Origin of the sequence: Nocardioides carbamazepini (assembly GCF_024614185.1) — a bacterium.
In the GTDB taxonomy this organism is placed as follows: domain Bacteria; phylum Actinomycetota; class Actinomycetes; order Propionibacteriales; family Nocardioidaceae; genus Nocardioides; species Nocardioides carbamazepini.
Window position 1 is genome coordinate 453,613 of sequence record NZ_JAHTLF010000025.1, and the last position, 55,527, is coordinate 509,139.

The window sequence follows — 55,527 nt, forward strand, 5'->3', positions numbered from 1 at the left end:
GCCCGCCGGCAGCTGGCCTGGTGGCGCAACGACCCCCGGATCACCTGGTTGGCGTACGACGACCCGGATCTCGTGGCGAAGGCGCTCGAGACGGTTCGCGGAATACGCGCGGCCGGGAGGCGTTGGTGACTTCGTGACCACTCTGGGAATCATCGGCGCGGGAAATATCGGAAGCAACGTCGCGCGGGCGGCGGTGGCAGCGGGCTACAACGTGGTGATCGCCAACTCTCGTGGGCCGGAGACGCTCGGGGATCTCGTGGCCGAGCTCGGGCCCCGGGCCCGGGCGGCGACCGCGGAGGAGGCGGGTGCCGCCGGCGACGTCGTCGTCGTGACGGTTCCGCTGCATGCTGTCGACAAGGTCCCCGTCGAGCCGCTCGCGGGCAAGGTCGTGCTCGACACCAACAACTACTACTTCGAGCGCGACGGGCACATCGAGGCGCTCGACAAGGGCGAGACCACGACGTCCGAGATCCTGCAGCGTCACCTGCCGACGTCGAAGGTCGTCAAGGCGTTCAACCACATCGTCGCGACGGACATCGTCGCCGACGGTTCCCCTGCCGGCAGCCCGGGCCGGAGGGCGCTGGCGACGGCGAGCGACCACGACGACGCGGTGGAGTTCGTCACCCGTCTCTACGACGAGTTCGGCTTCGACACCGTGAACATCGGCCCGCTGAGCGAGTCCTGGCGTGTCGAGCGTGACCGTCCGGCCTATGTCGTCGTCCAGAACGCCGAGGAGCTGCGGGCCAACCTGGCGATGGCCCATCGCCTTCCCTGACGCTCACCGCAGTCGGCGCAGCGCCGCCTCGGCGGCGTGGAACCCACCCATCCCGTGCACGCCGGCGCCGGGCGGCGTGGCCGACGAGCACAGGTAGACGCCGGGAACCCCCAGGGCGTAGGGGTTCAGCGCCGGGCGCGGGCGGAACGCGATCTGCCGGGCGGTGTTGGCGCCGGCGCTGATGTCGCCGCCGACGTAGTTGGCGTTGTAGCTCTCCAGCGCGGCAGGGTCGCGGGTCGACACGGCGAGGATCCGGTCCCGGAAGCCGGGGGCGAACCGCTCGATCTGGCCGAGCACGGCGTCGGTGGCGTCGCCGGCGTACCCGTGGGGGACGTGGGCGTAGGCGTAGACGGGGTTCGCCGCGGCGGTGGAGCGGGACGGGTCGCAGAGGTACTGCTGGCCGAGCAGCACGAACGGGCGCTCCGGCATCTCGCCGCGCACGGTGGCCGCCTCGACGGCGGCGATCTCGGCGGCGCTGCCGCCGAGGTGCAGCGTCCCGGCGCGTCCGCAGTCCGGGTTGGTCCACGGGATGTCGCCGTCGACGGCGAGGTCGACCTTGAAGGCCGACGGGCCGTAGGAGTAGCGCGACAGCGCCCGGCGCACCCGGCCGGGCAGCCGGTCGCCGACGATCTGCAGGACGCCAGCCGGAGCAGTGTCGAGGAGCACGACGTCGGGAGCCCGGCCGATCAGCTCGTCCAGCTGTGCGAGCGAGGTGACCCGGACGCCCGTCACCACCGTCCCGCCGTACGACGCCAGCTCGGCCAGCAGCGCCCGGGTGATCGACTCCGTGCCCCCCTCGGCCACCGGCCAGCCGACGGCGTGCGCGGCGGCGGCGAGCATCAGCCCGACGGACGCGCTGAGAGGGAGATCGAGCCGCCCGAACTTGTGGGCGGCGACGCCGGTGAACAGCGCGCGGGCGGGTTCGTCGCGGAACCGCCGCCCCAGCACGGTCGCGGGCAGCAGCGCCTTCATCCCGAACCGGCCGAGGGTGACGGGGTGCCGCGGGACGTGCACGACCGGCTGGAAGACCTCGGCGATCAGGTCGTCGAAGCGCCGGACCGCGGGCCCGAACATCCGCTGCCACGCGTCCGCGTCGACACCCAGGGAGGCGGCCGACGCGGCGAGGTCGCGGGTGGCGAGGCCGGCCCGCCCGTCGTCGAGCGGGTGGGCGAGATCGACCTCCGGCCACAGCCAGCGCAGGCCGTGGCGCTCGAGGCCGAGCGCGGCGAAGTACGGCGACGCGACTCCCGTCGGGTGGAAGGCGGCGCAGTCGTCGTGGAGCAGGCCGGGCAGGGTGAGCTCACTGGTCCGGGTCCCGCCGCCGGGCCGGTCGGACGCCTCCACCACGGTGACGGCGAGACCGGCGCGCGCCAGGTGGATCGCGCCGGCGAGCCCGTTGGGGCCACTGCCCACGACGACGGCTGTGCTCACGAGACGGGGTCCCTTCCGGTGGTCAGGGTGGACTTCCGACGGTAGCCCGACGCCGACCAGGTCACGGCCAGCGGCACCGGGCCGTTGGGCAGCCACGGCTGCTCCTTGACGCAGTCCCGCACGTCCCACGTGCCCCGCTCGACGATCCCGAGAGCCGCGTCGATGACCCGGTACTCCTGCGGGCGCGAGGTCCGCCAGGGCGTGGCCTGCGACTCGCAGTAGGCCACGACCAGATCGCCGGGCTCGAGGCCGAGCCGCTTCTGCACGGCGGAGATCAGCCGCTCGTCGTGCAGGTGGCCGTCGCCGAAGTTCCAGCCGACCAGGATGTTGCACATGAACTCGCCCTCGCGGACGTCGCGGGCCTCCAGGTCGTCGAGGTGCTCGTGGAGCACGGAGAACAGGCCCCGCCCCTGGCTGTGCATCGACCGCCAGGCGAGCGCCTTCTGCACGGTCATCGCCGCCTCGTCCGCGGTGTAGGGCATCGGCGCCATCCGCTGCAGCTGGTCCTGCTGGACCTCCACCAGCGGCAGCTCGTTGAGCCGCTGCTCGACGCCGGGCTTCATCGCCCAGACCGCGGAGGCCCAGTTGCCGGCGTACTGGCGCATGGAGGGCAGGAAGGACACGAGGTCGGGGCGCAGGTTGCCGAGGACCGGACCGAAGAGCAGCAGCGCGAACACGGGGATCAGCAGCAGCGGCTCGGAGAAGTCCCAGATGTTGTACGTCGACGCGGCGAACCCGTCGCCGAAGCCGCCCCAGAGCACGATCGCGATGTAGCCGAAGTAGACGTTCCACTCCAGGGGTACGGCGAGCGGGAAGGTCGAGGTGATGTAGATGTGGAACACCAACATCGCCACCGCGCCGAGCAGCGCGACCGTGTCGTTGGTCGTCAGCAGCAGCACGATCGGGATGATGATCTCGACGGTCGTGCCGCCGACGTGGGCCATGAACCAGGCCAACCCGCTGGGCCGGACGTCGTCGGGGGCGTTGCGGTAGTGCAGCCGCTTGACGACGTTCAGCTGGCCGGGGCTGTTGGAGACCATCGGCGGCACGACGTTGATGAAGTGCTCGCCGATCTTGGAGACGCCGGCGCCGATCCACACGACGCAGATGATGATCTTGAACGCGACGACGAGGTTGACGAAGTCCGCCGAGGTCGCGCTGTCGCTCAGCGCGATCGCGCCGAGGGTGGCGGAGAACAGCATGATCGGCAGGTACTGCTCGGAGCGGGCCGCCAGGAAGACCACCTTGTCCCGCAGCCCCATCAGCGGCATCGTCACGAGGATCGGGAGGAACGCCAGCGGCGGGACCAGCTCCTGGGGGCCGGTGCCGGCGGGCAGGAAGGGCACCGCCTCGGCGTGCGCGACGAGCGGCCACACGAGGCTGGCCAGCACCGCGACGTACAGGACGACGTCGGCGACGGTCCGCTCGTCGCCGCCGGTGAGCGGGACGTGGCGGCCCCACGGCGCCATCCGGATGGTGCCCGGGCGCAGCCAGTAGCGGATGTTGCCGAGCATCGGCACGAAGTGGCCGCACAGCGGGCCGAACGCGCCGCCGAGGCCGATCACCTCGAGCAGCATCAGCCAGATCGCGAGCTTCTGGTAGACGACGACGTTGTCGAACCAGGTGCCCGGGTCGGTGAAGTGGACGTAGTCGGTGGTCCACGACGTGATGGCCAGGCCCACGGCGAAATAGAGCCCGAGCATCTTCAGGATGTAGACGACGTGCAGCATCCGCGGAGTGTTGAAGCCCTCGGTCACCCAGTTGGTGCTGAGCACCCGGATCCGCTCCTGGAACGGCAGGGCGAGGAACTCGGCCGGCGGCATCGGCTCCGGCGCGGGCTTGAGGAATCCCATGGTCAGGCTCCGCTCAGTCGGGCCCGCAGCGCGGGCTTGTCGATCTTGCCGACGGGGTTCTTGGGCAGAGCATCCAGCACGTGGAGCGCCACCGGAACCTTGATCTTCGCGAGCTCCGCGCGGCAGCGGGCGAGGAGGGCGTCGACGTCGACGGTGGTGTCGGGCCGCGCGGAGACGAACGCGACCACCACCTCGCCGTAGACGGGGTCGGGGCCGCCGACCACGGCCGCCTCGAGCACCTCGGGGGCACCGTGCAGCACGTTCTCGATCTCCTTGGGATAGATGTTCTCCCCGCCCCGGATGATCATGTCCTTGATCCGGTCCACGATCCGCAGGTACCCGTCCTCGTCGAGGATCCCGACGTCGCCGGTGTGCAGCCAGCCGTCGCCCAGCGCCTCGGCCGTGGCCTCGGGGCGGTTGAGGTAGCCGCGCATCACGTTGGCGCCCTTGATGACGACCTCGCCGCGCTCCCCGGGTGGGACCACGGTGCCGTCGGGCGCCATGACCGCCACCAGCTGACCGGGCAGCGCGGGGCCGACCGTGCCGGGCTTGCGCAGCCCGTCGACCGGGTTGCAGGTCGACGCGCAGGTGCCCTCGGAGAGGCCGTACCCCTCCACCAGTGGGAACCCGAACCGCCGCTCCACGGCCGCGAGCAGCTCCGGCGGCGCCGGCGCCGCGCCACAGACCGCGTAGCGCACCGAGCTCACGTCGGGCGCGACCTCGGCGGGGAGGGCGACCAGGTGGGCGTAGATCGTCGGCACCGCGGAGAAGTACGTCGGCCGCAGCCGCTCGATGCTCTCCAGGAACTCCACCGGGTGGAACCGCGGCAGCACCGACAGCTGCGCACCGACCGACATCGGGGTCAGCCAGCTGACGCAGATCGCGTTGACGTGGAACAGCGGCAGCACCAGCAGGCAGTGGTCGTCGGCGCCGATGCCGATGGCCTCGCCCATGCTGGAGATCATCGCGGCGACATTGCCGTGGTCGAGCATGACGCCCTTCGGCCGGCCGGTCGAGCCGCTCGTGTAGACGAGCAGCGCCAGGTCACCGGTCGACGTGCGTGCCGGAGGCAGTGCGCCGGGACCGCCCGGGTCGCTCGGGGAGACGGCCAGGTCAGCGACGTCGAGCGTGGTGGCGGTGCCGAGCCGGGCCGCCGGGTCGGCGGTCAGGACCAGGACCGTGCCGGAGTCCTCGACCTGGTGCGCGGCCTCGACCGCGGTGAAGGTCGGGTTGACGGGGGTCGCCGCCGCACCGAGCCGCCAGGCCGCCATGATCGCGACGAGCAGCTCGACCCGGTTGGGCAGCATGACCGCGACCACCGAGCCGCGGCCGACGCCGAGTCCGGCGAACTGCTGGGCCGCCGCCTCCACCCGATCGGCGAACGCGCGATAGGTGAGCTCGATCCGCTCGTCGCGGACACAGGGGCGGTCGTCGTACGCCGCCGGGCGCAGCCAGGGCAGCCAGGTGAGCTGGTCGAGGGTCATGCCGGAACGCTAGGACCGTCGTAGGTTCCCGCTCTTGGTCTTCGGAACCAAACTCCGGCCCGGGCTTAGGGGTCGCACGGCCAAGGCGGGCCGGCCTACCGCTCTGGCATGATGGCGTGACCGTCGTCACCCGTTGGTGTGATGATCCAAAGGAGGCAGGCCGTGTCGGACCCGGAGACCGAGATCCAGGGGATCGCCGCGCTGCTCGCCGAGCGCCAGATCGAGCTGACCGCCGAGCTGGTCGACGCCTTCCGCGACCGGATCCCGGAGCTGCCCACCGACCCCGCGCTGGTCGAGCTGCTCGTCGGCAGCTCGGGCGCCAATCTCGAGACCTTCGTCCACCTGATGCGGGGACACATGCAGGTCAAGGACGTGCACGCCCCGGTCGCGGCCGTGGAGTACGCGCGCCGACTGGCCCAGCGGGGCACCTCGCCGAGCGCGCTGCTGCGCGCGTACCGGATCGGGCAGCAGCTGATCCTGCAGTGGGCGCACGCGCAGATCACCGGCGGTGTCGCGGACCCGGCGCTGGCGTTGCGGACCGCGCAGATGCTGACCGACACGTCGTTCCTCTACATCGACGCCGTCTCCGAGGAGGTCGTGCAGGCCTACCAGGAGGAACGCGAGCGCTGGCTGGCCAACCGCAGCGCCGTCCAGCGTGAGACGGTCGAGGCGCTGCTGCGCGGCGACCGGCTCGACCTCGGGGCGACGGAGGCGGCGTTGGGGTACCGCCTGCGCCAGCATCACCTGGGTCTGGTGCTCTGGACCGCGGCCGGCGCAGGCGACCTGACCGACCTCACCGCCGTGGAGCGCACCGTCGCACGGATCGCCGAGCGGATCGGCGCCGGCGGCCAGCCGCTGTTCGTGCCCCGCGACCGCGAGACCGCCTGGGCCTGGCTCCCGATCGGCCGCACCGGCGACGTCGACCCGGCCGCCATCGACGCCGCGCTCGCCGAGGGCGACGGCCAGGTGTACGTCGCCGTCGGCTCGCCGGACGCCGGCGAGCCCGGCTTCCGCACCACCCACGAGGGCGCCGCCGCCGCACACGGCGTCGCCCAGCTGGGCCAGCACCCCGCCGGACGCGCCGTCAGCCACGTCGACCCCACCGTCCGCGCCGCCGCCCTCCTCGCCCGCGACCTGCCCGCCACCCGGCGCATGGTCCGCACCGCCCTCGGCGACCTCGCCGAGGACACCGACGGCGCCGCGCGGCTGCGCGAGACGCTGCTGGCGTTCGTCGAGGAGCGGGAGAGCTATGTCGCCACCGCCGCCCGCGTCCACCTGCACAAGAACACCGTGAAGTACCGCGTCGACCGGGCCGTCGAGGCCCGCGGCAGGCCGCTCGGCGAGGAGCGACTCGATCTCGAGCTCGCGCTGATCGCCTGCCGGTGGCTGGGTCCTGAGGTACTGGTCCGGCCAGCCGGCTGATGGTGGTCAGACACGCCTGAAGCCCCGCAGATGGGTGGTTCTGCGGGGTCCGGGGCTCGGTCGCTACTCGTCCGGTGGGTGTCCGGGATGGATGGGGTGGGTGCCGTGGTGGTCGACGCGGAACCGGAACCCGGCGGGGCTGGTCCACACATAGGACCCGGGCATCACGATGTCGTAGACCCAGGCCGAGTGGGTCTTCGCCCGATGGTGCCGTCGACATAGCGCCACTTCGTTGCACGGACAGGTGAGTCCACCCTGACCGTAGGGCCGGGCATGGTCGATGTCGCAACGCTGCGCAGGTCGAGAGCAGTGGGGGAACCGACACGTGTGGTCGCGCAGGATCACGCGGGTGCGGTGACGGTCGGGGATCTCATACGAGCCGACGGGGAGATGGTCGGCCAGGTCGATGACCGGTCGCACGATGATCGTGGTGTCCTTGGTCCGCAGCCATTCGCGGATCTGTGCCGAGGTGATCGGGCAGCGGCCCTCCTCCCACCGACCGACCGGATTCGCGAACGGATTGTCCCCGGCCAGGGTGGTGTCGGTGATGTGGACGTTGAGGACGACCTTGCGGCCGGGGACGGTCGCGATCACCTCGCCGGTGTCGGGGTCGGGGATCAGCAGGTCCAGGGCGAGGTCGTGGCGGGCGAGCTCGGCGGCGGCCTTGGAGCGGCGCACGTCGAGCGTCGAGTCGTCACCGAGCCGGGCGAGGGTCTCGGCTCGTCGGGCGACCGCTTGGTCGAGGTCGTGGCCGTCGGCGGCGTCCATGAGGGCGTCGAGGTGGACCAGGCCGTGCTCGTCGACTCCACCGATGTCGAACCGACGCCGGTCAGCGGCGGCCCGTCGTTCGGCCTCGGCCTGCTCGGGGTCGAACCGCAGCACCGCTTCGGCGACGAGGCGTTCGAGCTGGGCCCACCCGACCCCGGACGCGTCCCAGAGCTGCCGGTCGACGAACCCCGCCGCGTCGGCGGACAGGGGGCGGGTGAGGTCGGCGATCCGTTCGGCCCGCCACGGCGCCAACCTCCCCGCGACCACCGCGGCGTAGACGTGGGGGAGGCGCCAGGCGCACTCGATGACCCGCCCGACATACGCACGACCACCATCCGGCGACCTGCCGAGAACGGCGATGAGCTCCATCAACGCGAACTCCGACACCAACGGTGCCCCGTCACCGGCGATCGGGATCCCGGTGTCGAGGTAGCCCTCGGTGATGGTCGCCGCGCCCTCGGGGCTGTCGATGATGTGGTCGCCGGCCCAGGTGACGATGTCCTCCCACTCCTCGATCACGAGGGTCTCGCGGGAGCGGATCCGCTCGCCCAGGCGCGACAGCAGCGAGGCTGTCGTGCGGGGCGTGGTTCCGAGATCCATGACTGGATTCTCCCACCCGGCTACGACACTTCAAAGCGGCGCAAACCCGCCTGGGGACAAGGGAAACCCGATCAGCGGGTGTGGAGAACCCACGTCACCATCCGTGACAGAAGTGGCCCGAACCACGGCCACCCGGACCGCAGCCCGACCGCCGAACCCGGCCCCCTCCCGACCTTCCTCGTCGCTGCCTTTCGGAACGGAACCGGCCACCCGACCGAAACCCGCGGACAGCCCCCGCAGCCCGACCAGCGAGCCACGACGACACCAAACGACCTCCCCGACCTCCCCGACCTCCCCGACCTCCCCGACCTCCCGACCTCCGGCCTCGCCTCCTCGCCCCCGAGCGGCTGAGCAAGAACGGTCAAGCGCCCCCGGCCGCCGCCCAGCACACTGGACCCATGAGCACCCCACGACGTTCCTCTCCTCCGCTGCGCTCCTGGGCGTCGGTCGCCTCGCTCCCCACCTGCTCCGCATCCGAGCAACATCGCGGGGCCTCCGCTTGACCGGCCGGGACCGCCTCCGTGAGCTCCTCGACGCCGTGCTCGACGAGGACAGCCGGACGCTGACCGACATGGCGGACCGGGCGTTCGCGTCGCCGTACCACTTCAGCCGGGTGCTCTCGCGCGACACCGGAGAGGCGCCGGTGGCGATGCGGCGGCGGGTGATGCTCGAGCGGGCCGCCTGGCGGCTCCGGCAGGGCGGGAACGTCACGGACGCCGCGTGGGAGGCGGGCTACGAGTCGGTCGAGGGGTTCAGCCGGGCCTTCTCCCGGGCGTACGGCCATCCGCCGAGCGAGGCCACCGCGCCGGCCGGCGCGCCCACCGAGCGGCGCGGCACCTGGCTGCCGGCCGCCAACGGCATCCACTTCCATCCACCCACGAGCCTGTGGGTCCACGCCACGGAGCAGCCCATGAGCCCGCTCACCGACCAGCTGGTCCGCCACGACCTCGACGACACCCGGGTCCTCCTGGACCGTGCGAAGGGGCTCAGCGACGAGGAGTTCCGTCGCTCCCGGCTGCCGGGCCACGAGGTGAACTCGTGGGAGGGACCGGAGGAGTCGATCGCCGCGGTGCTGGAGCATCAGGTCGGCACCAAGGAGGTCTGGCTCGCCGCCATCGAGGGCGGCGACCTCCCGGAGCGTCCCGACGACGCCACCGCCGTCGACCTGATCGCCCGGCACGACCACGCCGCCGCCCGCTGGCTCGCCGTCGTCCGCGACGTCGACCGGCGCGGCGCCTGGGACGACCTGCTCATCGACGCGCTGTGCGAGCCGCCGGAGAGCTTCCAGCTCGGCAGCGTCATCACCCACGTCCTGACCTACGCCGCCCACCGACGCCAGCTCGCCCGCCACCTGCTGCGCTCCGCCGGGGTCGACGTCGATGACGGCGACCCGATCATGTGGCTGCGCGCCGAACGAGGACACCACGGAGGAGACCACGGATGACCCGCACGACCTACTACACCGCCACCACGCTCGACGGGTTCCTCGCCGATCCCGACGACTCGCTCGCCTGGCTGATGCGGCAGGACCTCGACGAGTCGGGACCCCAGAACTACGGCGCCTTCATCGAGCGGATCGGCGCCCTGGTCATGGGCTCGACCACCTACGAGTGGGTGCTCGCCCACCTCGCGGAGTCCGGCGAGGCCTGGTACTACGCGCAGCCGACCTGGGTGATGACCTCCCGCGAGCTGCCCACCCTCGACGGCGCGGATGTGCGCTTCGCGAAGGGCGCTGTCGTCGGCGTACATGACGAGCTGCGGGCTGCCGCGGGGGACAAGGACGTGTGGGTGGTCGGTGGCGGCGACCTCGCGGGCCAGTTCGCCGAGGCGGGGCTGCTCGACGACGTGATCGTGTCCATCGCCCCGGTCGTCCTCGGTGCCGGCCGCCCGCTGCTGCCGCGCCGGCTCGACCTCAGGCTCGAGGAGACCGCCCGCAACGGCGCTTTCGTCACGGCGCGCTACACCGTCGACGGCCCGCTGACCGAGGACCGCACGGGTTGACAGCGGGGGGATGGTGGAAGGGACCGGTCCAACTTCTCGGGAGGACATCGTGCGCCGTACCCTCGCCGTCCCCGTCGCTATCGTCGCCTCGACCACCCTCGCCCTGGGCGCCGCCCTCGGCACCGTCGTGCCGGCCGGCCCGGCGGTCGCGGGACCGGGCCCGAAGCCACCACCGAAGGCGTCCACCGCCACCGGCTACGGCGGCGCCGTCAGCTCGGTCGACGCCGACGCGACCGCGATCGGCCTGGAGGTCCTGCGGCGTGGCGGCAACGCGGTCGACGCGGCCGTCGCGACCGCGGCCGCCCTCGGCGTCACCGAGCCCTACAGCGCGGGGATCGGGGGCGGCGGCTACCTGGTCCACTACGACGCCGCCACCGGTGCGGTGGAGACGATCGACGGCCGCGAGACGGCCCCGTCGGGGATCCGGCCCGACGCCTTCATCGACCCGGCGACCGGGCAGCCCTACCCGTTCACACCTGACCTCGTGACGAGCGGCGTCTCGGTCGGCGTCCCTGGGACGCCGGCCACCTGGCAGACCGCGCTCGACCGATGGGGGAGCCTCCCGCTCGCGAAGGCGCTCCGGCCGGCCGCCCGGCTCGCCCAGCGCGGCTTCGTCGTCGACGACACGTTCGCCCTGCAGACCCGCGAGAACGCCGAGCGGTTCCGCACCTTCACCAGCACCACCGACCTGTTCCTCGCCGAGGGTGTGCCGCGCCCGGGCAGCAGATTCCGCAACCCGGACCTCGCGCGCACCTATCGCCAGCTGGGCGCGAAGGGGATCGGCTGGCTCTACTCCGGCCGGCTCGGCGCGGAGGTCGCGCGGACCGTGCAGCGGCCGCCGCTCAGCGGCGCGACCGACCTCCCGGCCCCGCCGGGCAGCATGACCGTCCAGGACCTGGCGACGTACCAGGCGCCGGTCCAGGAGCCCACCTCGATCGGCTACCGCGGCTACCAGGTCCACGGCATGGCGCCGTCGTCGTCCGGTGGCACGACGGTCGGGGAGTCGCTCAACATCCTCGAGCAGTTCCGGCCGAAGGGCGCGGTCCCGACCCTGCACCACTACCTCGAGGCGACGGCGCTCGCCTTCGCCGACCGGGGGAGGTACGTCGGCGACCCCGCCTTCGAGGACGTCCCGGTCGACGCGCTGCTCGACGACGTCTTCGCCAAGGAGCGGGCCTGCTCCCTCGATCCCGACGCGGCGGCCGCCAAGCCGGTCCCGGCCGGCGACGTGGCCTCCTACGACGGCGTCTGCGCCGCACCCGCGGCCGACGACGACGTGGACCGCGACACCGAGGGTCTGTCCACCACGCACCTCACGACGGCCGACCGGTGGGGCAATGTGGTCGCCTACACGCTCACCATCGAGCAGACCGGGGGATCCGGCATCGTCGTCCCGGGCCGCGGCTTCCTGCTCAACAACGAGCTGACCGACTTCTCGACCGTCTACGACCCCGACGACCCCAACCGGATCGAGCCGGGCAAGCGGCCGCGCAGCTCGATGGCGCCGACGATCGTGCTCCGCGACGGCCGCCCGGTGCTGGCGCTGGGATCGCCCGGCGGCTCGACCATCATCACCACCGTGCTGCAGGTGCTGGTCAACCGGCTCGACCTCGGCCTGTCGCTCCCCGACGCGGTCGCCGCGCCGCGCGCAGCACAGCGCAACACGGCCGCCGTCACGGCCGAGCAGGCCTTCATCGACGCCTACGGCGCCGCGCTGGCGGCGTACGGGCACACCTTCGCCGTCCCCGGGCCGCCGGGCTCGAGCGCCGCTGAGATCGGCGCCGTCGCCGCGGTCGAGCTCGCGCCGGACGGCCGGCTGACGGCTGTGGCGGAGCCCACGCGCCGGGGAGGAGGGGCAGCCGGTGTGGTCGCGCCTACGCTGATCCCGTGACGACCGAGGCCCCCTGGACCGAGATCACCGACGCCGCCGCGCTGACCGAGCTGCTCGGCGTACCCACGGACGCTGTGCGCGACAAGGAGCGGTCCGCGCTGACCGACGTCGACCGGGACTGGCTGGCCTCGTCGCCGTTCTGCATGGTCGCGACCGCCGACGCCGACGGACGCTGCGACGTCTCCCCGAAGGGCGATCCGGCCGGCCGGCTGGTCCACGTCCTCGACGACACGACGATCGCGATCGCCGAGCGACCGGGCAACCGGAGGGCCGACGGCTACCGCAACATCCTCGCCAACCCGCAGGTCGGCCTGAACTTCCTGATCCCGGGCCGCGGCGACACGCTGCGGATCAACGGGCGGGCCCGGCTGGTCGGCGAGGCGCCGTTCTTCGACGCCATGGTGGTCAAGGGCCACCGGCCGCTGCTGGCGGTCGTCGTCGAGATCGAGACGATCTTCTTCCACTGCGCGAAGGCGTTCCTGCGCTCGCAGCTGTGGCGCCCCGAGACGTGGGCCCCGGAGGCGCAGGTCCCGCGCCGCGCCGTCCTGGCCCAGCGCCTGGAGCGGCCCGGCGACAGCATCGAATCGCTCGACGCCCACTACGGCCCGAGCTACGAGGACCGCCTCTACGGATGAGCTCGGCTGATCTACGGTGGGCTCGGCACGCACTCGAACATCTCGGAGGACTCCCATGCGTCGTACGACGATCGCCGGCCTGGTCGCCGGGCTGACCCTGGTCGCGGCACCTGTGCCGGCCGGCGCCGCGCCGTCGGCGATCACGGCCGCCACGGCCAGCAGCACCGCCGGCACCGACGGCACTGCCGGCATCCCCGCCCGCGGCAAGCTCGGCTGGACCACGGCGCACAAACGGGCAGGAGCGAAGATCCAGGTCTGCCAGCACCGGGTGGGCAGCAACTGGGGACTCGAGATGCGTCTCGATGCCCGCAAGGCCAAACACTGGGTGCGCGGACGCGTTCGCATTCAGTACCTGGTGCAGGGGATGTGGAACACCTTTCCCGGCTCGTCGTCCCCGTGGCGGCGGAACGGCGTGGTCCACCTCACCAACTTCCTGTCCGGCGGCAAGACCTCGGTCCTGATCCAGGCGAGGATCAGGAAGCGCTCCGACAAGCCGCCCTTCACCGGCTGGATCGACGTGAGCGACGTCAAGCGCTGCCGCTGACCTCGAGGAACCCGCGCAGCGCGGGCTCCGGGTCGGCGACCGTGGTCATGTTGGCGAGGGCCACCACGCCGAGCAGCGCGACCGCGACGCCGGCCACGCCGGCCGCCGGACGACGTCCGTGCCGCCAGGCGCGCGCGCCGAGGCGGGCGACGACGAGGGCGGCGCCGGCGGCCAGGGCGACCATCGCGACGTGGTAGACCGCGAAGTCCCGCACCAGGCCGGCGAAGGCCGGCGTCCCGTCCGAGGCGAGCGCGAGATCGGCAGCCCCGGGCGGCACCATCGAGAGCAGCGAGGACAGGGGAGCGACGGCACCCTGGACGTTCGCGATCAGGACCACCGCGGCCAGGGCGGCGAGGACCAGCAGCGCGACCCGACCCGGCCCCCGGCGTACCCGGCCCAGGGCGACCACGAGCGCCCCCAGCAGCGCCGCGGCGGCCACGGCCTTCACGACGTGGAAGGTGGTCCAGTAGTCGGTCGCGGCAGCCAGGTCGCCGCTCACGACGCCGTCACCGAGGCGCCAGTGGTCGGCGAACGCACCGGGCAGCGCGTCGCGCAGCGCCCCCACGCCGGAGTAGTCGCCGACGAGCAGCGAGGCGAGGAGCTCGGGGGCCAGTACGACGGCGGCCACCAGGGCTGCCGTGGTCAGGGTGAGGGTGCGGGTCATGGCGACGACGCTAGGAGCCGGCGGCGTTCACCGCGTCGGACCGTGGTCTGATCCGGCGGCATGATGCGTCAGCCCGCAGTACGACGGCCTAGGCTGGACGCGTGTACCCCTTCCTCAAGGGCCACGGCACCGAGAACGACTTCGTCCTGCTGCCCGACCCCGACGGCACCGTCCACGGCGAGCTGAGCGCCGAGCGCGTCCGCGCGCTGTGCGACCGGCGTGCCGGGATCGGCGGCGACGGGGTGCTCCGGATCATCCGGACCGCTGCCGCCGGCGACGCCGCGCGCGGGCAGGACGCCGAGTGGTTCATGGACTACCGCAACAGCGACGGCTCCGTCTCGGAGATGTGCGGCAACGGCATCCGGGTCTTCGGCCGCCACCTCGCGCAGCGGGGTCTGGTCGACCCGGCGACGCCTGTCCGGGTCGCGACCCGCGCCGGGGTCAAGGTGCTCACCTTCGCGGCCGGTGCGGCCGACGGCGAGATCACCGTCGACATGGGGATCCCGAAGGTGCTCGAGGAGACCTCCGTCGCGGTGGGCGAGCGGTCCTGGCCGGCGCTGCACGTCGACATGGGCAACCCGCACGCGGTCGCCTTCCTCGACACCGACACCGACACCGACACCGGCGCCGATCTGGCCGACGTCGGCCCGCTGCTCGACGCGCCCCGCCACGACCCGGCGGTCTATCCCGCCGGCGTCAACGTCGAGTTCGTCGTACGACGGGGGCCGGGTCACGTCGCGATGCGGGTCCACGAGCGTGGCTCCGGCGAGACCCGCTCCTGCGGCACCGGCGCCTGCGCCGTCATGGTCGCGGCCGCCCTCGCCGACGGCGCGGCCCGCGACACGGCGTACCGGGTCGACCTGCCGGGCGGCACGCTGCGGATCACCTGGACCGCCGACGACCGGATCCTGATGACCGGCCCGGCCGTGGTCGTGGCCGAGGGCACGAGCTCCCTCTGAGTCTCTGACTGTGACACCGACGGTGTCACAGTGAAGGAGCCGCCCTATGCTCCCGACCATGGAACTCACCGGATCCTCCGCCATCGTCACCGGCGCCGCCTCGGGCATCGGCGCCGCCGCCGCCCGCCAGCTCGCCGCCCAGGGTGCGACCGTCGTGGTCGCCGACCTCCAGGCCGACAAGGGCGAAGCCCTGGCCGCCGAGATCAACGGCGTCTTCGCCCTGGTCGACGTGACCAACACCGAGCAGATCGCGGGCGCGGTCAAGGCCGCCGCCGACATCGCCCCGCTGCGGGCGGTCGTCAACTCGGCCGGCATCGGCTGGGCCCAGCGCACCATCGGCCGCGACGGACAGCTCGAGTCGGCCCACTCCCTCGAGGCGTTCACCAAGGTCGTCGCGATCAACCTGATCGGCACCTTCGACATGGTCCGCCAGGCCGCGACCGCGATGAGCCGGAACGAGCCCGACGCCGACGGCTGCCGCGGCGCCATTGTCAACCTCGCCAGCGTCGCCGCCTTCGACGGCCAGATCGGCCAGGCGTCGTACTCCGCCTCCAAGGGCGGCGTCGTCGGCATGACCCTCCCCGTCGCCCGCGACCTCGCCGCCTCCGGCATCCGCCTCAACACCGTGGCCCCGGGTCTGATCGACACCCCGATCTACGGCGAGGGTGAGCAGGCCGAGGCGTTCAAGGCCAAGCTCGGCGAGAGCGTGCTCTTCCCGAAGCGCCTCGGCGTGCCGGACGAGCTGGCCAGCATGGTCATCGAGTGCCTCACCAACTCCTACATGAACGGCGAGGTCGTCCGCGTCGACGGCGGCATCCGGATGCCCCCGAAGTAGTCCCCGACCTGACCGGTGCCGGGGCTCAGCCCTGGCACATGGTCTGGCCGTAGGGCCCCTCCGTGGACCGTCGCTCGGTGACCTTGCCGTTGATCGTGATCACGCAGGTCACCGGCGTCCCGGAGGGGCCGGCGCCGAAGAAGAGGCGCGCATAGTCGGGGTTGCCGTAGGCGATGGTCGTGAGCGACCAGCGGGTGCCGACGCCCTTCACCGTGCCGGACGGATCGGTCAGGCTGGTCGGCACCTGGTAGCCGACGATGCCGATCGGCTGCTGGGAGAAGACCTCCAGACGGACCCGGATCTTCGGCAGTGAGGCGCTGCCGCCCTTGCCGGTGAGCCCGGGCATGCTCAGTGGCGGCAGAGTGCCGGAGCCCGCCGCGAAGCCGCTGGGCGCGCTGTCCGGTGCGGCGCCGGTCGCGGCGGCACTCGAGCCGGGGGTCGGCTCCGGCGTCGACGACGGCAGCTGGGACGGCAGCGTGCCCGGTCCGTCCTCGACGGACGGGGACGCCGTCGCACGCGGGCGCGCGCCCGCGCCGTCGTCCGTGTCGTTGCCGCCGCGCCCGACGACGACGCTGATCACGATGATGAGGAGGGATACGCCCACCACGATCCATCCGCGGTGGTCGCCCCCCGGCCGACCGACTCTCACATCAGGTCAACGAGCGGATCGCTCCCGCGGTACGCGGATCGCGGCACGGGGGATCCGACCGCTGTTCACCGACGCGCAGCATCGTGATCAGGAGCACGTCGCCGAGGAACGGTTCCCTGAGGGAACGTGACGATGCTCGGGGACGACCGGACCCGCCTGGCCGAGCGACTGGGCGACCTCCGGGTCGGCCGTCGGACGACGATCGTGGCCGGCCTCTCCGGCTCCTCGATCCCCGCTCTCGGCCTGCTCGGCCGCTCGCCCGCCCTCGTCGAGCGACGGCGGGACCTGACCTCCGGCGCCCGCAGCGGCGAGGTCACCACCAGCTCCGCGGTGATCTGGTCGCGCGGGATCCGGCCCAGCCGGCTGATGGTGCGCCTGCACAGCGAGGGTCGACACCGGCGCGTGGTCCGCGGGCCGTGGACCGACGAGCGGGCCGACTTCACCGCCCGGGTGCACCTGACCGATCTCGCGCCCGGCCGGCCGTACGACGCCGAGGTCTGGTTCGAGACACCCGACGGGGAGCGCAGCGCACCCCTACCGCTCACCTTCGCGACCGCGCCGGTCCATGCCGCCGCGCAGTCGATCGTGTGGTCGGGCGACACCTGCGGCCAGGGCTGGGGGATCGACCGCGCGCGGGGCGGCCTGACGACGTACCGGACGATGCTCGGCCTGCGCCCCGACCTGTTCGTGCACGTGGGCGACACGATCTATGCCGACGAGCCGATGAGCGAGAGCGTGCTGCTCGACGACGGCACCACCTGGCGCAACGAGCTGACCGAGGACGTCATGGTCGTCTCGGAGACCCTCGACCAGCTCCGTGGCCGGCACCGGTACCCGCTGCGGGACGACAACGTGCGCGCCTTCTACGCCGCCGTGCCCACCGTCGCGATGTGGGACGACCACGAGACCTGCAACAACTGGTGGCCGGGCGAGACCATCGACGACGAGCGGTACGGCGAGCGGCGGGCCGACGTGCTCGCGATCCGCGGCCGCCGTGCCTGGCAGGAGTACCAGCCGGTCCCGGTGCGACGGCTCGCGCCCGCCGGCGGCGACGGGTTCGTCGGCCGGCGGCTGTACCGGAAGGTCCCGCGCGGCCAGCACCTCGACCTGTTCTGCCTCGACATGCGCAGCTGGCGCGGACCGAACCCCGACACGAACCCCGCCGTCGGCCGGACCACGGCCGGCCTGCTCGGCAGGGACCAGGAGGAGTGGCTGGTGCGCGGCCTGCGCTCGTCGACCGCGACCTGGAAGGCGATCTGCGCCGACCTGCCCCTCTCCGCCCCGACCAACCGGGTCACCGACCTCGACGGCTACGCCAACAAGGACGACGGCCCGCCGATCGGCCGGGAGCCCGAGCTGGCCCGGGTGCTGTCCGCCCTCAAACGGTACGGCGTGCGCAACGTCATCTGGCTCACCGGCGACGTCCACTACACGGCCGCCTACCGGTATACCCCCGAGAGGGCCGCCTTCACCGACTTCGACCCGTTCTGGGAGTTCGTCTCCGGGCCGGTCGCCGCCTCGCCGTTCTGGCTCAAGGACGGGGAGCTGGACCAGACCTTCGGACCCGAGGTCGTCTTCTCGCAGGGGGAGGCCGAGATCGGCCGCCTGGACGTCGCGCCCCGGCCCACGAACCAGTACTTCGGGCAGCTCGACATCGCCGCCTCCGGCCTGCTCACCGTCCGGCTGTACGACGGCGCCGGCACCGTCGTGTGGGAGCGCGACCTCGAGCCCGGCTGACATCGTCGTTAATCGGGAAGCATCTCGTGGTGCTCGTCGTTACTCTTGATGACGCCTATGACGAACCGTGCTGAAGACTTCTCCCTCGCTGACGCCCTGCGAGCCACCGAGGGCTGGGACGACCCCGACGCCGAGCTCGACGACTTCGAGTCCGGCTACGCGAGCGAGCCCGCCGGCGACCCCGATGCGGGCGGGGACCTGACCACCGGCGACCTCGACCTGGTCGAGCGTCACGAGCTGCGCCGGGTCGCCGGCCTGCGCACCGAGCTCGAGGACATCACCGAGGTCGAGTACCGCCAGCTCCGCCTGGAGCGGGTGGTCCTCGTCGGGGTGTGGACCGGCGGCGCCATCAGCGAGATCGAGAACGCGATGGCCGAGCTGGCCCTGCTCGCGGAGACCGCGGGCTCGGAGGTCCTCGACGCGATCTACCAGCGCCGCACCTACCCCGACCCGGCGACCTACATCGGCCGCGGCAAGGTCGACGCGCTGCGCGAGATCGTGCAGGCCACCGGCGCCGACACCGTGATCTGCGACGGCGAGCTGGCGCCCTCCCAGCTGCGCAACCTCGAGGACAAGGTCAAGGTCAAGGTCGTCGACCGGACCGCGCTCATCCTCGACATCTTCGCGCAGCACGCGAAGTCCAAGGAGGGCCAGGCCCAGGTCGAGCTCGCGCAGCTCAGCTACATGAAGCAGCGCCTGCGCGGCTGGGGTGGGAACCTCTCCCGCCAGGCCGGTGGCCGGGTCGGCGCCGACGGCGGCGGCATCGGCGGCCGTGGCCCCGGTGAGACCAAGATCGAGACCGACCGGCGCCGGATCAACGACAAGATCGCCAAGCTGCGCCGCGAGCTGAAGGCCATGAAGGGGACCCGCGACACCAAGCGCCAGGAGCGCCGTCGCAACGAGATCCCCTCGGTCGCCATCGCCGGCTACACCAACGCCGGCAAGTCCTCCCTGCTCAACCGCCTCACCGGCGCCGGTGTGCTCGTCGAGGATGCCCTCTTCGCGACGCTCGACCCGACCACCCGGCGTACCTCCACCGCGGACGGCCGCGTCTACACGATGAGCGACACCGTCGGCTTCGTCCGGCACCTCCCGCACCAGCTGGTCGAGGCGTTCCGCTCGACCCTGGAGGAGGTGGCCGACGCCGACCTGATCGTTCACGTCGTCGACGGCTCGCACCCCGACCCCGAGGGCCAGCTGGCCGCGGTCCGCGAGGTGCTCGCCGAGATCGGCGCGACCGACGTCCCCGAGCTGGTCGTGGTCAACAAGATCGACGCGGCCGACCCGGTCGTCGTCGACCGCGTGCTGCGTCGCGAGCCGCACTCCGTCGCGGTCTCGGCGCGCACCGGCGAGGGGATCGCCGAGGCGATCGCCGCGGTCGAGGGCGAGCTCCCGCGCCCGAGGGTCGAGTTCACCGCGCTCGTGCCCTATGCGCGCGGCGACCTGATCGACCGGATCCACAAGGACGGCGAGATCGGGTCCCTCGAGCACACCGCCGACGGCACCCGGGTGACCGGCCGGGCCACCGAGGCGCTGGCCGGCGAGCTGGCCGCCTACGTGGTCTGAGCACATCCGTCGCTCGTCGTACCGGACAATTCGGTTGCGATTTCGCCAATTCGGCAACCCCGATGTCCGGTACGACGGATGATCCGGTCGTGACTCGGCACCGGCTCCTCCTCGGACTGCTCGCGCTCGTCCTCACCGTCGCGGTGAGCACGACGCTGCTGGCGCGCGCCGGCGCCCGGGCGGACCCGTGCGTGGCCAAGGACGAGCGGGCCCAGGCGCGGCGAGCGCTGGTGACCGGTGCTGGCCCACCGGTCCTGGTGATCGGCGACTCCTACTCCGTCGGCGCCGGCGTTCGCCCGGAGCAGTCGTGGCCGGTCCGGCTGCCCGGCCGGGTCCGGGTCGACGGCTTCTCCGGCAGCGGGTTCTCCGTCGGCGCCAGCGCCTGCGGCGACGTCTCCTACGCGACCCGGGCCCGGACCGCGGCCGGCGCCGGCCTGCTCGTGGTCGAGGGCGGTCTCAATGACGCCGACCAGCCCGCCGCCGACCTGGAGGCCGGGTTCTCCCGGCTGATGCGGGTGCTCGCCGGTCGGCCGGTCCTGGTCGTGGGACCGCCGCCCGCGCCCCGGCTCCGGTACGACGACGTGGCGGCGGTCGACGCGACCCTGGCCCGGCTCGCGGCGGCTCACGGGGCCGGGTACCTGTCGATGCTCGACGTCGACCTGACCTACCAGCGCGACCGGCTGCATCCCGACGCCGCCGGCCACCGGGTGTTCGGCGACCGGGTCGCGGCGCGGGTGGCGAGCCTGCTCGAGGGCTGAGCGCCGCCTTGGCGGGGCTCCTCAGGTCTCGCTCTGCTTGCTGAACGCGGTGTCGAAGGCAGCGGTGGGCGGGTCGTAGTCGAAGCGGCGCAGGAACTCCAGAGCCTCGGGCGCGCCGTGCAGGCGGTCCATCCGCGCGTCCTCCCACTCGACCGAGATCGGGCCGTCGTACCCGATCGCGGCGAGGGCGCGGAAGGAGTCCTCCCACGGGACCTGGCCACGGCCGGTGGAGACGAAGTCCCAGCCGCGGTGCGGGTCGCCCCAGGGGAGGTGGGAGGAGAGCCGCCCGTTGCGGCCGCCGCCCAGGCGCAGCCGGGTGTCCTTGCAGTCGACGTGATAGATCCGGTCGGCGAAGTCGGTGATGAAGGCGACCGGGTCGAGGTCCTGCCAGAGCATGTGGCTGGGGTCCCAGTTGAGCCCGAACTCGGGACGGTGCCCGATCGCCTCCAGGGTGCGCACGGTGGACCAGTAGTCGTAGGCGATCTCCGAGGGGTGCACCTCGTGCGCGAAGCGCACCCCGCACCGTGCGAACTCGTCGAGGATGGGGTGCCAGCGCTCGGCGAAGTCGCGGTAGCCGGCGTCGATCCGCTCGGCGGGCACCGGCGGGAACATCGCCAGGTAGGGCCAGATCGAGGACCCGGTGAAGCCGACCACCACCTCGACCCCCATCGCCTGGGCCAGCCGGGCGGTCAGGCGCATCTCCTCGGCCGCCCGCCCGCGCACGCCCTCCGGGTCGCCGTCGCCCCACACCCGCTCGCGGACGATCGCCTGGTGGCGGAAGTCGATCGGGTCGTCGCAGACGGCCTGCCCGGTGAGATGGTTCGAGATCGCCCAGCAGCCGAGGCCGTGCCGGCGCAGGATCTCCAGGCGTCCCTCGACATAGCCGGGCTCGTCGACCCGCCATGCGTCGAGGTGCTCGCCCGAGACCGCGATCTCGAGGCCGTCGTAGCCCCACCGCGCGGCCAGCGCGGCCACCTCCTCGAGGGTGAGGTCGACCCACTGTCCCGTGAACAGGGTGAAGCGCTTGCCCATCAGTCCTCCGTCACTCGTGGCCGTCGTCGGCGATCGTCTGTGTCCGGCCATCCTGCTGCGCCGAGCGCTCGATCGCGTCCAGCACGCGCTGCACGCCGAGGCCGTCGGCGAAGGAGGGGCTCGGATCGGTGCCGGCCGCGATGGCGTCGAGCAGCTCCGCGGCCTGGATGGTGAAGGTGTGGTCCCAGCCCAGCACGTGCCCGGGCGGCCACCACGCGTGCAGCGAGGGATGCTCCGGCTCGGTGACCAGGATCCGCTGCGAGCCGGTGGTGGGTCCCCCCAGGCCGTCGTGGAGCTGCAGCTCGTTGAGCCGCTCCAGGTCGAAGCTCAGCGCCCCGGCGTCGCCGTACAGCTCCAGGGTGAGCCCGTTCTTGCGGCCCGTCGCCATCCGGCTGACCTCGAGGCCGGCGACTCCTCCGGCCCGGGTCTCGAGGGTGGCCCAGGCCGCGTCGTCCACGGTCACCGGCTCCGGTCCCCGGGGGCCGGTGCGGGTGGGAACGAAGGTGCGCAGCCGTCCGCTCGCGGCGACCACCGGGTCGTCGAGGAGATGCTGGACGAGGTCGACCACGTGGGACCCGAGGTCGCCGAGGGCGCCGCTGCCGGCCGACTCCCGGCGCAGCCGCCAGGTCATCGGCGCGGCCGGGTCGGCGAGCCAGTCCTGGAGGTACGCCGCGCGGACCTGCCGCACCTGCCCGATCCGGCCCTCGGCGACCAGGCGCCGGGCCAGCGCGAGGGCGGGCACCCCGCGGTAGTTGAAGCCGACGGCCGTGCGTACGCCGCGGGCCGAGGCGGCCTTCGCGGCCGTGACCATCTGCTCCGCCTCGGCGACCGTGTTGGCCAGCGGCTTCTCCACGAGGACGTGCTTGCCCGCGGCCAGGGCCGCGAGCGCGATCTCGGCATGGCTGTCGCCGGGGGTGCAGATGTCGACGATGTCGACGTCGTCACGGGCGACCGCCGCGCGCCAGTCGGTCGCGCTGTCGTGCCATCCGTACCGTGCCGCGGCCGTCGCGACCGCGTCGGCGTCCCGCCCGACGAGCACCTGCTGCCGGACCGCGGGGGTCTCGGGGAAGAACGCGCCGACATTGCGCCACGCGTTGGAGTGGGCCTTGCCCATGAACGAGTAGCCGATGACGGCCACGCCCAGCGGCCGGCTCATCGTGCCGCTCCGGTGAGCGTGCGCAGGAAGGCCAGGCCGTCGCGGGCCAGGTCGTCGGGGGAGGACGCCAAGGGACGCCAGACCGAGGCGGCCACCGCGATCGCGGCGTTGTCGGGGGTGAAGCTCTCGATGTTGAGGGGGCCGGCGTAGCCGACCTCGTCGAGCGCGGCGAGCAGGGCGGTCCAGTCGGTCTGGTCCCCGCCGGGGGCGCCTCGGTCGCTGCCGCAGACCTGCAGGTGCACCAGGTCCGGGCCGGCGCGGCGCACCGCGTCGGCGCTGGAGCGCTCCTCGATGTTGAGGTGGTAGGTGTCGAGCGCCAGGCCGAGGTGCGGGCCCAGCAGCGGCCCCAGCGCGTCGAGGGCCTGGTCGACGGTGTTGACCAGCGAGGTCTCGTAGCGGTTCAGCGGCTCGATGCCGATCCGGACCCCGCATGCCGCGGCGTGCTCGACGACGGGCGCGAGGTGGGTGCGCCACTCGTCGTACGCCGCCGCGCGCTCGGCCGGGCTCATCCGCCAGGTCCGGCCGGTCGCGGCGTAGAACGGGCCGCACACCGAGCCGGCGCCGATCGCGGCCGCGAAGTCGACGCAGGCACGCAGGTAGTCCTGGGTGGTGGCCACCGTCGCGGCGGTCGTGGCGACCAGGTCACGGCCGGGCGCCATCGCCCCGACGACGTACGGCGTCAGGCCGGTCGCGGCGAGCACGGCGGAGGTCGCCGCGCCGTCGAGGTCACCGGGACCCTCCAGCGGCAGCTCGACGGCGTCGAAGCCGAGGTCGGCGATGTGGCTCAGGAGGTCGGGCAGGCGCGCATCGGTGAGCGGGGAGGTCCACACCCAGGTGTTGACGCCGAGGGCTCTCATGGAGGGCCTTTCTGGTGCGAGGGGCTGCGGGGCGCGCGGGTCGTCGACCCGGCCGGCACCCCGGCCACCGGGCGGTGCCGATGGCCGGGGGTGCGGGCCGCGGGCAGGCGGGCCGCGGGTGCCTTACGGGATCTGGCGGTCCTGCCAGACCTGCGGGTAGCCGGGCAGGTCCTCGCCGCCGAACTTCGCGTAGTGACCGTCGGGCATGCCCTCGTTGCCCTCGAGGTAGTCGGCACGCCCGTCCTCGGTGATCGGCTCCTGCGGCAGCACCCATTCCGCCGGGACCGGCTCGCCCTTGGCGATCTTCTCCAGCGCGAGCAGCGGGGTGCGCCACTGGAAGTTGGAGTAGACCGGCGCCAGGCCGGTGAGTCCGGTCTCCTCCCACTTGCGCAGGAAGCTCATCTCGTCCTCGCCGGTCATCACCGGGTAGTCCATGCCCGCGTCCTCGAACGCCTCGAGCGCGGCGACGGAGCCGTCGCCGGCGTCCATCCAGATGCCCTTGACGTCGCCCTTGGTGAGCTCGTCGGTGACGATGCTCTTGATCTTCTCGGGGTTGGCGTCGGTGAAGTAGTCGACCGCCTCGATGCCCTTCTCGTCGAAGATCTTCTTCGCGGCGGCCCAGCGGGTCTCGAGCACGTCGACGCCCGGCAGGATCCGCAGCGCCACGACCTTGTCGCCCTCCTCGAGGTTCTCGGCGAGGAACTCCGCGGTCGCGATGCCCCAGGCGTAGCCGCCGATCGGGTGGATGAAGGTCGTCGCGCAGTCGGTCTCCACGCCGCGGTCGAAGACCACGACCGGCTTGCCCGTCTCGCAGGCGCGCTCCACCGCCGGCGTCAGCGCGGCGGTCGAGTTGGGCGAGATGATGAAGGCGTCACAGTTGCCCTCGGAGATGAAGTAGTCGATGTCGGCGATCTGCTTGTTGTCGTCGTCACCGGCGTCGCGGGTCTCCATGGCGGAGACGACGCCGCTGTCCTGGAGCACCTTGAGCTGCTGGTTCATGGTGATCCAGCCGGTCTGGCGCCACGGGTTGGAGATCGAGGCGTTGGCGAAGCAGACCTTCATCGGCTTGTCGGTCTTCCACTGAGCCGTGTCGGTCGTCGGGCCGTCGATGTACTGCAGGTACGGCTGCGCCGGGTCGCCCTCGAAGCTGGCGCCCATCTGCTCGCGCTGCTGGTCGAAGTCGGCCTGGACGAACCACTCGCTGTCCGAGCTGCCGGTCGAGGAGCTGTCCGCGTCGGGATCGGGGTCGCTGCCCCCGTCGTCGGTGGAGCAGGCCGTGAGCACCGCGAGCACGGCCGCCCCGGCGAGCACGCCCTTGAGGTGTGTTCTGCGCATCAATTGCCTCCTGTGTTGGTGCCCGGGGTGGGCTCGGTGGGGGGACCCGAGAGATCCGTGGTCAGGGGAGTGGCCGGCGTCGTGGGGGCGGTCCGACGGGTCCCGGTACGACGGCCGACGGTCCACGCCCGCGCGGCGAACGCGACGGCGGCGATGATGATCAGGCCGCGCACGGTGTCGCGCCAGGTGGCGTCGACGTCGAGGACCGTGAGCAGGGTGAAGAGCAGCTCGATCGCGAAGGCGCCGGCGACGGCGGACAGGACCCAGCCGCGACCACCGCCCAGCACGACGCCGCCGAGGACGACCGCGGTGATCGCCGAGAACTCGTAGCCGTCGCCCACGGTGGGGTGCACGCCGGCGTACCCGACGAGCAGGATGCCCGCGACGGTCGCGGCCAGGGACGACAGGATGAAGGCGCGGGTCTTCACCCACCACACGCGGGCGCCCGAGACCCGCGCGGCGGCCGGGTTGTCGCCGACGGCCAGCAGGGTGCGGCCGAACGGACGGCGCATCAGCCACACCGCGAGGGCGCTGAGGACGGCCAGGACGATCAGCGGATAGGGGATCACGTCCACCACAGGGACGCTCTCGACCGTGCCGCGGCCGATCTCGCGGAAGTCGTCGTTGGGCGGCGCGTCCGCCGCGCCGCCGGACAGATAGCGGACCAGCCCGGTGAGGGCGAGCATCATCGCCAGGGTGACGATGAAGCTCGGCACCTGGAGGAGGGTGGTGGCCAGCCCGTTCAGGAGACCGATGAACGCGCCCAGCGCGAGCATCAGCACCAGTCCGATGACGTTCCGGCCGGTGTCGTCGCCGATGTAGTTGCCGGCGACCACCACCTGGGCGGCGATGACGGCGGCCATGGAGAGGTCGAACTCGCCGGAGACGATGACGTAGTACTGGCCGATGGCGGCGATCGCGATCGGCGCGGTCCGGCCGAGGAAGCGGATGAGCACGCCGGGATCGCCGAAGTTCGGGTTGGCGACGACGGTCGCCACCAGCAGCGCGAGGACGAGGACGAACACGGCGCCGCCCGGGGTGCCGATGCTGGCGGCGGCGCGCCCGGCGAGTCCGTGGGCGTGCCGCGGCAGGGCGGCCGCACGGGTCGCGGTGGGGGTGCTCACGGGCGCGCTCACTTCGCCTCCTGGAGTGCCGCGTCGAGGACGCCGGGTCGTTCGAAGCGGGCCGGTCGGCGCCCGATCGAGCGCCGGGAGTAGACCGCGACGGCAGCCACGATCACGACGCCGCGGACCACGTTGCGCAGGAACGGGTCGGTCTCCATCACGGCCATCACGTTGTCCATGACGGCGAAGATCGCGACGCCGGCGAGGGTGCCGGTGACATTGCCCTTGCCGCCGGCGAGCACGGTGCCGCCCAGGACCACGGCCGCGATCGACATCAGGTCGTACTGGCCCTGGCTCCCGATCGTCGGGTTGCCGACCGAGAGCCGGGCGAGCAACAGCAGGCCCGCGAAGCCGGCGAGGACGGAGCACAGGACGTGCGCGGCGATGACGGGTACGGCGGTCCGAACGCCCGAGAGCCGGGCGACCTCCGGGTTGCCGCCCACGGCGTAGAGGTGATGGCCCAGACGGGTGCGGCGCAGCAGCACGATGGCGAGCAGGGCACAGCCGAGCATGATCAGCGTGGAGACCGGGACCGGTCCGAGGAAGGAGATGCCGATCGTCCGGAAGGACCGGGGCGCGGAGCCGTGGTTGCCCTGGTAGGTGCTGGCGATGTAGCCGCTGATGACCAGGCCCATGCCGAGGGTGGCGATGAAGCCGTGCACCTTGAGGATGCTGACCACCAGGCCGTTCACGAGCCCGATCAGCGCAGCGAGAGCGATGCCGACCAGTACGCCGGGGACCACCCGTCCCGACTCTCCCGCCATCACGCCGCCGGCGACGACACCGGTGAGGCTCGCGACGAAGGGCACCGAGAGGTCGAGGCTGCCGCCGAGGACGACGAGGGTCTGGCCGATGGCGATGAAGCCCAGCACGCTGGTTGCGGTGAGGATGTCGCGCAGGTTGCCGGTGCTGAAGAAGTTGCGTCCCTCGATGCCGGTCAAGATGGTGCCGACCACGACGGCGCCGGCCAGGACGGCGAGCACGATGCCGGTCGAGGTGAGGGTGCCGGTGCGGCCGGCGAGCCCGGGTCGTGCGGTGCCGCTCATCGCTCCGCCTCCGGCTCGGCGGTCCGCGACGAGCTCGTGCCGGTCGCGACCGACAGCACCGTCTCCTCGGTGGACCCGGGGGGCAGCTCGCCCGCGACGACGCCGTCGCGCATGACGAGGATGCGGTCCGCCATACCGATCACCTCCGGCAGCTCGCTGGACACCATCAAGACGGCCACCCCTTCCGCGGCGAGGACGCGCATGAGCTCGTAGATCGCGTGCTTGGCGCCCACGTCGATGCCACGGGTCGGCTCGTCCATGAGCACCACCCGGGGTCGGGTCGCCAGCCAGCGGGCCAGGACGACCTTCTGCTGGTTGCCGCCGGAGAGGAACTGGACCTCCTGGTCCAGCGCCCGTGCCGCCACCTCGAGGTTGGAGAGCAGGCCTGGGATCTCCCGGCGCGCGGCGCCGGTCCGGCCCGGGAAGGCCGCACGCACCGCGCCGAGGGCGTTGTCCAGGATGGACAGGTCCAGCGCCAGCCCGGTGGCCTTGCGGTCCTCGGTGACCAGGGCGAGACCCGCGCGGACGGCGGCGCGCGGCGAGCGCACCCGCACCGTCCGGCCGGCGACCGCCAGCTCGCCGCGGGTGAAGGGGTGGACCCCGAAGATCCCCTCGAGGAGCTCGGTGCGGCCCGATCCCTGGAGCCCGGCGATGCCCACGATCTCGCCGGCGCGCAGGGTGAGGTCGACCCCGTCGACGTACCCGTTGCCGGCGGAGCGCAGTTCCAGCAGCACCTCGCCCGGCGCCGTGCCGGCCGCGGGCGCGGGGAAGAACGCGGACATCTCGCGGCCGACCATCAGGCGCACGAGCTCCGCGTCGTCGAGCTCGCCGGCGGGCCGGGTGGTCACCTGCTGGCCGTCCTTGAGGACGGTGATGGTGTCGCAGAGGTCGAAGATCTCCTTGAGCCGGTGGGAGACGTAGAGGATGGCCACGCCCCGCGCGGTGAGCCCGCGGATGATGGCGTAGAGCAGCCCGACCTCGTGGTCGGCCAGCGCCGCGGTCGGCTCGTCCATGGCGATGATCCGGGCGTCGAAGCTGACCGCCTTGGCGATCTCGACGACCTGCTGCTCGGCCACGGAGAGGGTGCGCACGCGCTGCTGGGGGCGCAGCCCGGTCACCCCGAGGTCGTCGAGCAGCGCCGCGGTGTCGCGGTTCATCCGCTCGACGTCGACCAGGCCGCGCCGACGCGGCTCGCGCCCGAGCCAGACGTTCTCGGCCACGGTCCGCTCGGGGAGGAGGTTGAACTCCTGGAACACCGTGGAGATGCCGGCCTGCTGGGCCTGGAGCGGGTGGTGGAACGTGACGGGGCGTCCGTCCAGCTCGACGGTGCCGGCGTCGGCGGTGTGGACGCCGGCGAGGATCTTCATCAGCGTCGACTTGCCGGCGCCGTTCTCGCCGACCAGGCCGTGGACCTGCCCGGCGCGCAGGTCGAGGTCGACGTCGGCGAGCACGGTGTGGCCGACGAAGGCCTTCGTGACGCCGCGGGCGCGCAGCACGACCGACGCGTCCGGCCCTGAGCCCGCGGTGGCACCGGCGGGGGCACCGACAGGGGCACCGACGGGACGCGGTGCGTCGCGGGGGATCTGCACGTTCGGTGGCACCGCGCCACTGTGGCATGCGTCACGTACTTCTGTCGAGTGTCCGACAGAAGTTGCTTGCTGGACGTGCCAAAGGTCGGCGTGGTTGACTGCGGCAGGTGCGGCCCAGCGACGTGTTCGACCTCCTCCGGGACGGCCGGCCGCGCACCCGGGCCGAGCTCGCCGCGACCACCGGCCTGGCCCGCTCGACCATCTCCGCGCGCCTCGACGTGCTGATGCGGCTCGGGCTCGTCGTACCCGTCGGCGGGGTGTCCACCGGTGGCCGGCCGCCGTCGCTGCTCGCCTTCAACCCCGGCGCCCGGGTGGTCGTCGGCGTCGACCTCGGCGCCAGCCACGCCCGGGCCGCCGTCGCCGACCTCGACGGCCGGGTGCTGGCCGAGCGCGGCGAGCCGATCGACATCGCCGACGGACCCGAGCGGGTCCTGGGCTGGGTGCAGGAGACCGCGACCGCGCTCCTCGCCGAGCAACGGCGCGACGTGAGCGAGCTGGCCGCCATCGGGGTCGGGCTGCCGGGGCCGGTCGAGCACTCCACCGGCCGCGCGATCAACCCGCCGATCATGCCGGGCTGGGACAGGTACGACGTGCCCGGCCACCTCCAGCGCGTGCTCGACGTTCCGGTCCTGGTCGACAACGACGTCAACATCATGGCGCTCGGGGAGCAGCACTCCCACCTGCGCGAGGTCGCGGACCTGGTCTTCGTCAAGGTCGGGACGGGCATCGGCGCCGGCATCATCTCCGGCGGGACCCTCCAGCGCGGTGCGCAGGGCACCGCGGGCGACCTCGGGCACGTCCACGTCGCCCGCGGCGCGGACGTCACCTGCCGGTGCGGCAACCAGGGCTGCCTCGAGGCCATCGCGGCGATCCCGGCCCTGGCCCGGACGATGCGGGCCGCGGGCGTTGCGGTGGCCGAGGACCACGACGTCGTGGCGCTCGTGCGCGGTGGTGATCGGACGGCGGTCCAGGCCGTGCGCCAGGGCGGGCGCGACCTCGGCGAGGTGGTCGCCGCGCTGGTCAACCTGGTCAACCCCTCGGTGATCGTGATCGGCGGCGCCCTCGCCGCGGCCGGGGAGGGCCTGTTGGCCGGCATCCGGGAGGTCGTCTACCAGCGCTCGCTGCCGCTGGCCACCGAGCACCTGCACATCACGACCTCCCGCGCCGGCGAGCGCGCCGGCGTGATCGGTGCGGCCGCCCTCGCGATCGGCCACGTGCTCTCGCCGACGGCCATCGACCGGGTGGTCGAGGAGGGCGCGGTCCGGCTCGCGCAGTAGCTCGCCGGCACTGCTGTGGAGGGGCGCGCAAGGACGTCGGCTCGACCCTCTAGGGTTCTGCGGTGACCACCACCGCTGACGACCGGACGTCCCCGGTCCGCGACCTCCTCGCGACGGCGGTGGCGGCTCTCGGCGGCCAGCGCCGCGACGGCCAGGTGGCGATGGCCGAGGCGGTCGCCGAGGCCTTCGCCGACAAGGAGCACCTCCTCGTCCAGGCCGGCACCGGCACCGGCAAGTCGCTCGGCTACCTGGTCCCCGCCCTGCTCCACGACCGGCGGGTCGTCATCGCCACCGCGACCCTCGCCCTCCAGCACCAGCTGGTCGAGCGCGACCTGCCCCGGCTGGTCAAGGCCGTCGGCACGGTCCCCGGCGTCGACGCGTCGTACGCCGTGCTCAAGGGGCGCTCCAACTACGCCTGCCTGCACCGGGTCCGCGAGGGTGCCCCCGACGACCAGGGCGAGCTGATCCAGGCCGAGGACGCCATGGGCGCGATGGGCCGCAAGGTGCTCGAGCTGCGCACCTGGGCCGAGAAGGCGGCGGAGGAGCGTCGCGGCACGGGGGAGCGCGACGACGCCCCGCGGCACACCGACAAGGAGTGGCGCCAGATCAGTGTCACCGCCCGCGAGTGCGTCGGCGCGAGCAAGTGCCCGTTCGGCGAGGAGTGCTTCGCCGAGCGCGCGAAGGAGAAGGCCCAGAAGTCGCACCTGATCGTCACCAACCACTCGCTGCTCGCGATCGACGCGATCGAGGGCATCCCGATGATCCCCGACTACGACGCCGTGGTGATCGACGAGGCCCACGAGCTCGCCGCCCGGGTCACCCAGGCCGCCACCGACGAGCTGTGGGCGGCGGAGGTCGAGCGGGCCGCCCGCCGCAGCATCCGCCACGTCGAGGGCGACGAGGCCGAGGACCTCGCCGACGCTGCCGACGCATTGCGGGCCGCGATCACCGACGCTCCCTCCGGTCGCTTCGAGCAGGTCCCCGAGGCGCTCGCCGACGCGCTGATCCTGGTCCGCGACGCCGCCCGCGCCTGCGTCGGGGCCTTCCCCAAGACCGAGGCCGGCAGTGAGCCCGACGCCGCGATGACCCAGGCCAAGGGCATGGTCCAGGAGGTGTTCACGACAGCCGAGCGGATGGCCGCCAACTCCGAGGCCGACGTGCTCTGGCGCACCGAGGGCACCGACCGGATCCCGCCGATGCTGTGCATCGCGCCGCTCCAGGTCTGGGGCCAGATGCGCGACAAGCTGCTCGCCGACAACACCGTCGTGCTCACCTCGGCGACCCTGATGCTCGGGGGCGACTTCGGGACCGTCGCCGGCTCGGTCGGCCTGAAGCCGTCGGAGAGGACCGACGGCCCCGGCTCCGGCCCGCGTGGCGACGTACCCGACGACGCGCAGCCCTGGCGGGGTCTCGACGTCGGCAGCCCGTTCGACTACGCGAAGCAGGGGATCCTGTACGTCGCCCGCCACCTGCCGCCGCCCGGGCGCGACGGTCTCGGGCCGGCCCAGCTCGACGAGATCACCGAGCTGGTCGACCGGGCCGACGGCCGCACCCTGGGCCTGTTCTCCAGCCGCCGGGCCGCCGAGGCCGCGGCCGAGCACGTCCGCAAGGCACTGCCCCACCTGACCACGCTCGCGCAGGGCGAGGCCCAGCTGCCCGAGCTGGCGCGCCAGTTCGTGGAGGACCCGCACACCTGCCTGTTCGGCACGCTGGGCCTGTGGCAGGGCCTCGACGTCCCCGGCGACACCTGCCAGCTGGTGATCATCGACCGGATCCCGTTCCCGCGGCCCGACGACCCGCTGATGAGCGCGCGCCAGAAGGCGGCCGACCAGGCCGGCGGCAACGGCTTCATGCAGGTCGCCGCCACCCACGCGGCGCTGCTGCTCGCGCAGGGCAGCGGCCGCCTGATCCGCACCACGGACGACCGGGGCGTGGTCGCCGTGCTCGACCCCCGGCTGATGACCGCCCGCTACGGCTCGTTCCTCAAGGCCAGCCTGCCGCCCATGTGGACGACGACCGATCCCGCGGTGGTGCGTCAGGCCCTCGGCCGGCTGAGTGGCCGACCCGGCGCAAAGTAGGTCCCGAACGACGCCGACCCGGCGCAGATTGAGTCCCGAACGACGCCGACCCGGCGCAGATTGAACTCTGGAAGTTCAATCTGCGCCGGGTCGGCGCGATTTGAGCGTCAGTCTGTGCCGGGTCAGCGCACCACGCGGGCGCTGACCGACGCCTTGGCGTCCTTCTTGCCGGCGTTGGCCAGGGTGACCTCGACCCACTGCACCTTCTTGCCGAAGGGGAAGGACTTGGTCTTGTCGCCCTTGCGGTTGATCTTGACCATCTTGGCGACGGGCGCCTTGCCCTTCTTCTTGACGGTCACCACGACGTACCCGCCCTTCTTGCGCTTCGGGACGTCGACGTGGACCCGCACGCGCGCCTTGCCGGAGACCTTCGACTTGAAGCGGATGGTCCGCGAGGCGAGGTGGTTGAGCGAGGTGCGGTCGGAGAACGAGCGACGCGAGTTCGTCAGCTTCACGCCCCGCCACAGCCGGGCCCGCATGTAGCCGGCACCCTCGGAGTAGTTCAGGGCCGGCTGCCGGTTGGCCGCCGCGAACCAGCCGAACTGGGTGCGCAGGTCGGTGCCGCGCGCGACCAGCGCGGCGTTGATCGCCTGGCGGGCGTTCGGGGCACCGGTGGCCAGCTCCCAGATGTCGTGGACGACGACGGGCATGCCACCCGGACCGTTGACGGCCGGGAAGCGCTCGCTGAGGTACTTGAAGAAGATCCACGCGCCGTACGGCGCCAGGCCGCGCTGGTAGTCCATCGACTGCGCCGGCTGGCCGAGCGGACCACCCTTGAGGTACTGGCGGTTGTCGTTGATGTCGTCGTAGATCTCGTCCTCGGCCCAGGTGGCCGTGGCCTCGAGCAGCCAGGTCTCCTCGTTGACGTCGTAGGCGAACTGGACGGCGTGGAAGTACTCGTGGGCGGCGGTCACCTGGAGGTTCGCGAGCGGACCGGGCGCCGCGCCGTACTCGGCGTAGTTGTTGTCGAGGACGCAGTACGCCGGCGCGGTCACGTGACCGGCGACCCGCTGGTCGGTCGTGCAGTAGCCGTAGAGGCCGCGGGAGCCGAGGTCGGCGAGGTAGACGTCGAACAGGTTGGTGCCCACGCCGCCGTTCGCGCCGTCGCCGACCGGCGGGCGGTAGCCCGCGGCGGCGTAGCGGCTGGCCACGTTGTTCATCACCGAGAGCACGGCGTTGACGTAGGCCGGGGTCGCTGCGTCCGCGGTGGTGGCGACGGAGTGCACGCAGATGCCGCCACCGCACACCGGGGCGGCCTCGCCCGTGGTGTAGCAGGGGAGCCCCGACCCGGGGGTGCACTCGATGCCACCGGTGCCGGGCGGCGGGCGGTGGGCGGTGTTCGGTCGCGCGAGCAGTCGTGCCGCGTCGTCCTGCAGGCTCTTCGGCAGGTCGTCGCGGGTGACGGCGAGGTCGCGCAGCGCCATGGTGAGGTCGGCGCCCTCGGCCGTCGTGGCCGGAGCCGGGTCGGCCGGCGTACCGGTGGCGGCCGGCTCGAGCAGCTCCTGGACCTTCACCAGCGCCTGCTCGGCCAGCTCCTGGGCGACGGGGTCGCCGGAGTCGACCGCGGCCACCGGTACGGCGGCGGCCGGGTCGGTCGGGGCGGTGGGATCGGCCTGGGCGGCGCCGCCCAGGAGCGGCACCGTCAGGAGGGCGGCGAGCAGTGCGCCCAGCAGGGTGCGGAGGGGCAGCCCGGAGAAGGGGAAGTGGCTGCGACGAGGCATCGGGACCGGCCTTAGGTGCGGCAACAGGACGCCCTGACCCTATGTCACCGGTCGGTCAGGCAAACCTCACACCCGCCGGAGAACCGCCGTCACCTTGCCGAGGATGGTCGCGTTGGTGCCGTCGATCGGGTCGAAGGCCGGGTTGTGGGGGAGCAGCCAGACCTGGCCGTCCTTGCGCTGGAAGGTCTTGACGGTGGCCTCGCCGTCGATCATCGCGGCGACGATCTCGCCGTTCTCGGCGGTCGGCTGCTGCCGGATCACGACGTAGTCGCCGTTGCAGATCGCCGCGTCGATCATCGACTCCCCGCTGACCTCGAGCAGGAAGAGCTGGCCGTCGCCGACGAGCTGGCGGGGCAGCGGGAAGACGTCCTCGATCCGCTCCTCGGCGAGGATCGGGCCGCCGGCCGCGATCCGGCCGACGACCGGCACGTTGGCGGGCACCGGCGCGGCGTCGCCGATCCCGGTCTCGTCGTACGTCGTCTCCTCGGCGCTGCTCATCGCCCGGCGCGCCGCCATGACCTCGGGAAGGAAGACCTCCAGGGCCCGCGGCCGGTTGGGGTCGCGCTTGAGGTAGCCCTTCTCCTCGAGGGTGCGCAGCTGGTGGGCGACGCTGGACGTGCTGGTGAGACCGACGGCCTGGCCGATCTCCCGCATGCTCGGCGGGTAGCCGCGCTTCTCGATGCTGTCCTTGATGTGGGCCAGGACGCGCTGCTGGCGCGGCGTCAGGCCGGTCGCGTCGGCAGGCCCGTCCGGCAGCTCCGAGACGCTGCTCGCCTGCCCGGTGCCCTTGCGGTCGGTGCCTTTGCGCTCAGCCATGGGGTGCCCTCCAGATCGGCATCGGGTGATGCGGTCCGGAACGACCGGACCCGTGGCTCGACGCTAACCGAACCCGCGTGCGCTTTTCAAACATTTGTTCGAACCGCGTGTCGTGCTCCGTCGCGACACGCCGGTCGAACGAACTTTCGAACGGGTGCTGGATTTCTTCGAACACCTGATCTAGTCTCGTACACATGTTCGATCGAATGCCTGATCGAACACCTTCCGTCGGACCCCCTGCGTAGACAGCACTTGTCATCACAGGGCCCACGTCCACTTCCCCCGGAGGTCACCATGAGCACGATCACCCTCGCCCCGCGCGTCGCCCCCACTCGTCGTACGACGAGCCCGTCCCGCCCCCGCAGCCAGGTCCGGCTGACCCGGCGTGGCCGGCTGGTGGTGTTCCTGCTCGCGCTCGCCGTCGCCGCGCTGGCCGCCGTCTGGCTCGCCGCCGGCTCGGCCGCGACCCGTGACGACGCCGGCGCGCCGCAGCTCGACCTGGTGACCGTGGCCCCGGGCGACACCCTGTGGGACATCGCCAGCGACGCGGCGACGAGGTCCGGCGACGACGTGCGCGACATGATGCGCACCATCCAGCAGCTCAACACCCTCGACGGCAGCGTCGTCTACGTCGGCCAGGAGCTGCGGGTCCCGACGCCGTAGGTCGTCGGGTGGCCCGGTCGCCGGGCGTGGGCGTCTCGAGACGCCCGTCAGTTTTCTCCGCTGCCTCGACCCCAGTGGAGATGAGGCCAGTACTGGCCTCGGGGAAGACGAGGGGCGGGATCCGACCGAACCGGATCCCGCCCTTCGCGCGTGCTGGGACGTACGTCGGAGTGCGAGCGTCAGCGCGCCGCGCGCTTGCCGCCCTTGGGGGTCCCGGGCTCGCGTTTGGGTCGCGGTTCGTGGTGGTGCGAGCTCATGCCGAGGGTGCGCGACAGCCGGATGGCCAGCATGAAGGTGAGGAACAGGCAGAACATGGCGCCGAGGGCCGCGACGGCCAGGAGCGCCCAGGCGCTGGACTTGTCGTCGTGGCGCGCGGTGGCGCCGAAGTCGATGGCCGCGATGACGAGGTAGCCCCAGGCCACGAGCGAGAGTGTGATGCCGACGGCGAGCAGGAGCAGGGCGGGGCGGAATCGTGCCTTCGCTCGATCGCCAGCTCGCTTGCCACCTGTCACGGCGGTCATTGTTGCCGATGGGTGGCTGGATTGCCCGGGCAACCCGCCCATCGGGGGCGCCGCGGCGGTCGCGACACGCCCTGGCGGACCTGTTCTCGGAGGGCGTTTGTGTGCCATGACCTGCGCAAACGCGTCGTCGGACCGGTCGCTCCGGAACTCCTCCGGGGGCCCGCTTGCATCGGTGGTGGTCGGGGCGTACGGTTACCACTACATCTAGTAGTTACAACGATGTAGTTCTCCACATCTAGTCCACAGAGCGGCCCCTCGTCACTCACAGGACAAGCGTGGAAACACACAGATCCTGCCTGGTTTTCCACAAGCACAGGCTCCAGGCCAGGACTTGTCCACAGCTCGTACGCTCGGGAGGAGGAGCCATGCACTGTCCGTACTGCAAGCACAACGACACCAAGGTCCTCGACTCCCGGGTCGCTGATGACGGCTGCTCGATCCGGCGCCGCCGGGTCTGCCAGTCGCCGAGCTGTGAGAAGCGGTTCACGACCGTCGAGGCCATGCAGTTGACCGTGCTCAAGCGCTCCGGCGCCACGGAGCCGTTCACCCGCGAGAAGGCCGTCGCCGGCGTCCGCAAGGCCTGCAAGGGTCGCCCGGTGGACGAGGACGACCTGGCCCGGCTGGGCCAGGAGGTCGAGCACCAGCTCCGGCTGGCCGGCAGCCCGGAGATCGCCGCCCACGAGGTGGGCCTGGCGATCCTCTCCCCGCTGCGCCGACTCGACGAGGTCGCCTACCTCCGCTTCGCCTCCGTCTACCGCGGCTTCGACTCCGCCGCCGACTTCGAGAACGAGATCTCCCTGATGCGGGCCGAGCGCCAGCTCACCTCCACCCCGGTGGTGGAGGCGCGCCCGTCGGCGAGTCTTGAGACAACAGCCCCGACGGGCTGACCACAGACGCCCGGCAGGTAGTGGGGAAGCTGCCTGCCGGGCCACCACCTTCTCCCCATTCGCAGAGACCGTTTTCCGCAGGAGCCCCGCCGCTCCTGCCGCATCGCCGACGCCCCGCCGAACCGCCGCACAGAGGAGACCAGGAGAGCCATGACCGAGACGGCCCGCAACGAGACGACCAGTGATACGGCCAGCTACCCCCAGGACGGGCTGAAGATCCAGCGCGTCTTCAGCACCGAGGGTGTGCACCCGTACGACGAGATCACCTGGGAGCGGCGCGACGTCGTCCAGACCAACTGGAAGACCGGCGAGACCGTCTTCGAGCAGCTCGGTGTCGAGTTCCCCACGTTCTGGTCGCTCAACGCCTCCACGATCGTCACCACCAAGTACTTCCGCGGCGCGGTCGGCACGCCCGAGCGGGAGCGCGGTCTCAAGCAGCTCATCGACCGGGTCGTGTCGACGTACGTCAAGGCGGGCAGGGAGCACGGCTACTTCGCGAGCGCGGCGGACGCGGAGGTCTTCGAGCACGAGCTGACCTGGCTGCTGGCCAACCAGTACTTCTCCTTCAACTCCCCGGTCTGGTTCAACGTCGGCACGACCGCTCCCCAGCAGGTCTCGGCGTGCTTCATCCTCTCGGTCGACGACTCGATGGACTCGATCCTCAACTGGTACAAGGAGGAGGGCTTCATCTTCAAGGGCGGCTCCGGCGCCGGCCTGAACCTCTCCCGGATCCGCTCCTCCAAGGAGCTCCTCAGCAGCGGCGGCACGGCGTCCGGCCCGGTCTCCTTCATGCGCGGCGCCGACGCCTCGGCCGGCACCATCAAGTCGGGCGGCGCGACGCGTCGTGCGGCCAAGATGGTCGTCCTCGACGTCGACCACCCCGACATCGAGGAGTTCGTCGAGACGAAGTGGCGCGAGGAGGACAAGATCCGCGCCCTGCGCGACGCCGGCTACGACATGGACCTCGGCGGCAAGGACATCACCTCGGTCCAGTACCAGAACGCCAACAACTCGGTCCGCGTCAACGACGAGTTCATGCGTGCGGTCGAGAACGGCACCGAGTTCGGCCTGCGCGCCCGGATGACCGGCGAGGTCATCGAGACCGTCGACGCCCGCACCCTGTTCCGCAAGATCAGCGAGGCCGCCTGGGCCTGCGCCGACCCGGGCCTGCAGTACGACGACACGATCAACGACTGGCACACCAACCCCGAGACCGGCCGGATCACCGCGTCCAACCCGTGCTCGGAGTACATGTCGCTCGACAACTCCTCGTGCAACCTGGCCTCGCTCAACCTGCTGAAGTTCCTGCGCGACGACGACACCTTCGATGCCCCGCTGTTCGCCAAGGCCGTCGAGCTGATCATCACCGCGATGGACATCTCGATCTGCTTCGCCGACTTCCCGACCGAGCCGATCGGCGAGACCACCCGCAACTACCGCCAGCTCGGCATCGGGTACGCCAACCTCGGCGCGCTGCTGATGGCGATGGGCCTCGGCTACGACTCCGAGGGCGGTCGCGCGATGGCGGCCACCGTCACCTCGCTGATGACCGGCACGTCGTACCGCCGCTCGGCCGAGCTCGCCGCGATCGTGGGCCCCTACAACGGCTACGCCCGCAACGCCGAGGCCCACAACCGGGTCATGCGCAAGCACCAGGCGGCCAACGACGACGTGCGCACCCTGCACATCGCCGACGCCGAGGTCCACAAGCTCGCCAGCGAGGAGTGGGCCCGGGTCGTCGAGCTCGGCAAGACCAACGGCTTCCGCAACGCGCAGGCCTCGGTGCTCGCGCCGACCGGCACCATCGGCTTCATGATGGACTGCGACACCACCGGCATCGAGCCCGACTTCTCGCTGGTGAAGTTCAAGAAGCTCGTCGGCGGCGGCTCGCTGCAGATCGTCAACCAGACCATCCCGCGCGCGCTGAAGAAGCTCGGCTACGACGAGGAGAAGATCGAGGCGATCGTCGCCTACATCGGCGAGCACGGTCACGTCGTCGACGCACCCGGACTCAAGCCGGAGCACTACGAGATCTTCGACACCGCGATGGGCGAGCGCTCGCTCAAGCCCATGGGCCACGTCCTGATGATGGCCGCCTGCCAGCCGTTCCTGTCGGGTGCCATCTCCAAGACGGTCAACCTGCCGGAGTCGGCCACGGTCGAGGAGATCGAGCAGATCTACCTCGAGTCGTGGAAGCTCGGCCTCAAGGCCACCGCGATCTACCGCGACAACTGCAAGGTCGGCCAGCCGCTGGCCGATGGTGGCGGCAAGGCCAAGAAGGACGCCGCCGACGCGGCGGACGCCGCCGCGGGTGCCAAGGTCGTCGAGAAGGTCGTCGAGAAGGTCGTCTACGCGCCGACCCGCAAGCGCCTCCCGAAGTCCCGCCAGGCCCGCACCACCTCCTTCACGGTGGCCGGCGCCGAGGGCTACATGACCTCGGGTGCGCATGACGACGGCTCGCTCGGCGAGATCTTCCTCAAGCTCGGCAAGCAGGGCTCGACCCTGGCCGGCGTGATGGACGCCTTCTCGATCGCGGTCTCGATCGGCCTGCAGTACGGCGTCCCGCTGGAGACCTACGTCTCGAAGTTCACCAACCTGCGCTTCGAGCCCGCCGGCCTCACCGACGACCCCGACGTGCGGATGAGCCAGTCGATCATGGACTACGTCTTCCGCCGCCTGGCGCTGGACTACCTGTCCTTCGAGGAGCGCTCCGCGCTCGGCATCTACTCCGCCGACGAGCGCCAGCGCCACCTCGAGACCGGCTCCTACGAGCCCATCGAGGAGACCGGCAACGCCTCCGAGCTGATGGAGACCACCGGTGGTCGGGTCGCGAGCGCCGGCGACCGTATCGAGACCGAGGCGGTCGAGGCCGAGATCACCGAGGACGCCGACCCCCTGGCCGGTGCCCCCGAGGTCAAGGTCGCCAAGACCACCGCCGAGCTCCTCGAGCAGATCACCGGCCACGCCGTCGACAGCCCGCTGTGCATGACCTGCGGCACCAAGATGCGCCCCGCCGGCTCCTGCTACGTGTGCGAGGGCTGCGGCAGCACCTCCGGCTGCAGCTGATCCCAGCCTGACCGACGGCCCGGTTTCCTCTTCGGAGGAGCCGGGCCGTCGGCTTTGGTGGCGCCCGGGTCAACCGCTCAGGCGAGGGCGCCGTAGCTGGCCGAGGGTGCGCAGGGGGTGCTCGACCGCGCGGTACCGCCACGCGAGCCCGATCGCGTTGAGCGGGTGGAGGTAGAGCCACCTCGGGTCGCTGATGTAGCGCGCCAGGACCGCGCACCCCAGCTCCGATCGACGGTCGTCGTACTCGTGCGGCGCGAGCGCGCGGAGGCGGTCGAGAACGACCTCGACGGGCTGGCCGCGTCCGGACCGGAACAGGTCCGTCCACTCTTCATGACCCCACGTCTGCGCGGCCACGTGATCGCGCCGATGGGCCTGTTGCTTCCGAAGGTCGTCCCGGATCCGCGGCGGCCAGCGGTCGACGCACTCCTGGACCCACGACTCGTGCCAGGCCTCGTTCTCGAGGAACGCGATCGTCACGCAGTTCGGCGCGTACGTCGGCGAGCCCTCCTCGATCGCAGGCAGGAGCGCCGTCACGATCGCCAGGCCGACCTCCTCGTCGCCTGCCCGGTACGCCTCCGCGGCGAGACGCGAAGCGTGCTCGCAGACATCGAAGGCGCTCGCGACGCCCCACCGACGCTCCGACTCCGCGATAGCCGCGTCGAACTCGGGGACCTGGCGCAGGTGCTCGATGAGGCGGTCCTCGCTGGTCGCGCCGGCAGCCGGCCGCGAAAGCCTGTGCTGGTCGCCGTTCCAGTACGTCGCCCGCCAGTAGTAGAGCGCCTCGGAGTTCGCCGGCCACTGGTCCCCGTCAAGGACCGGCTCCGTCCAGTCCCGCTCCGGGTCGAACGGCCGCCACCCCTCATCGAGTGGCTCATCGACCCGTGCTCGTCGGACCTTCCGCCCGAAGCTGTGGTGCATCGCTCCGAGCCTGGCGTAGGCCCGCTGCGCACCCATCAGGCTGATGCCGTTGGCGCCGTCCGGGCTCATCGGGTAGCGAAGCTGGCCGCCATCGTCCTCCCAGAAGCAGACCGGGCAGAGCTCGTAGTCGCCAGGACCCTCGTCGAGGGTGAGGTGACCGCAGCACGGGCAGGGGAAGCGACTCACGTCGTCATCTTGGTTGATGTGCGTCGGCGGCGCTTGTGACTTGTAGGAGACGGGTGAGTCACGTGCGGCGGAACGACGCATCGGTGACAACCAGGGGGCCGTGCACGACCGCGGCGATCGCGCCCGGCCCGACGAGTCCGATCGGGTTGCTGGTAGGATCGACGGTATGTCGGCTGAGCCCAGCTTCGAGAAGGCGTCCTGGACCATTCCGTCGGACGTCCTGGAAGCCGTGCGCAGGCATGCACCGCGTGGCAAGGTCTCGGCGTACGTCGCCGACGCCCTCAGGCGTCAGCTCGAGCTCGATGATCTGGCGGTTCTTGTCGATGAGATGGAGGCGGTCAGCGGGCCGTTCGACCCTGAGGTCGTCGCTCGCTACGCCGAAGAGATGCGGTGAGCGGCCCAACGCTCCGGGTCGTCATCCTCGACTCGGAAGGCTTGGCCCGCGCTGGTCGGAACGATCGTGACGTGGGTGAGCGCCTCGCGGCGGCTCGTGGCAATCGTCAGCGAGTGATTCTGCCGGCTGTCGTGGCGGCCGAGGTCATCACCGGCGGGCAGTCGGACGCCGGCGTCTATCGAGTAATGAAGCGGCTGATTCCAGAGCCGATCACTCTGGACCTCGCTGCGCAAGCCGGCCGACTTCGTGAGCGGGCCGGGAGCGCCCGCCGGAAGAAGCGTGATCTGACGGTCGACGCGATCGTCGCAGCCGTCGCGATCGCTCGAGCGCCGTCGGTCGTTCTGACGACGGATGCGGACGACCTGCGGCTGCTGACAGAAGGGCATGACGTCCGCGTGATCGGCATCTGACGCCACGTCGGTGGTGGCGACAGCACGCCGTCATCTGGGCAGGTAGCCCAGCCACAGGCGGTCGCGGGCCCGGGTCATCCCGACGAAGAGCTCGCGGCGGAAGCGCTCGAGCCGTTCGGCGTACGCCGAATCGGTCTCGTTCCTCCGCTGAGGCGGAGGGTGGTGGCGCAGGCCGGGCATGAGTACGCACTTGAAGTCCAGGCCCTTGGCTCGCTTGAAGGTGCCGACCTTCACTTTGTCCTGTGTCGTGCCGTCGTAGTCGGTCAGCTCGACGCTGGGAATGCCGGCGGTCCTCGAGGATCCGCCAGCCGAACTGGACGAGCTCCTTGAGGTACTTCGAGAGCGTCTTCTCGGACTCGGCGGCGATCAAGAAGTTGCTCGCACGCTGCTCGATGGCTCGTGCATACTCGCGTAGTCGATCGGCCTCGTCCCGTGCAGAATCTCCAGCAGCCATCGGGTCCCTCCTGGCCGGCACGGTAGTGCGATAGGCGGGACCAGGGGTGTGGAACGGTTCGATTCGCCTGGGCGACACGCGGGTTGCTCGAACATGCGCTCGGCCCTGCGCCGGGCCGCGTGGTCACACCTGCCGGGCCTCGGTCCCGCGGGCCACCAGCAGCTCGACCGCCGGTACGTCGGCGGGCGCCCACGTGAGCTCCAGGAGCGTGGACGAGGGGCGCCAGGTGACCGCGGCGTGTTCGGTCAGCACCGGCGTGCCGCTGACCAGGTCGCAGCGGAAGGTCGTCAGCGTGACGATCCCGAAGCCGTAGGCGTGCCTCGTGGTGGTGAGCTCGTCGCCGACGGCGATCTCGCAGTGCAGCTCTTCGCGGATCTCGCGTTCGAGTGCCTGACGCGCGGTCTCGCCGGGCTCGATCTTGCCGCCGGGGAACTCCCACAGATCGCCGGTCTCGCCGCCGGGCCCGCGCCGGGCGCACAGCACGAGGCCGTCGCGCACGATGACGGCGCCCACGACCTCGATCTCCACGGGCCGATCGTCGCAGACCAGCGCTCACGCCGCCCGTCACGCCGCCCGTCACGCCGCCCGTCGTGCCGCCGCCTCGAGCGCCTCACCGATCTGTGCGAAGAAGTCGTCGGGCTGGAGCCGGAGTCCGAGGAGCGGCAGACGCAGCACCACGTCGCCCGCGAGGGCCAGGGCGTTCTGGCGCAGGGCATCGCCGACGATGTTCTCGGCCCAGGCGTGGTGGATGCCGTCGACCTCGACGACGACGCCGAGATCGGGCCAGTACAGGTCGAGGTAGTAGCGCCCGCGCCGGTCCCGACGCAGCACCTGCTGCGCGGGCACGGGCAGGCCGCGCCGTCGTGCCTCGCGCGCGAAGTCGATCTCGCCGAGTGAGCGCCCGCCGTCGAGCAGGTCGTTCACGACCGTGTGCAGCAGGACCCTGCGGCGGTCGCGCCGGACCCGCAGGAGCTGGCGTCCGAGGTCCTCGGGGCGAGCCAGGCCGTCCTGCACGACTCGGGTGAGCACGTACGTCGCGGCGCGGTCGGTCCGCGCCCACAGCGCGGCGCGCACGGCGGCGACATCGGTGCGGGTGCGGGGGATCCCGGACGCCGCCGCGTCCGCCGCCGACCAACGGCGGGACTGTCGGATGTCGTAGAGCCGGTGACGGCGTACCCGTGCGCCGCGCGGCACGGTCACCCGGATCCGGTCGATCGTGTAGCGGGTCAACCCGGAAGCGATGAGGGCGGCGGCACCGTCCAGCTGAGCTCGGGGTCCGCCCTCGAGGACCGCCGCCCACAGGTGCCCGACCTGCGACACCTCGCCGGTGTGGACGGCGATGGTCTGCGCGCCGAGACGCTGCCAACGGCTCGCCCGCAGCTGCGCGCGCACCTGCCCACGTGAGGCGCCGAGGGCGTACAGCTGGCGTCGCGAGAGCACTCCGCCCTGGTCGGAGGCAACGGCAGCGGCCGCGGCGGTGACAACGTCATGCGGAACGGTCGCTGGAGCGACCACTCCGTATGACGTCCGGCGGCGCTGCTCCCGAGACGGCGTCATGCGCCCACGATGCGCGATCGCGCCGCCGCCCGCGGCCGTCATCCACAGACGGCTATCGTCGCCGGGTGACCGCGCGCAACCAGCCTGACGTCGTACGACGGGCGCGGGCGCTGCTGGGCCGCACCATCACCGGCCACGGCGTGACGGTGCGCATCACCGAGGTAGAGGCGTACGCCGGGTGCGAGGACCCGGCGTCGCACGCCTACACGCGCACGCCGCGCTCGGAGATCATGTACGGCCCGGCGTACCGGCTCTACGTGTACCGCTCCTACGGCATCCACTTCTGTGCCAACGTCGTGACCGGGCCGACGGAGATCGGCGCGGCCGTGCTGCTGCGGGCCGGCGAGGTCGTCGACGGGCACGAGCTGGCCAGGTTCCGGCGCGGCGAGACCCCGCCGGAGCGGGACATGCGGCTGGCCCGGGGCCCGGGCAACCTCGCCCAGGCGCTGGGGATCACGCTCGACGACCTCGGCACCGACCTGTTGGCCGACCACGACGAGGGTGCCGACGGGCAGTTCACCGGCGTCCGCCTCGGCCCCGAGCGCCGCACCCGGCCGCGGATAGCCAGCGGTCCCCGGGTCGGGGTGTCCAAGGCGGCCGACGTGCCGTGGCGGTTCTGGCTGGACGGCGATCCGACGGTCTCGGCGTACCGCCGCAGCCCTCGAGCCCCGGAGCCCCCCACTACGCTTCCGGCACGTGAGCACTGAGACCTACGAGAACGTCACCCTCGACCCCCAGGCCAACGTCTACTTCGACGGCGCCTGCGTGAGCCACACGTTCTTCCTCGCCGACGGCACCCGGAAGTCCGCCGGCGTGATCTTCCCGGCCAGCCTGACCTTCGGCACCGCCGCGCCCGAGGTGATGGAGCTGAACGCCGGGAGGTGCCGGATCCGGCTGGCCGGTGCCGAGGACTGGCAGGAGTACGCCGCGGGCGAGTCCTTCAGCGTGCCCGGCGACTCGTCCTTCGACATCGAGGTCGTCGAGACCCTGGGGTACGTCTGCCACTACGGCTGAACCGGCCTACGGTGGATGCAACCCCAGGGCATCCGCCGCACGTGTAGGGAGCATGAGACCGAAGGCCCGCGACGCCGAGTTCGAGGATTTCGTACGCCGCCGCCGCTCCCACCTGCTCGGCACGGCCGTGGTGCTGACCGCCGGTGACCACCATCTTGCCGAGGACCTGGTCCAGGGCGTGCTGGTGCGGCTGTACCTCGCCTGGGGACGGGCGACCCGTCGCGGCGGCATCGACGCCTACGCGCGGCGGGCGCTCGTCAACGCGTTCATCGACCATCGTCGGCGCCCGTCGGTGGCTCGGGAGACGGTGACCGCCGACCTCCCGGACCGGCCGGCGCGGCTGACGACGGCAGCGTTCGCCGAGGAGGCGGTCGACGCCGAGCTCCTCGGCGCGCTGCGGGCGCTGCCGGAGCGGATGCGGGCGGCCGTGGTGCTGCGCCACGTCACGGACCTCAGCGTCGAGGACGTCGCCGATGCGCTCGGGTGCAGCCCGGGCACGGTCAAGAGCCAGACGGCTCGCGGTCTCGCCAAGCTGCGGGAGCTCCTCCCGCAGGCCGCGCCGATCCCGGCCGCACCCTACGAAGGAGATCTGTCATGACCGACGCCCACGACCTCATGGACCGCCTGCACCGTCTCGGCGGCGCCGAGCCCGCCGCCTCCGACGAGGCTGTCCGTCGCGACCTCGCCCGTGGCCGGGGCGCGTCCCGGCGCCGCGCCCTGCGGGTCGGGACCGCCGGCCTCACGCTGGCCGCCGTCGCCGGCGTGGGTGTCGCGATCGCCGTGAACGCCGAGCGCTCGCCGGCGCCCGCGCCGGCGATCGCCGCACCCGGCCCGGACGCGGGTGTCGAGCTCGTCGCCTACACGGGTGCGCAGCAGCCCGGTTTCGTCGTCGCCAAGGTCCCGGCGGGCTTCGTGCTCGAGGGCGCGACGCCGTACAACCTCAACGTCGCCCGCGCCGACGACCACAGCGGCCTCGACGTGTTCGAGGACAAGCTGGTCGTGATGCTCGAGTCGTCGTCGGTCACCGGTGAGCCCCAGGGGACGCCGGTCGCGGTCGGCGCGCACGACGGCTGGCTGCGCACGTCCGAGGACGGCGCGCAGATCCTGACCTACGACGACGCCGAGCACCGTGTCGTCGTCCAGGCGTGGGAGACGCTGGGCCTCAGCGACCAGCAGGTCGTCGAGTTCGCCGAGGGCGTCACGGTGACCGCCGAGGCCCAGGCCGGAGTCGGCTGAGAGCCGCCCGGTCGAGGTCAGTCCTCGGCCGGCGGCTCCTGGATCGCCCGCACCTCCACCCGCGAGGACAGCGCCTTCGAGGCCTTCGCGGCCCACTCGACCGCGGAGGCCTCGTCGGCGACGTCGATCACCCAGAACCCGCCGAGGTACTCCGGCGCCTCGACGAACGGGCCGCTCACGGTCCGCAGCTCCTCGCCGGTGTTGTCGACGGTCGTCGCCGACGAGGGCGGCATCAGGCCACCGGCGAAGACGAACGAGCCGGACTGCATGAGCTCCTCGATGAAGGCGCCGGCCGCGGCCATAGCGGCCTCGAGGTCGGCCGGATCCATGGTCGCCATGGTCGGCTCCTCGGCGGAGTCGTGGGGGAGGGACAGCAGGTACTGGGTCATGACTTCTCCTGGGGAGTGGGGATGTTCTCGTCCGTTCTACGTACGGCCGGACCTGGATACGACAGCCGTCCGGAGATTCTTCGAAAAATATCCTGAGGCCCACCACCTTGACGTGGATAGAATATGTCCGAGTAAACTCGGGCAAACACTATCCACGTTAGGAGCACGTCATGAGGATCGTCATCTTCGGCGCCGGGTTGATCGGTGGCCAGCTGCGGGACCGGTTGCGGGACGAGGGGCACGACGTCGTCGCGCTCGGTCGCGAAGCCGGGATCGACACCACCACGGGGGAGGGCATCGCGGCAGCGGTCGCCGGGGCGGACGTCGTGGTCGACCTGACCAACTCGCCGTCCTGGGCCGACGACGACGTGCTCGCGTTCTTCCGCGACTCGACCCGCCACCTGCTCACGGCCGAGGCCGAGGCCGGCGTGGGGCACCACGTGATCCTCTCCATCGTCGGCGCCGACCGGCTCACCGACGCCGGCTACATGCGCGCCAAGCTCGCCCAGGAGGAGGGCGTCCTCGGCGGCCCGGTGCCGTTCACCATCGTCCGCTCGACGCAGTTCTTCGAGTTCGTCGGCGGCATCGCCGACGCCGGCACCGACGGCGACACCGTCCGCGCGACGCCTGCCCACCTGCAGCCGATCGCCTCCGCCGACGTCGTGCGGCGCCTCGCCGAGATCGTCACCGGCCCGCCGGTCAAGGGCACCGTCGAGATCGCGGGCCCCGAGCCGCTCGGCATCGACGAGCTGGTCCGCCGGTGGTTCGCGGCGACCGGCGACCGTCGTACCGTCACCCCCGACGCGACCGCCGGCTACTTCGGCGCCGTCCTCGACGACGCGGCCCTGACGCCGACGCCGGGCGCGGATGTGTGGCTGGCCCCGACGACGTACGACGCGTGGCTCGCTGCCCGCGACTGAGGGCCGACACTAGGGTGGGCGCGTGAAGCTGTCGGCCGGCGTGGAGTGGGCGATCCACTGCTGTGTGGTGCTCAGCCAGGCCGACCGGCCGCTGCCCGGCGGGCGCCTCGCCGAGCTGCACGGCGTCTCGAAGACCTATCTGGCCAAGCACCTGCAGGCGCTCGCCCGGGCGGGCATCGTGCAGCCGAGCGAAGGTCGGGACGGCGGGTACGCGCTCACCCGCGACCCCGGCGGGATCACGGTCCTCGACGTGGTCCGCGCCGTCGACGGTCCCGACCCGGCCTTCCGCTGCACCGAGATCCGCCAGCAGGGCGACCTGGCCGCGCCGCCGGAGGAGTGCCGACGGCCCTGCGGCGTCGCGCAGGTGATGGCGGAGGCGGAGCGGGCCTGGCGGACCTCGTTGGCCGGTACGACGATCGCCGATCTCGCCGCGACCGTCGATGGCGACGCGGTCCGCGCGGCGCTCTGACGGCGCTCTGACGGCGGCCCCGGCGCAAGGGCCTGTGGAGGACGCCGACGTCGTCCGCCGATCTGGCGCAGGCTCGGAGCATGACCGACGACGACATCCCACCCCTCCTCCCGCCCGGCCAGATGCCGACGATCCGCGACCAGGCGGCGCTCCACCACACGTGGCGGGCGCTGATGGGTCGGCTCGGGTTCGCGGAGCCGCAGCTGTGGACGCTGTTCCTCGACGGCGACCGGCCGCTGCACCTGGCCGAGGTCGTCGGTGTCCCGCTCGATCCGGGGCCCGACGACTTCGCGGACCTGCAGGTGCTGGTCCGTCATGCTGTGGACCACGACCTCGCCTGCGCGTTCCTCTACGCGCGGCCGGGCTCCGCGACCCGGACGCGCGGCGACCTCGCCTGGGCGCGCGGGCTCGCGACCCTCGATGCTCGCTGGCCGGTTCATCTGGCCAACGACGCCGAGGTGCGGGTGGCGTCGCCCGACGACCTCTGCGGCGAGTCGGGGGCGAGCGGGGCCTGGTCCTAGCCCAACTCGCTCAGGTCGTCCGGTACGTCGACGGAGTGCTCGCGCAGCACGTCGATCGGGATCAGCCGCAGCGCGCGCTCGTTGGTCGACGCCAGCACGACGGGCGCCGCCACCCCGTCGCCGTACGCCTGGAGCCAGCGCGCCGCGACCACACACCAGCGATCGCCCGGGTGTAGGCCGGGGAACCGCCACTCGGGGCGCGGCGTCGAGAGGTCGTTGCCGACCGCCTGCTGGTGGGCCAGGAACTCCTCGGTCATCACGGCGCAGACCGCGTGGATCCCGGCGTCCTGCGGACCGCACGAGCAGTTGCCGTCGCGGAGGAAGCCGGTCATCGGATCGGTCCCGCACGGCTGGAGCGCGCCGCCCAGCACGTTGCGCTCGTCGCCGGCCGCGCTCGCCTCACTCGCCTCGGTCACAGGGCGAGTATCGCGGATCGTCAGCCGCAGTTGTCGCAGATGCCGGTCGCGGGCACCGCCATGAAGCAGGTCGGGCAGATCGGGATCACCGGCTCCGCGGCGACGGGCTTGGCCGGCGGCTTCGGCTTGGTGGCGCGCGGAGCCCGGGCCGGCTTGGTCCCGGCGGGCACCTTGGTCTCGCGGACGTCGGGCACCGGCGGCGCCTCCACGACCGGCGGGACCCAGCCCGGCGGCGGCGGGTCGGTGATGCCGAAGCGGGCCAGGATCTCGCGGGCGGCGTCGGTCGGCTGGTGCTTGGGCCGGGTGACGATGTCGAACGGGGAGGACGCGCCCTCGAGGAAGGTCTGCGCGTCGGGCCGCAACGTGGCCGGCGGCCGACGGTGCCGCCAGCGCTGCGGCGTGGCGCCCTTCTGGGTGATGGTCACCAGCTCCGGACGGTCCCAGGCAACGAGTGCCCAGTCGTCGTGGTGACTGGTCGCCCAGACGGCGAGCGCCACGTCGCCGGCCTCGGCAGCGGCACGCAGCGCGATCCGCTCCGGGTTCGAGAACCGGCCCTTGACGTGGAGGACGCCCGGCACCGGCTCGGTGACGGCGTACTCCTCGCCCTGCAGGTGTTCGATCAGCTTCGCGAAGTCCGGCGTGTTCTCCATCGCCCCCGAGCCTACTCGGACGGCACACTGGGTTGATCGGCGCGCCAGGATGGGAGGTCCGATGACGAGCGCAGGCACGACGGGCGACCGGTCCGCCCTCCTCGTCGTGATGGGGGTCTCCGGGTCGGGCAAGTCGACGGTCGGTGCCGCGATCGCCCGGCGCATCGGCGTCCCGTTCGCCGACGCCGACGACCTCCATCCGCCGGGCAATATCGCCAAGATGAGTGCCGGCACCCCGCTCGACGACGCGGACCGGCTCCCCTGGCTGCAGCTCGTCGGCCGGTGGCTGGCCGACCACGACGAGAGCGGCGGGGTGATCAGCTGCTCCGCACTCAGGGTCGCCTACCGCGACGTGCTGCGCGCGCACGCGCCGCGGGTCCGGTTCCTCCACCTGCAGGGCACGCGGGAGAGCATCGCCCGGCGCCTGGCGGGCCGGGCCGGGCACTTCATGCCGCCCGCCCTCCTCGACTCCCAGCTCGCGGACCTCGAGCCGCTGGCGCCGGGTGAGGCCGGCACGAGCATCGAGGCCGGCCTGCCCGTCGCCGCGGTCGTCGAGGAGTACGTCCGCCAGGTCGCCGGCGGCGACTGAGTCCCCGAGCGGCTCGATCCACTGGGCCCGCGCTGTCAGACTTGCGACGTGAACGCATCGGCCGAGCCCACGGCCCCACCCGTCATCCTTCTGGTCTCCGGCGACGAGCTCGACGTCCTCGCCGAGCAGTTCCACCGCTACGAGCGTGAGTACGACGTGCGCGCGGCCCGCAGCGCCGCCGAGGCCAACGCGGTCCTGAAGGGGGCGCGCCGATCCGGTCAGCCGGTGGCGATGATCGTCACCGAGTCCCGGCTCCCCGATGAGCAGATGCTGATGGCGATGCACGACTGGCGCTCCCTGGTGCCGACGGCGCGGCGCCTCGTGGTGATCCCGATCAGCCGCTTCGGCGAGGAGAGCGTGTCGCTGCGGCCCTACCTGCAGAAGGGCAAGTTCGACACCTTCCTCGTGCTCCCGCAGGGCCGGCGGGACGAGGAGTTCCACTACGCGATCACCGAGCTGCTCAGCGACTGGGGAGCGACGGTCGCGACCTCGGAGATCGACTCGGTCCGGATCGTCACCCCGGACGCCAGCCCGCTCGCGCTCACCATCCGCGACTTCCTCGACCGGCAGGGCCTGCCGCACCGCACCTACACCCCCGACAGCCCACAGGGACAGGAGACGCTGGCCCGGCTCGACGGGCCCCCGTCGTACCCGCTGGTGCATCTGACCTCCGGTGCCTTCGCCGACCGGCCGGTGCTCATGCCGACGTCGACCCGCGAGCTCGGCGCGATGATCTATGGCCGCCCCTCCGACATCGAGGTCGACACGGTGGTCGACCTCGCCGTCGTCGGCGCCGGGCCGGCCGGGCTCGCCGCCGCGGTGTACGGCGCGTCCGAGGGCCTGTCGACCGTGGTGATCGAGTCGGAGGTGATCGGCGGGCAGGCCGGCACCAGCTCGATGATCCGCAACTACCTCGGCTTCCCGCGCGGCATCTCCGGCCAGCGGCTCGGCCAGCGGGCGCGCACCCAGGCGATCCGGTTCGGGGCCCGCTTCTTCACCGGCTGGCCCGTCGTCGAGCTGCGTCCCGGCGCCGACGGCGCGCCGCACACGCTGGTGACCGACGGCGGCGAGGTCCGCGCCCGATCCGTGCTGGTCGCCTCCGGCGTCGCCTACCGCCGCCTCGGGGTCGCGCCGCTGGAGGACCTGGTCGGCGCCGGCGTCCACTACGGCGCCGCGATGACCGCTGCCCGCGAGATGGAGGACCGCGACGTGTACGTCGTCGGCGGCGGCAACTCAGCCGGGCAGGCCGCCGTCCACCTCTCCCGCTTCGCCCGCTCGGTCACGATCCTGATCCGCCGTGAGGACCTGGCCGCCACCATGTCGACGTACCTCATCGACGAGATCTCGTGGAACCCGCGGATCGACGTCCGTCCTTGCACGGAGATCATCGACGGCGGCCCCGACGACAGCGGCCAGCTCGGCTGGCTGCAGCTGTGCGACGTCCGCACGCGCCAGGAGGAGCGGGTCGCGGCCGGTGGGCTGTTCCTGCTGATCGGCGCGGCGCCGCACTGCGACTGGCTGCCCGCCGACGTACAGCGTGACGAGCACGGCTTCGTGCTGACCGGCCGCGAGGTCCCGACCGAGTGCTGGGTCGCCGGCCTCCCGCCGGAGAACCTCGGCACCTGCGTGCCGGGCGTCTTCGCCGCCGGCGACATCCGGTCGGGCTCGATGAAGCGGGTGGCGTCCGCCAGCGGCGAGGGCGCTTCGGCGGTCTCCCTCGTGCACGGATACCTGGAGGGGCTGCGGGTACCACTCGCCCCATGACCTCCGGAATCGACCTGGGCCGCCCCACGTCGGGCGACGTCATCGACCTGATCGCCGACGACCACCGCCGCTTCGAGCAGCTGCTCTCCCAGCTGCGGCTGGGCACGGCCGATCGCGACCGCGTCCGCCGCGCCTTCGCCGACGTACTCGTCGCGCACGGTGAGGCGGAGGAGGAGATCGTCTACCCGACGCTGCGCAAGGCGGCCTCCGACGTCGATGCGCACGACGTCCAGCACGGCCGGGAGGAGCACGCCGAGGGCAACGACGCTCTGCTCGTGCTCCTTGAACTCAAGGGCACCGACACACAGGCGTTCTCCGACGCGGTCGAGGAGCTGAGCAACCTCGTCGCCCACCACGTCGCGGAGGAGGAGCTGAGCATCCTCGAGCCGGCGCGCACCGAGGTCTCGACCAAGGTCCGCTGGGATCTCGGCGAGAAGTGGGCCGCGCGCCGCAACCAGCTCGTCGACGACGGCTGTGGCGCCGTCGAGAACGTACGCCGGCTGGTGGCCGCCGCCCAGCGTGAGGGCCTGCTCCAGGACGAGTGAGCGGGCCCCGAGGCGCAGGAAGCCTCGGGACCCGCAGGTGGACGACTGCTTCTGCAGGCGGCACGTCCAGGCCCTCAGGGCGCACTCCCACAAGTGTCCCTGACGTTCTGGTTCCGGCGGGAGGGCCGGAATAGCGGAACGCCGTCCGAGAACCATTCAGCCACACCCACGGGCGGTGTAACGCGCTGTGACGTCAATGCGCTGAGATCGGGCCCGAAGTTGAGATGCAGGTGACAACTGTCGGGTGACTTCAGGCGGCGCCGGGGTGGTTCTCAGGCCGCCGGATGGCGGAGCAGGTGGGCCTTGACGATCTTGAGGTCGTCCTCGACGGACCCGAGGCGATGGTCGACCGAGTCGAGCCGTACGCCGAGGACCTCGGCGAGGTGGTCGTGCTTGTCGTCGATCTTGGTGTCGAGCCGCTTCTCGGTCGCGCTGAGCTGGCTGCTCAGGGCGTCGATGCGCGCGCCGAGCTGGGCGCCTTGTGCGTCGGTCCGGTCGTCGGACTGAGTGCCTCGGGCGTCGATGCGCGCGTTGAGTTGGGCACCTTGTGCGTCGATCCGCTCGGTGAGCTGCTTGCCTTGTGTGTCGATGCGCGCGTTGAGTTGGGCACCTTGTGCGTCGATCCGCTCGGTGAGCTGCTTGCCTTGTGCGTCGATACGCTCGCCCAGTTGGGCACCCTGTGCGTCGATCCGTTCGCCGAGCGCGGCATCGCCAGCCCTCATCTCGGTCCGCAGCGCCGACATCTCGGCGCGCAGTGTGGACACGGTGTAGCGGGTCGACGCGATCATGATGGCGCTGAAGACCCCGATCAGGGTCCAGATCTGCGGGTCGTTCACCAAGTCCACCTCTTCAGTGTGCAACGGATCCGATGATGCTGCCATCGAGTGGCGGCCTGGGCCACCGGCATGACGACCACCTGTGGATGAGCGTCTTGGACGACACCGGACGGTGCCTCAGGCATCGCGGTCGAGCTGCTCCGCGAGCGCACGGACGAGCCGGGCCGCGGACTCGCGGGTGAGCGTCAGGCGGGGCAGTCGGGTCTGAGCGGGCTCGACGGTGACCCAGTCGGTGGGGTCGTCGAGTTGTCGTCGGATGTGGATGATCAGCTCGACGGCGTCGGCCGAGGACGCCGCGGGAACGGTGTCCGCGGTGGCAGCGATGGCGGGAAGGAAGGTCGCCTCGCTGGCGTGGTAGCGGTCCGCGGGGTGGTCATCCTCCTCGTGCTCCCGGGTGCACCACGCCGGGCACGACTCCTGAAGCCAGGTCGGTCGCTGGTCGTCCACGATGTGCCTCCGATCTCGAGTGGCGTGCCGCCGTAGGAAAGGACCGTAGGGAGAAGTGCCGACAGGAACGGCGCCGGCGGGGCGGTTGTCCACAGATGTGCGAAGTCACACCTGTATTCCCACACCAGTATGCTCGGCGAACGAATCGAAAGCCGCCAAGGTGAGGGCGTGCCACGCCGTGTTCCTCCCGCCGGATGGGCGGCCTATGCCCGCGAGATCGGCCACAACCTGAAGCGCGCCCGGGCCGCCGTCGGGATGAGCCAGGACGACGTCGCCTTCCGCGCGGGCATCGCGCCGAACACGTACCAGAAGTTCGAGAAGGGCGAGTCCAAGCCGGGCACGCCCCTCAACCCGGAGCTGTTGACGCTGGTTGCTCTCAGCCAGGCGCTCGAAGTCGAGGTCGCCGACCTGCTGCCGCCGGGCGCGCCGGATCTCACCCAGGGTCTCTGACCGGGCGGGTGACGCCAGCGGGAGTCGCCAGCGGGAGTCTCGCCAGCGGGAGTCTCGCCAGCGCGGGACCTGCCGCAGGCGCGTGAGAGCGGTCAGGCGGCGGGATGGCGGAGCAGGTGGGCCGGGTCGTCCACCAGGTCCACCTCTCCAGTGTGCAACGGATCCGATGCTGCCATCGGCCGACGATCTGTGCCATCGGTGTACGCCGGCCCGTGGATGACGACCCGCCGCCACTACCGGCGTACCCGGATCGTGGCGGTGGCGGCCAGGTACCACTGGTCGCCGGGATAAGACACGGTGACCCGGTAGCGCTTGCCCGGTCGCGGCAGGCGCACAGTGACGCGGCCGTCGGAGAGCGCGGCGGTGACCACCTTCCCGCGCCGCTGGATGGTGACGACGCCGGCCCCGCCGCCCTGGTCGCCCCGCACCACGATGCGCAGCCGTGGTCGGCCCCTTCTGTCGCCCTTCTTCAGGATCTTCAGCTTGAGCTCGGGCGCCGTACGGGCAGGGTTCGTGACCGGCGGCGTCGGCAGGGGCGCGACGAAGGGCGCGGAGGTGGCGATGCCCGGAGTGACCCCGGTGGCGGACGCGGTCACCCGCACGGTGATCTGGCGGCCGATGTCCGCGTCGGTGAGGCGGTAGGTCTCGCCGGTGGCGGCGCTCGGAAGGCCGTCGTCGCCGGTGGCCAGGATTGGCTCGCCGTCGCGCAGCCACAACCATTCATAGGCGAGAAGCTCCCGCGCCCGCCGCCAGGTGCCGCTGTCCGCCGTGAGCAGGGTGCCGGCACCCGGAGGCGAGTTGCCGGCGGCGATGGCCGGTGCGGCGACGTTGATGGCGGCGCACGAGCCACCGGCGCCGGTGGTCAGTCCGTTGTCGCAGGTGCGCTCCGCGGGTGTCAGCGCCTGCTGGGCGAGCAGGTCGCGGGGGGCGAGCGAGAAGCTCTGCCAGTGGACTGGCATGGGGGACTGGTCCTCGTCACGGGGGATGTGGTGATAGCCGACGCTGACCCAGGCGACCGGCTCTGTGAGCGGCTTCGTCTCCGATGCGACGTAGTCGAGGACCGACTGGCCGGGACAGCCGGCGTTGAGGTTACTTGAGGCGTACTCCTGGCACGGGTGGTCGTTGGTGAAGCTGAGCGGGGGTCTGGTCAGTGGGAGATAGGGGTTCTGGATGGCGTCGTTGACGATCTCGTAGGAGCGCGGATGTCCGTCTGCGTTGAGGGCGGTGGGGTTGACCACCCGCCACCAGGTGGTGGCGGGTGGGTCCTCCGCGATGAACGCCTCGTCCCGGATCGTGCCCTCGCCGCGGACCCGGGTCGGAAACGCGGGATCGCCCTCGTAGTCCCACTCCTCGACCTGCTGGTCGCCGCTGCCGATGGCGAAGTCGACGCGATAAATCGCGTTGTGCCAGTGCGAGCCGGCATGCCGGTCGGAGTCCTCGTCCTCGTTCGGCCCGATCGGCCAGCCGAAGGCGGGGTCGGTGCGGAAGAATCCCTCGCTGGGGGCCAGGTCTCCGGCGGCACCGAGGCCGACGGTGATGGTGCCCTGGTCGGTCAACGTCACCTTCTGCTGATACTCGTACCACCCGGCCTTGGACAGCGAGGACACCTCCAGCGCACGGCC

The 55,527-nt window shown here is 72.0% G+C and carries 57 protein-coding genes (2 of these 57 cut by a window edge); 31 read left to right on the forward strand and 26 right to left on the reverse strand.

Annotated elements, in window-relative coordinates; all coding sequences use genetic code 11:
• Positions 1 to 129, forward strand: the final stretch of a protein-coding gene (gene miaA / locus KVF89_RS28270; protein WP_257430471.1) for a tRNA (adenosine(37)-N6)-dimethylallyltransferase MiaA. It extends 816 nt beyond the left edge of the window; 129 of the gene's 945 nt are visible here — the last part of the coding sequence; the start codon falls outside the window, past its left edge; its stop codon occupies positions 127 to 129.
• Between the two features lie 4 nt (positions 130 to 133).
• The gene (locus KVF89_RS28275) at positions 134 to 775 is read left to right on the forward strand and encodes an NADPH-dependent F420 reductase (protein WP_257430472.1); all 642 of its coding nucleotides are present in this window, start codon (positions 134 to 136) and stop codon (positions 773 to 775) included.
• 3 nt (positions 776 to 778) lie between these two features.
• Here KVF89_RS28275 and KVF89_RS28280 read toward each other — a convergent pair whose 3' ends face one another.
• From KVF89_RS28280 to KVF89_RS28290, 3 genes are read right to left on the reverse strand one after another with little or no spacing between them, the layout of a single operon-like run.
• Entirely contained in the window at positions 779 to 2,206 is a 1,428-nt protein-coding gene (locus tag KVF89_RS28280; RefSeq protein ID WP_257430473.1) for a phytoene desaturase family protein, read from the reverse strand.
• Positions 2,203 to 4,059, reverse strand: coding sequence for a DUF3556 domain-containing protein (locus tag KVF89_RS28285; protein ID WP_257430474.1), 1,857 nt, complete (start codon positions 4,057 to 4,059; stop codon positions 2,203 to 2,205). Before KVF89_RS28285 ends, KVF89_RS28280 begins: the two co-directional genes overlap by 4 nt.
• Before the next feature lie 2 nt (positions 4,060 to 4,061).
• Positions 4,062 to 5,543 (reverse strand): class I adenylate-forming enzyme family protein, encoded by a 1,482-nt coding sequence (locus tag KVF89_RS28290; protein ID WP_257430475.1) that lies wholly within the window; start codon positions 5,541 to 5,543, stop codon positions 4,062 to 4,064.
• Between the two features lie 162 nt (positions 5,544 to 5,705).
• On the opposite strand from KVF89_RS28290, the gene KVF89_RS28295 reads away from it, so the two are divergent.
• On the forward strand, positions 5,706 to 6,965 hold the full coding sequence (locus KVF89_RS28295) for a PucR family transcriptional regulator (RefSeq protein ID WP_257430476.1): 1,260 nt from the start codon (positions 5,706 to 5,708) through the stop codon (positions 6,963 to 6,965).
• 63 nt (positions 6,966 to 7,028) lie between these two features.
• Here KVF89_RS28295 and KVF89_RS28300 read toward each other — a convergent pair whose 3' ends face one another.
• Complete coding sequence (locus tag KVF89_RS28300) at positions 7,029 to 8,333, reverse strand: HNH endonuclease signature motif containing protein (protein WP_257430477.1); 1,305 nt, start codon at positions 8,331 to 8,333, stop codon at positions 7,029 to 7,031.
• 499 nt (positions 8,334 to 8,832) lie between these two features.
• Here KVF89_RS28300 and KVF89_RS28305 point away from each other — a divergent pair, with 499 nt between their 5' ends.
• From KVF89_RS28305 to KVF89_RS28325, 5 genes are read left to right on the forward strand one after another with little or no spacing between them, the layout of a single operon-like run.
• Positions 8,833 to 9,777, forward strand: a complete 945-nt coding sequence (locus KVF89_RS28305) for a helix-turn-helix domain-containing protein (RefSeq protein ID WP_257430478.1) — start codon at positions 8,833 to 8,835, stop codon at positions 9,775 to 9,777.
• Complete coding sequence (locus KVF89_RS28310; RefSeq protein WP_257430479.1) at positions 9,774 to 10,334, forward strand: dihydrofolate reductase family protein; 561 nt, start codon at positions 9,774 to 9,776, stop codon at positions 10,332 to 10,334. Before KVF89_RS28305 ends, KVF89_RS28310 begins: the two co-directional genes overlap by 4 nt.
• A gap of 49 nt (positions 10,335 to 10,383) precedes the next feature.
• Positions 10,384 to 12,225: a gamma-glutamyltransferase gene (ggt, locus tag KVF89_RS28315; RefSeq protein ID WP_257430480.1), complete on the forward strand. Its 1,842-nt coding sequence runs from the start codon at positions 10,384 to 10,386 to the stop codon at positions 12,223 to 12,225.
• Positions 12,222 to 12,860: an MSMEG_1061 family FMN-dependent PPOX-type flavoprotein gene (locus tag KVF89_RS28320; protein ID WP_257430481.1), complete on the forward strand. Its 639-nt coding sequence runs from the start codon at positions 12,222 to 12,224 to the stop codon at positions 12,858 to 12,860. Before ggt ends, KVF89_RS28320 begins: the two co-directional genes overlap by 4 nt.
• A gap of 55 nt (positions 12,861 to 12,915) precedes the next feature.
• A complete protein-coding gene (locus tag KVF89_RS28325) occupies positions 12,916 to 13,404 on the forward strand; it encodes a hypothetical protein (RefSeq protein ID WP_257430482.1) in 489 nt (162 codons plus the stop codon).
• Here KVF89_RS28325 and KVF89_RS28330 read toward each other — a convergent pair.
• Positions 13,388 to 14,068, reverse strand: coding sequence for a hypothetical protein (locus tag KVF89_RS28330; RefSeq protein ID WP_257430483.1), 681 nt, complete (start codon positions 14,066 to 14,068; stop codon positions 13,388 to 13,390). The genes KVF89_RS28325 and KVF89_RS28330 overlap by 17 nt on opposite strands.
• 101 nt (positions 14,069 to 14,169) lie before the next feature.
• On the opposite strand from KVF89_RS28330, the gene dapF reads away from it, so the two are divergent.
• Together dapF and KVF89_RS28340 are read left to right on the forward strand one after the other, a co-directional pair.
• Positions 14,170 to 15,027, forward strand: coding sequence for a diaminopimelate epimerase (dapF, locus tag KVF89_RS28335; RefSeq protein WP_257430484.1), 858 nt, complete (start codon positions 14,170 to 14,172; stop codon positions 15,025 to 15,027).
• Between the two features lie 58 nt (positions 15,028 to 15,085).
• Positions 15,086 to 15,862, forward strand: a complete 777-nt coding sequence (locus tag KVF89_RS28340) for an SDR family oxidoreductase (protein WP_257430485.1) — start codon at positions 15,086 to 15,088, stop codon at positions 15,860 to 15,862.
• A 25-nt stretch (positions 15,863 to 15,887) separates the two neighbouring features.
• On the opposite strand, the gene KVF89_RS28345 is transcribed toward KVF89_RS28340, so the two are convergent.
• Positions 15,888 to 16,469 (reverse strand): hypothetical protein, encoded by a 582-nt coding sequence (locus KVF89_RS28345; protein ID WP_257430486.1) that lies wholly within the window; start codon positions 16,467 to 16,469, stop codon positions 15,888 to 15,890.
• Positions 16,470 to 16,643: 174 nt separating this feature from the next.
• Here KVF89_RS28345 and KVF89_RS28350 point away from each other — a divergent pair, with 174 nt between their 5' ends.
• From KVF89_RS28350 to KVF89_RS28360, 3 genes are all read left to right on the forward strand, one after another.
• Positions 16,644 to 18,248 carry an alkaline phosphatase D family protein gene (locus KVF89_RS28350; protein ID WP_257430868.1) on the forward strand — a complete coding sequence of 535 codons (1,605 nt, stop codon included), beginning with the start codon at positions 16,644 to 16,646 and terminating at the stop codon, positions 18,246 to 18,248.
• Positions 18,249 to 18,305: 57 nt separating this feature from the next.
• Positions 18,306 to 19,814 carry a GTPase HflX gene (gene hflX / locus KVF89_RS28355; protein ID WP_257430487.1) on the forward strand — a complete coding sequence of 503 codons (1,509 nt, stop codon included), beginning with the start codon at positions 18,306 to 18,308 and terminating at the stop codon, positions 19,812 to 19,814.
• 89 nt (positions 19,815 to 19,903) lie between these two features.
• Positions 19,904 to 20,572, forward strand: a complete 669-nt coding sequence (locus KVF89_RS28360; protein WP_257430488.1) for an SGNH/GDSL hydrolase family protein — start codon at positions 19,904 to 19,906, stop codon at positions 20,570 to 20,572.
• A gap of 21 nt (positions 20,573 to 20,593) precedes the next feature.
• Here KVF89_RS28360 and KVF89_RS28365 read toward each other — a convergent pair whose 3' ends face one another.
• The 7 genes from KVF89_RS28365 to KVF89_RS28395 all read right to left on the reverse strand — a co-directional run bounded on the left by KVF89_RS28365 (position 20,594) and on the right by KVF89_RS28395 (position 28,723).
• Positions 20,594 to 21,604: a sugar phosphate isomerase/epimerase family protein gene (locus KVF89_RS28365; protein WP_257430489.1), complete on the reverse strand. Its 1,011-nt coding sequence runs from the start codon at positions 21,602 to 21,604 to the stop codon at positions 20,594 to 20,596.
• Between the two features lie 10 nt (positions 21,605 to 21,614).
• The gene (locus tag KVF89_RS28370) at positions 21,615 to 22,760 is read right to left on the reverse strand and encodes a Gfo/Idh/MocA family protein (protein WP_257430490.1); all 1,146 of its coding nucleotides are present in this window, start codon (positions 22,758 to 22,760) and stop codon (positions 21,615 to 21,617) included.
• Positions 22,757 to 23,617 (reverse strand): sugar phosphate isomerase/epimerase family protein, encoded by an 861-nt coding sequence (locus KVF89_RS28375; RefSeq protein ID WP_257430491.1) that lies wholly within the window; start codon positions 23,615 to 23,617, stop codon positions 22,757 to 22,759. The genes KVF89_RS28370 and KVF89_RS28375 overlap by 4 nt, the downstream gene beginning before the upstream one ends.
• 123 nt (positions 23,618 to 23,740) lie before the next feature.
• Positions 23,741 to 24,952: a substrate-binding domain-containing protein gene (locus KVF89_RS28380; RefSeq protein ID WP_257430492.1), complete on the reverse strand. Its 1,212-nt coding sequence runs from the start codon at positions 24,950 to 24,952 to the stop codon at positions 23,741 to 23,743.
• Positions 24,952 to 26,076, reverse strand: coding sequence for an ABC transporter permease (locus KVF89_RS28385; protein ID WP_257430493.1), 1,125 nt, complete (start codon positions 26,074 to 26,076; stop codon positions 24,952 to 24,954). Before KVF89_RS28385 ends, KVF89_RS28380 begins: the two co-directional genes overlap by 1 nt.
• Before the next feature lie 8 nt (positions 26,077 to 26,084).
• Entirely contained in the window at positions 26,085 to 27,122 is a 1,038-nt protein-coding gene (locus KVF89_RS28390) for an ABC transporter permease (RefSeq protein ID WP_257430494.1), read from the reverse strand.
• Positions 27,119 to 28,723 (reverse strand): sugar ABC transporter ATP-binding protein, encoded by a 1,605-nt coding sequence (locus tag KVF89_RS28395; RefSeq protein ID WP_257430495.1) that lies wholly within the window; start codon positions 28,721 to 28,723, stop codon positions 27,119 to 27,121. Before KVF89_RS28395 ends, KVF89_RS28390 begins: the two co-directional genes overlap by 4 nt.
• A gap of 95 nt (positions 28,724 to 28,818) precedes the next feature.
• On the opposite strand from KVF89_RS28395, the gene KVF89_RS28400 reads away from it, so the two are divergent.
• Positions 28,819 to 29,988: an ROK family transcriptional regulator gene (locus tag KVF89_RS28400; RefSeq protein ID WP_257430496.1), complete on the forward strand. Its 1,170-nt coding sequence runs from the start codon at positions 28,819 to 28,821 to the stop codon at positions 29,986 to 29,988.
• 62 nt (positions 29,989 to 30,050) lie between these two features.
• Complete coding sequence (locus tag KVF89_RS28405; RefSeq protein ID WP_257430497.1) at positions 30,051 to 32,066, forward strand: ATP-dependent DNA helicase; 2,016 nt, start codon at positions 30,051 to 30,053, stop codon at positions 32,064 to 32,066.
• 122 nt (positions 32,067 to 32,188) lie between these two features.
• On the opposite strand, the gene KVF89_RS28410 is transcribed toward KVF89_RS28405, so the two are convergent.
• Positions 32,189 to 33,787 carry an MXAN_6640 family putative metalloprotease gene (locus tag KVF89_RS28410; protein ID WP_257430498.1) on the reverse strand — a complete coding sequence of 533 codons (1,599 nt, stop codon included), beginning with the start codon at positions 33,785 to 33,787 and terminating at the stop codon, positions 32,189 to 32,191.
• 66 nt (positions 33,788 to 33,853) lie between these two features.
• A complete protein-coding gene (gene lexA / locus KVF89_RS28415) occupies positions 33,854 to 34,603 on the reverse strand; it encodes a transcriptional repressor LexA (protein WP_257430499.1) in 750 nt (249 codons plus the stop codon).
• Positions 34,604 to 34,897: 294 nt separating this feature from the next.
• Here lexA and KVF89_RS28420 point away from each other — a divergent pair, with 294 nt between their 5' ends.
• Positions 34,898 to 35,266: a LysM peptidoglycan-binding domain-containing protein gene (locus KVF89_RS28420; RefSeq protein ID WP_257430500.1), complete on the forward strand. Its 369-nt coding sequence runs from the start codon at positions 34,898 to 34,900 to the stop codon at positions 35,264 to 35,266.
• 179 nt (positions 35,267 to 35,445) lie between these two features.
• Here the strand turns inward: KVF89_RS28420 and KVF89_RS28425 are convergent, their stop codons facing one another.
• Complete coding sequence (locus tag KVF89_RS28425; protein ID WP_257430501.1) at positions 35,446 to 35,778, reverse strand: hypothetical protein; 333 nt, start codon at positions 35,776 to 35,778, stop codon at positions 35,446 to 35,448.
• Between the two features lie 374 nt (positions 35,779 to 36,152).
• On the opposite strand from KVF89_RS28425, the gene nrdR reads away from it, so the two are divergent.
• Together nrdR and KVF89_RS28435 are read left to right on the forward strand one after the other, a co-directional pair.
• On the forward strand, positions 36,153 to 36,674 hold the full coding sequence (gene nrdR, locus KVF89_RS28430; RefSeq protein WP_257430502.1) for a transcriptional regulator NrdR: 522 nt from the start codon (positions 36,153 to 36,155) through the stop codon (positions 36,672 to 36,674).
• Between the two features lie 150 nt (positions 36,675 to 36,824).
• Positions 36,825 to 39,740: a vitamin B12-dependent ribonucleotide reductase gene (locus tag KVF89_RS28435; RefSeq protein WP_257430503.1), complete on the forward strand. Its 2,916-nt coding sequence runs from the start codon at positions 36,825 to 36,827 to the stop codon at positions 39,738 to 39,740.
• Positions 39,741 to 39,809: 69 nt separating this feature from the next.
• Here the strand turns inward: KVF89_RS28435 and KVF89_RS28440 are convergent, their stop codons facing one another.
• Positions 39,810 to 40,844, reverse strand: coding sequence for a CPCC family cysteine-rich protein (locus KVF89_RS28440; RefSeq protein WP_257430504.1), 1,035 nt, complete (start codon positions 40,842 to 40,844; stop codon positions 39,810 to 39,812).
• A 166-nt stretch (positions 40,845 to 41,010) separates the two neighbouring features.
• Here KVF89_RS28440 and KVF89_RS28445 point away from each other — a divergent pair, with 166 nt between their 5' ends.
• Both KVF89_RS28445 and KVF89_RS28450 read left to right on the forward strand, forming a co-directional pair.
• Positions 41,011 to 41,238, forward strand: a complete 228-nt coding sequence (locus KVF89_RS28445) for a hypothetical protein (RefSeq protein WP_257430505.1) — start codon at positions 41,011 to 41,013, stop codon at positions 41,236 to 41,238.
• Between the two features lie 71 nt (positions 41,239 to 41,309).
• The gene (locus tag KVF89_RS28450) at positions 41,310 to 41,648 is read left to right on the forward strand and encodes a PIN domain-containing protein (protein WP_257430506.1); all 339 of its coding nucleotides are present in this window, start codon (positions 41,310 to 41,312) and stop codon (positions 41,646 to 41,648) included.
• Positions 41,649 to 41,678: 30 nt separating this feature from the next.
• Here KVF89_RS28450 and KVF89_RS28455 read toward each other — a convergent pair whose 3' ends face one another.
• From KVF89_RS28455 to KVF89_RS28465, 3 genes are all read right to left on the reverse strand, one after another.
• Positions 41,679 to 41,930: a 3'-5' exonuclease gene (locus KVF89_RS28455; protein ID WP_308212748.1), complete on the reverse strand. Its 252-nt coding sequence runs from the start codon at positions 41,928 to 41,930 to the stop codon at positions 41,679 to 41,681.
• A 295-nt stretch (positions 41,931 to 42,225) separates the two neighbouring features.
• Positions 42,226 to 42,630 carry a (deoxy)nucleoside triphosphate pyrophosphohydrolase gene (locus tag KVF89_RS28460; protein ID WP_257430507.1) on the reverse strand — a complete coding sequence of 135 codons (405 nt, stop codon included), beginning with the start codon at positions 42,628 to 42,630 and terminating at the stop codon, positions 42,226 to 42,228.
• A gap of 48 nt (positions 42,631 to 42,678) precedes the next feature.
• Entirely contained in the window at positions 42,679 to 43,659 is a 981-nt protein-coding gene (locus KVF89_RS28465; protein WP_257430508.1) for a DUF559 domain-containing protein, read from the reverse strand.
• A 65-nt stretch (positions 43,660 to 43,724) separates the two neighbouring features.
• Between KVF89_RS28465 and KVF89_RS28470 the strand changes: the two genes are divergently transcribed.
• From KVF89_RS28470 to KVF89_RS28485, 4 genes are read left to right on the forward strand one after another with little or no spacing between them, the layout of a single operon-like run.
• Positions 43,725 to 44,366 (forward strand): DNA-3-methyladenine glycosylase, encoded by a 642-nt coding sequence (locus tag KVF89_RS28470; protein ID WP_257430509.1) that lies wholly within the window; start codon positions 43,725 to 43,727, stop codon positions 44,364 to 44,366.
• On the forward strand, positions 44,356 to 44,673 hold the full coding sequence (gene ppnP / locus KVF89_RS28475) for a pyrimidine/purine nucleoside phosphorylase (protein WP_257430510.1): 318 nt from the start codon (positions 44,356 to 44,358) through the stop codon (positions 44,671 to 44,673). Before KVF89_RS28470 ends, ppnP begins: the two co-directional genes overlap by 11 nt.
• Before the next feature lie 52 nt (positions 44,674 to 44,725).
• On the forward strand, positions 44,726 to 45,271 hold the full coding sequence (locus tag KVF89_RS28480) for a SigE family RNA polymerase sigma factor (protein WP_257430511.1): 546 nt from the start codon (positions 44,726 to 44,728) through the stop codon (positions 45,269 to 45,271).
• Positions 45,268 to 45,909, forward strand: coding sequence for a hypothetical protein (locus KVF89_RS28485; protein WP_257430512.1), 642 nt, complete (start codon positions 45,268 to 45,270; stop codon positions 45,907 to 45,909). Before KVF89_RS28480 ends, KVF89_RS28485 begins: the two co-directional genes overlap by 4 nt.
• A gap of 17 nt (positions 45,910 to 45,926) precedes the next feature.
• Here KVF89_RS28485 and KVF89_RS28490 read toward each other — a convergent pair whose 3' ends face one another.
• Positions 45,927 to 46,298: a YciI family protein gene (locus KVF89_RS28490; RefSeq protein ID WP_257430513.1), complete on the reverse strand. Its 372-nt coding sequence runs from the start codon at positions 46,296 to 46,298 to the stop codon at positions 45,927 to 45,929.
• Positions 46,299 to 46,468: 170 nt separating this feature from the next.
• On the opposite strand from KVF89_RS28490, the gene KVF89_RS28495 reads away from it, so the two are divergent.
• The 3 genes from KVF89_RS28495 (at position 46,469) to KVF89_RS28505 (ending at position 48,208) form a co-directional block, all read left to right on the forward strand.
• Complete coding sequence (locus KVF89_RS28495; RefSeq protein ID WP_257430514.1) at positions 46,469 to 47,218, forward strand: SDR family oxidoreductase; 750 nt, start codon at positions 46,469 to 46,471, stop codon at positions 47,216 to 47,218.
• 22 nt (positions 47,219 to 47,240) lie between these two features.
• Positions 47,241 to 47,687, forward strand: a complete 447-nt coding sequence (locus KVF89_RS28500) for an RrF2 family transcriptional regulator (protein ID WP_257430515.1) — start codon at positions 47,241 to 47,243, stop codon at positions 47,685 to 47,687.
• Between the two features lie 80 nt (positions 47,688 to 47,767).
• Positions 47,768 to 48,208: a hypothetical protein gene (locus KVF89_RS28505; RefSeq protein WP_257430516.1), complete on the forward strand. Its 441-nt coding sequence runs from the start codon at positions 47,768 to 47,770 to the stop codon at positions 48,206 to 48,208.
• On the opposite strand, the gene KVF89_RS28510 is transcribed toward KVF89_RS28505, so the two are convergent.
• Both KVF89_RS28510 and KVF89_RS28515 read right to left on the reverse strand, forming a co-directional pair.
• Entirely contained in the window at positions 48,205 to 48,624 is a 420-nt protein-coding gene (locus tag KVF89_RS28510) for a DUF2237 family protein (RefSeq protein ID WP_257430517.1), read from the reverse strand. The genes KVF89_RS28505 and KVF89_RS28510 overlap by 4 nt on opposite strands.
• 20 nt (positions 48,625 to 48,644) lie before the next feature.
• Positions 48,645 to 49,274, reverse strand: a complete 630-nt coding sequence (locus tag KVF89_RS28515) for a hypothetical protein (RefSeq protein ID WP_257430518.1) — start codon at positions 49,272 to 49,274, stop codon at positions 48,645 to 48,647.
• Between the two features lie 61 nt (positions 49,275 to 49,335).
• Between KVF89_RS28515 and KVF89_RS28520 the strand changes: the two genes are divergently transcribed.
• Genes KVF89_RS28520 through KVF89_RS28530 form a run of 3 tightly spaced genes read left to right on the forward strand, consistent with a single transcriptional unit; the run spans position 49,336 to position 52,172 of the window.
• A complete protein-coding gene (locus tag KVF89_RS28520) occupies positions 49,336 to 49,863 on the forward strand; it encodes a gluconokinase (protein WP_257430519.1) in 528 nt (175 codons plus the stop codon).
• A gap of 48 nt (positions 49,864 to 49,911) precedes the next feature.
• On the forward strand, positions 49,912 to 51,627 hold the full coding sequence (locus KVF89_RS28525) for an NAD(P)/FAD-dependent oxidoreductase (protein ID WP_257430520.1): 1,716 nt from the start codon (positions 49,912 to 49,914) through the stop codon (positions 51,625 to 51,627).
• Entirely contained in the window at positions 51,624 to 52,172 is a 549-nt protein-coding gene (locus tag KVF89_RS28530) for a hemerythrin domain-containing protein (protein WP_257430521.1), read from the forward strand. The genes KVF89_RS28525 and KVF89_RS28530 overlap by 4 nt, the downstream gene beginning before the upstream one ends.
• Positions 52,173 to 52,444: 272 nt before the next feature.
• Here the strand turns inward: KVF89_RS28530 and KVF89_RS28535 are convergent, their stop codons facing one another.
• The gene (locus KVF89_RS28535) at positions 52,445 to 53,017 is read right to left on the reverse strand and encodes an apolipoprotein A1/A4/E family protein (protein WP_257430522.1); all 573 of its coding nucleotides are present in this window, start codon (positions 53,015 to 53,017) and stop codon (positions 52,445 to 52,447) included.
• A 108-nt stretch (positions 53,018 to 53,125) separates the two neighbouring features.
• Positions 53,126 to 53,455 carry a DUF6907 domain-containing protein gene (locus KVF89_RS28540; RefSeq protein ID WP_257430523.1) on the reverse strand — a complete coding sequence of 110 codons (330 nt, stop codon included), beginning with the start codon at positions 53,453 to 53,455 and terminating at the stop codon, positions 53,126 to 53,128.
• A gap of 168 nt (positions 53,456 to 53,623) precedes the next feature.
• On the opposite strand from KVF89_RS28540, the gene KVF89_RS28545 reads away from it, so the two are divergent.
• Complete coding sequence (locus tag KVF89_RS28545) at positions 53,624 to 53,905, forward strand: helix-turn-helix domain-containing protein (protein ID WP_257430524.1); 282 nt, start codon at positions 53,624 to 53,626, stop codon at positions 53,903 to 53,905.
• Positions 53,906 to 54,138: 233 nt separating this feature from the next.
• Here KVF89_RS28545 and KVF89_RS28550 read toward each other — a convergent pair whose 3' ends face one another.
• A protein-coding gene (locus KVF89_RS28550) for a copper amine oxidase (protein WP_257430525.1) crosses the window boundary here: on the reverse strand, positions 54,139 to 55,527 show its 3' portion. It continues 579 nt past the right edge of the window; 1,389 of the gene's 1,968 nt are visible here — the last part of the coding sequence; the start codon falls outside the window, past its right edge; it ends in the stop codon at positions 54,139 to 54,141.

What these genes read in the sequence shown, in the direction of transcription:
- KVF89_RS28380 (WP_257430492.1), bottom strand. Translation starts at nt 24,952, where the DNA reads ATGCGCAGAACACACCTCAAGGGCGTGCTCGCCGGGGCGGCCGTGCTC.
- KVF89_RS28410 (WP_257430498.1), bottom strand. Translation starts at nt 33,787, where the DNA reads ATGCCTCGTCGCAGCCACTTCCCCTTCTCCGGGCTGCCCCTCCGCACC.
- KVF89_RS28420 (WP_257430500.1), top strand. Translation starts at nt 34,898, where the DNA reads ATGAGCACGATCACCCTCGCCCCGCGCGTCGCCCCCACTCGTCGTACG.
- KVF89_RS28365 (WP_257430489.1), bottom strand. Translation starts at nt 21,604, where the DNA reads ATGGGCAAGCGCTTCACCCTGTTCACGGGACAGTGGGTCGACCTCACC.
- KVF89_RS28330 (WP_257430483.1), bottom strand. Translation starts at nt 14,068, where the DNA reads ATGACCCGCACCCTCACCCTGACCACGGCAGCCCTGGTGGCCGCCGTC.
- KVF89_RS28350 (WP_257430868.1), top strand. Translation starts at nt 16,644, where the DNA reads ATGCTCGGGGACGACCGGACCCGCCTGGCCGAGCGACTGGGCGACCTC.
- KVF89_RS28290 (WP_257430475.1), bottom strand. Translation starts at nt 5,543, where the DNA reads ATGACCCTCGACCAGCTCACCTGGCTGCCCTGGCTGCGCCCGGCGGCG.
- KVF89_RS28520 (WP_257430519.1), top strand. Translation starts at nt 49,336, where the DNA reads ATGACGAGCGCAGGCACGACGGGCGACCGGTCCGCCCTCCTCGTCGTG.
- KVF89_RS28435 (WP_257430503.1), top strand. Translation starts at nt 36,825, where the DNA reads ATGACCGAGACGGCCCGCAACGAGACGACCAGTGATACGGCCAGCTAC.
- KVF89_RS28300 (WP_257430477.1), bottom strand. Translation starts at nt 8,333, where the DNA reads ATGGATCTCGGAACCACGCCCCGCACGACAGCCTCGCTGCTGTCGCGC.
- KVF89_RS28375 (WP_257430491.1), bottom strand. Translation starts at nt 23,617, where the DNA reads ATGAGAGCCCTCGGCGTCAACACCTGGGTGTGGACCTCCCCGCTCACC.
- hflX (WP_257430487.1), top strand. Translation starts at nt 18,306, where the DNA reads ATGACGAACCGTGCTGAAGACTTCTCCCTCGCTGACGCCCTGCGAGCC.
- KVF89_RS28370 (WP_257430490.1), bottom strand. Translation starts at nt 22,760, where the DNA reads ATGAGCCGGCCGCTGGGCGTGGCCGTCATCGGCTACTCGTTCATGGGC.
- KVF89_RS28530 (WP_257430521.1), top strand. Translation starts at nt 51,624, where the DNA reads ATGACCTCCGGAATCGACCTGGGCCGCCCCACGTCGGGCGACGTCATC.
- KVF89_RS28505 (WP_257430516.1), top strand. Translation starts at nt 47,768, where the DNA reads ATGACCGACGACGACATCCCACCCCTCCTCCCGCCCGGCCAGATGCCG.
- KVF89_RS28390 (WP_257430494.1), bottom strand. Translation starts at nt 27,122, where the DNA reads ATGAGCGGCACCGCACGACCCGGGCTCGCCGGCCGCACCGGCACCCTC.
- KVF89_RS28490 (WP_257430513.1), bottom strand. Translation starts at nt 46,298, where the DNA reads ATGACCCAGTACCTGCTGTCCCTCCCCCACGACTCCGCCGAGGAGCCG.
- KVF89_RS28325 (WP_257430482.1), top strand. Translation starts at nt 12,916, where the DNA reads ATGCGTCGTACGACGATCGCCGGCCTGGTCGCCGGGCTGACCCTGGTC.
- KVF89_RS28495 (WP_257430514.1), top strand. Translation starts at nt 46,469, where the DNA reads ATGAGGATCGTCATCTTCGGCGCCGGGTTGATCGGTGGCCAGCTGCGG.
- KVF89_RS28285 (WP_257430474.1), bottom strand. Translation starts at nt 4,059, where the DNA reads ATGGGATTCCTCAAGCCCGCGCCGGAGCCGATGCCGCCGGCCGAGTTC.
- KVF89_RS28310 (WP_257430479.1), top strand. Translation starts at nt 9,774, where the DNA reads ATGACCCGCACGACCTACTACACCGCCACCACGCTCGACGGGTTCCTC.
- KVF89_RS28480 (WP_257430511.1), top strand. Translation starts at nt 44,726, where the DNA reads ATGAGACCGAAGGCCCGCGACGCCGAGTTCGAGGATTTCGTACGCCGC.
- lexA (WP_257430499.1), bottom strand. Translation starts at nt 34,603, where the DNA reads ATGGCTGAGCGCAAAGGCACCGACCGCAAGGGCACCGGGCAGGCGAGC.
- KVF89_RS28340 (WP_257430485.1), top strand. Translation starts at nt 15,086, where the DNA reads ATGGAACTCACCGGATCCTCCGCCATCGTCACCGGCGCCGCCTCGGGC.
- KVF89_RS28445 (WP_257430505.1), top strand. Translation starts at nt 41,011, where the DNA reads ATGTCGGCTGAGCCCAGCTTCGAGAAGGCGTCCTGGACCATTCCGTCG.
- nrdR (WP_257430502.1), top strand. Translation starts at nt 36,153, where the DNA reads ATGCACTGTCCGTACTGCAAGCACAACGACACCAAGGTCCTCGACTCC.
- KVF89_RS28515 (WP_257430518.1), bottom strand. Translation starts at nt 49,274, where the DNA reads ATGGAGAACACGCCGGACTTCGCGAAGCTGATCGAACACCTGCAGGGC.
- KVF89_RS28465 (WP_257430508.1), bottom strand. Translation starts at nt 43,659, where the DNA reads ATGACGCCGTCTCGGGAGCAGCGCCGCCGGACGTCATACGGAGTGGTC.
- KVF89_RS28485 (WP_257430512.1), top strand. Translation starts at nt 45,268, where the DNA reads ATGACCGACGCCCACGACCTCATGGACCGCCTGCACCGTCTCGGCGGC.